Origin of the sequence: Paraburkholderia sp. USG1 (genome assembly GCF_031570135.1) — a bacterium.
Taxonomy (GTDB): Bacteria; Pseudomonadota; Gammaproteobacteria; order Burkholderiales; family Burkholderiaceae; genus Paraburkholderia; species Paraburkholderia dioscoreae.
The window spans coordinates 1-57,321 of record NZ_JAMWXW010000036.1; the positions used below are offsets into that span (position 1 = coordinate 1).

General features: G+C 61.9%; 55 protein-coding genes and 1 tRNA gene (1 of these 56 only partly in view). 15 read left to right on the forward strand and 41 right to left on the reverse strand.

What is annotated here, in order from left to right; genetic code table 11:
• Positions 1-138: 138 nt before the first annotated feature.
• Positions 139-1,254 (reverse strand): AI-2E family transporter, encoded by a 1,116-nt coding sequence (locus NE850_RS33365; RefSeq protein WP_007175576.1) that lies wholly within the window; start codon positions 1,252-1,254, stop codon positions 139-141.
• A gap of 269 nt (positions 1,255-1,523) precedes the next feature.
• Between NE850_RS33365 and NE850_RS33370 the strand changes: the two genes are divergently transcribed.
• The 4 genes from NE850_RS33370 (at position 1,524) to NE850_RS33385 (ending at position 5,446) form a co-directional block, all read left to right on the forward strand.
• Entirely contained in the window at positions 1,524-2,738 is a 1,215-nt protein-coding gene (locus NE850_RS33370) for a DUF2863 family protein (RefSeq protein WP_165185420.1), read from the forward strand.
• A 224-nt stretch (positions 2,739-2,962) separates the two neighbouring features.
• Entirely contained in the window at positions 2,963-3,841 is an 879-nt protein-coding gene (locus NE850_RS33375) for a response regulator transcription factor (RefSeq protein ID WP_007175578.1), read from the forward strand.
• A gap of 112 nt (positions 3,842-3,953) precedes the next feature.
• Positions 3,954-4,628: an energy-coupling factor ABC transporter permease gene (locus tag NE850_RS33380; protein ID WP_007175579.1), complete on the forward strand. Its 675-nt coding sequence runs from the start codon at positions 3,954-3,956 to the stop codon at positions 4,626-4,628.
• A 158-nt stretch (positions 4,629-4,786) separates the two neighbouring features.
• Positions 4,787-5,446, forward strand: coding sequence for a BspC domain-containing protein (locus NE850_RS33385; RefSeq protein WP_007175580.1), 660 nt, complete (start codon positions 4,787-4,789; stop codon positions 5,444-5,446).
• 107 nt (positions 5,447-5,553) lie between these two features.
• On the opposite strand, the gene NE850_RS33390 is transcribed toward NE850_RS33385, so the two are convergent.
• Both NE850_RS33390 and yaaA read right to left on the reverse strand, forming a co-directional pair.
• Complete coding sequence (locus NE850_RS33390; RefSeq protein WP_007175581.1) at positions 5,554-6,708, reverse strand: M14-type cytosolic carboxypeptidase; 1,155 nt, start codon at positions 6,706-6,708, stop codon at positions 5,554-5,556.
• A gap of 36 nt (positions 6,709-6,744) precedes the next feature.
• Complete coding sequence (yaaA, locus tag NE850_RS33395) at positions 6,745-7,527, reverse strand: peroxide stress protein YaaA (protein ID WP_165185417.1); 783 nt, start codon at positions 7,525-7,527, stop codon at positions 6,745-6,747.
• Between the two features lie 57 nt (positions 7,528-7,584).
• On the opposite strand from yaaA, the gene NE850_RS33400 reads away from it, so the two are divergent.
• Complete coding sequence (locus NE850_RS33400) at positions 7,585-8,082, forward strand: putative toxin-antitoxin system toxin component, PIN family (RefSeq protein ID WP_165185415.1); 498 nt, start codon at positions 7,585-7,587, stop codon at positions 8,080-8,082.
• Positions 8,083-8,224: 142 nt separating this feature from the next.
• A complete protein-coding gene (locus tag NE850_RS33405) occupies positions 8,225-9,397 on the forward strand; it encodes a pyridoxal phosphate-dependent aminotransferase (protein ID WP_165185412.1) in 1,173 nt (390 codons plus the stop codon).
• A 106-nt stretch (positions 9,398-9,503) separates the two neighbouring features.
• Here NE850_RS33405 and NE850_RS33410 read toward each other — a convergent pair whose 3' ends face one another.
• Positions 9,504-10,151, reverse strand: coding sequence for a glutathione S-transferase family protein (locus NE850_RS33410; protein WP_165185410.1), 648 nt, complete (start codon positions 10,149-10,151; stop codon positions 9,504-9,506).
• Positions 10,152-10,277: 126 nt separating this feature from the next.
• Between NE850_RS33410 and NE850_RS33415 the strand changes: the two genes are divergently transcribed.
• The 5 genes from NE850_RS33415 (at position 10,278) to NE850_RS33435 (ending at position 15,821) form a co-directional block, all read left to right on the forward strand.
• On the forward strand, positions 10,278-11,843 hold the full coding sequence (locus NE850_RS33415) for a 3-hydroxyacyl-CoA dehydrogenase (protein WP_310699918.1): 1,566 nt from the start codon (positions 10,278-10,280) through the stop codon (positions 11,841-11,843).
• On the forward strand, positions 11,840-12,628 hold the full coding sequence (locus tag NE850_RS33420) for an oxepin-CoA hydrolase, alternative type (protein ID WP_310699919.1): 789 nt from the start codon (positions 11,840-11,842) through the stop codon (positions 12,626-12,628). Before NE850_RS33415 ends, NE850_RS33420 begins: the two co-directional genes overlap by 4 nt.
• Before the next feature lie 21 nt (positions 12,629-12,649).
• Complete coding sequence (locus NE850_RS33425) at positions 12,650-13,366, forward strand: histidine phosphatase family protein (protein WP_165185403.1); 717 nt, start codon at positions 12,650-12,652, stop codon at positions 13,364-13,366.
• Between the two features lie 20 nt (positions 13,367-13,386).
• Positions 13,387-14,493, forward strand: coding sequence for a phosphotransferase (locus NE850_RS33430; RefSeq protein WP_310699920.1), 1,107 nt, complete (start codon positions 13,387-13,389; stop codon positions 14,491-14,493).
• A 68-nt stretch (positions 14,494-14,561) separates the two neighbouring features.
• Entirely contained in the window at positions 14,562-15,821 is a 1,260-nt protein-coding gene (locus NE850_RS33435) for an acyl-CoA dehydrogenase family protein (protein ID WP_165185398.1), read from the forward strand.
• 140 nt (positions 15,822-15,961) lie between these two features.
• On the opposite strand, the gene NE850_RS33440 is transcribed toward NE850_RS33435, so the two are convergent.
• The 10 genes from NE850_RS33440 to NE850_RS33485 form a co-directional block, all read right to left on the reverse strand.
• Entirely contained in the window at positions 15,962-16,438 is a 477-nt protein-coding gene (locus tag NE850_RS33440; protein WP_007175591.1) for a MaoC family dehydratase, read from the reverse strand.
• The gene (locus NE850_RS33445) at positions 16,435-16,893 is read right to left on the reverse strand and encodes a MaoC family dehydratase (RefSeq protein WP_007175592.1); all 459 of its coding nucleotides are present in this window, start codon (positions 16,891-16,893) and stop codon (positions 16,435-16,437) included. Before NE850_RS33445 ends, NE850_RS33440 begins: the two co-directional genes overlap by 4 nt.
• Positions 16,894-16,927: 34 nt before the next feature.
• On the reverse strand, positions 16,928-18,055 hold the full coding sequence (locus NE850_RS33450; protein WP_007175593.1) for an acyl-CoA dehydrogenase family protein: 1,128 nt from the start codon (positions 18,053-18,055) through the stop codon (positions 16,928-16,930).
• A gap of 10 nt (positions 18,056-18,065) precedes the next feature.
• Positions 18,066-19,262 (reverse strand): acyl-CoA dehydrogenase family protein, encoded by a 1,197-nt coding sequence (locus NE850_RS33455; protein ID WP_007175594.1) that lies wholly within the window; start codon positions 19,260-19,262, stop codon positions 18,066-18,068.
• 48 nt (positions 19,263-19,310) lie between these two features.
• Positions 19,311-19,736: a DUF1178 family protein gene (locus tag NE850_RS33460; protein WP_007175595.1), complete on the reverse strand. Its 426-nt coding sequence runs from the start codon at positions 19,734-19,736 to the stop codon at positions 19,311-19,313.
• 228 nt (positions 19,737-19,964) lie between these two features.
• Positions 19,965-20,489, reverse strand: coding sequence for an AlpA family transcriptional regulator (locus NE850_RS33465; RefSeq protein WP_007175596.1), 525 nt, complete (start codon positions 20,487-20,489; stop codon positions 19,965-19,967).
• A gap of 53 nt (positions 20,490-20,542) precedes the next feature.
• A complete protein-coding gene (locus tag NE850_RS33470; RefSeq protein WP_007175597.1) occupies positions 20,543-20,788 on the reverse strand; it encodes a hypothetical protein in 246 nt (81 codons plus the stop codon).
• Positions 20,789-21,120: 332 nt separating this feature from the next.
• A complete protein-coding gene (locus tag NE850_RS33475; protein WP_007175598.1) occupies positions 21,121-21,510 on the reverse strand; it encodes a putative holin in 390 nt (129 codons plus the stop codon).
• Positions 21,511-21,618: 108 nt separating this feature from the next.
• Positions 21,619-24,204, reverse strand: a complete 2,586-nt coding sequence (locus tag NE850_RS33480) for a glycosyl hydrolase family 18 protein (RefSeq protein WP_310699921.1) — start codon at positions 24,202-24,204, stop codon at positions 21,619-21,621.
• A 155-nt stretch (positions 24,205-24,359) separates the two neighbouring features.
• The gene (locus NE850_RS33485; protein ID WP_232064120.1) at positions 24,360-25,268 is read right to left on the reverse strand and encodes an N-acetylmuramidase family protein; all 909 of its coding nucleotides are present in this window, start codon (positions 25,266-25,268) and stop codon (positions 24,360-24,362) included.
• A gap of 189 nt (positions 25,269-25,457) precedes the next feature.
• On the opposite strand from NE850_RS33485, the gene NE850_RS33490 reads away from it, so the two are divergent.
• A complete protein-coding gene (locus NE850_RS33490; protein WP_007175601.1) occupies positions 25,458-26,627 on the forward strand; it encodes a transcriptional regulator in 1,170 nt (389 codons plus the stop codon).
• A gap of 110 nt (positions 26,628-26,737) precedes the next feature.
• Here NE850_RS33490 and NE850_RS33495 read toward each other — a convergent pair whose 3' ends face one another.
• The 23 genes from NE850_RS33495 to NE850_RS33605 form a co-directional block, all read right to left on the reverse strand.
• A complete protein-coding gene (locus NE850_RS33495; RefSeq protein WP_007175602.1) occupies positions 26,738-27,322 on the reverse strand; it encodes an NUDIX domain-containing protein in 585 nt (194 codons plus the stop codon).
• A 44-nt stretch (positions 27,323-27,366) separates the two neighbouring features.
• Positions 27,367-27,663 (reverse strand): DUF2818 family protein, encoded by a 297-nt coding sequence (locus tag NE850_RS33500; protein WP_007175603.1) that lies wholly within the window; start codon positions 27,661-27,663, stop codon positions 27,367-27,369.
• Positions 27,663-29,135, reverse strand: a complete 1,473-nt coding sequence (nuoN, locus tag NE850_RS33505; protein ID WP_007175604.1) for an NADH-quinone oxidoreductase subunit NuoN — start codon at positions 29,133-29,135, stop codon at positions 27,663-27,665. The genes NE850_RS33500 and nuoN overlap by 1 nt, the downstream gene beginning before the upstream one ends.
• Positions 29,136-29,160: 25 nt before the next feature.
• Positions 29,161-30,651 carry an NADH-quinone oxidoreductase subunit M gene (locus NE850_RS33510; RefSeq protein ID WP_007175605.1) on the reverse strand — a complete coding sequence of 497 codons (1,491 nt, stop codon included), beginning with the start codon at positions 30,649-30,651 and terminating at the stop codon, positions 29,161-29,163.
• 14 nt (positions 30,652-30,665) lie between these two features.
• Positions 30,666-32,717, reverse strand: a complete 2,052-nt coding sequence (gene nuoL, locus NE850_RS33515) for an NADH-quinone oxidoreductase subunit L (RefSeq protein WP_007175606.1) — start codon at positions 32,715-32,717, stop codon at positions 30,666-30,668.
• A 17-nt stretch (positions 32,718-32,734) separates the two neighbouring features.
• The gene (nuoK, locus tag NE850_RS33520) at positions 32,735-33,040 is read right to left on the reverse strand and encodes an NADH-quinone oxidoreductase subunit NuoK (RefSeq protein ID WP_006052894.1); all 306 of its coding nucleotides are present in this window, start codon (positions 33,038-33,040) and stop codon (positions 32,735-32,737) included.
• A 20-nt stretch (positions 33,041-33,060) separates the two neighbouring features.
• A complete protein-coding gene (locus NE850_RS33525; protein WP_007175607.1) occupies positions 33,061-33,750 on the reverse strand; it encodes an NADH-quinone oxidoreductase subunit J in 690 nt (229 codons plus the stop codon).
• Positions 33,751-33,941: 191 nt separating this feature from the next.
• Positions 33,942-34,430, reverse strand: coding sequence for an NADH-quinone oxidoreductase subunit NuoI (gene nuoI / locus NE850_RS33530; protein ID WP_007175608.1), 489 nt, complete (start codon positions 34,428-34,430; stop codon positions 33,942-33,944).
• Between the two features lie 15 nt (positions 34,431-34,445).
• On the reverse strand, positions 34,446-35,510 hold the full coding sequence (gene nuoH / locus NE850_RS33535) for an NADH-quinone oxidoreductase subunit NuoH (protein WP_007175609.1): 1,065 nt from the start codon (positions 35,508-35,510) through the stop codon (positions 34,446-34,448).
• Positions 35,511-37,844: an NADH-quinone oxidoreductase subunit NuoG gene (gene nuoG, locus NE850_RS33540; RefSeq protein ID WP_007175610.1), complete on the reverse strand. Its 2,334-nt coding sequence runs from the start codon at positions 37,842-37,844 to the stop codon at positions 35,511-35,513.
• 124 nt (positions 37,845-37,968) lie between these two features.
• Positions 37,969-39,297, reverse strand: coding sequence for an NADH-quinone oxidoreductase subunit NuoF (gene nuoF / locus NE850_RS33545; protein WP_007175611.1), 1,329 nt, complete (start codon positions 39,295-39,297; stop codon positions 37,969-37,971).
• Entirely contained in the window at positions 39,294-39,779 is a 486-nt protein-coding gene (gene nuoE / locus NE850_RS33550) for an NADH-quinone oxidoreductase subunit NuoE (protein ID WP_007175612.1), read from the reverse strand. The genes nuoF and nuoE overlap by 4 nt, the downstream gene beginning before the upstream one ends.
• 131 nt (positions 39,780-39,910) lie before the next feature.
• A complete protein-coding gene (locus tag NE850_RS33555; protein WP_165185385.1) occupies positions 39,911-41,164 on the reverse strand; it encodes an NADH-quinone oxidoreductase subunit D in 1,254 nt (417 codons plus the stop codon).
• Between the two features lie 9 nt (positions 41,165-41,173).
• Positions 41,174-41,776, reverse strand: a complete 603-nt coding sequence (locus tag NE850_RS33560) for an NADH-quinone oxidoreductase subunit C (protein WP_007175614.1) — start codon at positions 41,774-41,776, stop codon at positions 41,174-41,176.
• Positions 41,777-41,797: 21 nt separating this feature from the next.
• Positions 41,798-42,277 (reverse strand): NADH-quinone oxidoreductase subunit B family protein, encoded by a 480-nt coding sequence (locus NE850_RS33565; RefSeq protein WP_006052903.1) that lies wholly within the window; start codon positions 42,275-42,277, stop codon positions 41,798-41,800.
• Positions 42,278-42,339: 62 nt separating this feature from the next.
• On the reverse strand, positions 42,340-42,699 hold the full coding sequence (locus NE850_RS33570; RefSeq protein WP_007175615.1) for an NADH-quinone oxidoreductase subunit A: 360 nt from the start codon (positions 42,697-42,699) through the stop codon (positions 42,340-42,342).
• A gap of 163 nt (positions 42,700-42,862) precedes the next feature.
• Positions 42,863-42,947, reverse strand: a tRNA-Leu gene (locus NE850_RS33575).
• A gap of 113 nt (positions 42,948-43,060) precedes the next feature.
• Positions 43,061-43,438, reverse strand: a complete 378-nt coding sequence (secG, locus tag NE850_RS33580) for a preprotein translocase subunit SecG (protein WP_007175616.1) — start codon at positions 43,436-43,438, stop codon at positions 43,061-43,063.
• A gap of 82 nt (positions 43,439-43,520) precedes the next feature.
• The gene (gene tpiA, locus NE850_RS33585; protein ID WP_007175617.1) at positions 43,521-44,300 is read right to left on the reverse strand and encodes a triose-phosphate isomerase; all 780 of its coding nucleotides are present in this window, start codon (positions 44,298-44,300) and stop codon (positions 43,521-43,523) included.
• A gap of 122 nt (positions 44,301-44,422) precedes the next feature.
• On the reverse strand, positions 44,423-45,439 hold the full coding sequence (locus NE850_RS33590; protein WP_310699940.1) for an NAD(P)H-quinone oxidoreductase: 1,017 nt from the start codon (positions 45,437-45,439) through the stop codon (positions 44,423-44,425).
• Positions 45,440-45,615: 176 nt separating this feature from the next.
• Positions 45,616-47,766, reverse strand: coding sequence for a polyribonucleotide nucleotidyltransferase (gene pnp / locus NE850_RS33595; RefSeq protein WP_007175619.1), 2,151 nt, complete (start codon positions 47,764-47,766; stop codon positions 45,616-45,618).
• A gap of 345 nt (positions 47,767-48,111) precedes the next feature.
• The gene (gene rpsO / locus NE850_RS33600) at positions 48,112-48,384 is read right to left on the reverse strand and encodes a 30S ribosomal protein S15 (RefSeq protein ID WP_007175620.1); all 273 of its coding nucleotides are present in this window, start codon (positions 48,382-48,384) and stop codon (positions 48,112-48,114) included.
• Positions 48,385-48,560: 176 nt separating this feature from the next.
• A complete protein-coding gene (locus NE850_RS33605; protein WP_007175621.1) occupies positions 48,561-49,967 on the reverse strand; it encodes a branched-chain amino acid ABC transporter substrate-binding protein in 1,407 nt (468 codons plus the stop codon).
• 184 nt (positions 49,968-50,151) lie between these two features.
• Between NE850_RS33605 and NE850_RS33610 the strand changes: the two genes are divergently transcribed.
• The 3 genes from NE850_RS33610 (at position 50,152) to NE850_RS33620 (ending at position 53,221) form a co-directional block, all read left to right on the forward strand.
• Positions 50,152-50,703 (forward strand): hypothetical protein, encoded by a 552-nt coding sequence (locus tag NE850_RS33610; RefSeq protein WP_310699943.1) that lies wholly within the window; start codon positions 50,152-50,154, stop codon positions 50,701-50,703.
• Between the two features lie 225 nt (positions 50,704-50,928).
• Positions 50,929-51,564 carry a carbonic anhydrase gene (locus NE850_RS33615; RefSeq protein WP_035516324.1) on the forward strand — a complete coding sequence of 212 codons (636 nt, stop codon included), beginning with the start codon at positions 50,929-50,931 and terminating at the stop codon, positions 51,562-51,564.
• A gap of 76 nt (positions 51,565-51,640) precedes the next feature.
• Positions 51,641-53,221 carry a SulP family inorganic anion transporter gene (locus NE850_RS33620; protein WP_007175624.1) on the forward strand — a complete coding sequence of 527 codons (1,581 nt, stop codon included), beginning with the start codon at positions 51,641-51,643 and terminating at the stop codon, positions 53,219-53,221.
• Positions 53,222-53,321: 100 nt separating this feature from the next.
• Here NE850_RS33620 and NE850_RS33625 read toward each other — a convergent pair whose 3' ends face one another.
• The 4 genes from NE850_RS33625 to ilvC all read right to left on the reverse strand — a co-directional run.
• Positions 53,322-54,869, reverse strand: a complete 1,548-nt coding sequence (locus tag NE850_RS33625) for a 2-isopropylmalate synthase (protein ID WP_007175625.1) — start codon at positions 54,867-54,869, stop codon at positions 53,322-53,324.
• A gap of 378 nt (positions 54,870-55,247) precedes the next feature.
• A complete protein-coding gene (gene pssA, locus NE850_RS33630; RefSeq protein WP_007175626.1) occupies positions 55,248-56,114 on the reverse strand; it encodes a CDP-diacylglycerol--serine O-phosphatidyltransferase in 867 nt (288 codons plus the stop codon).
• A 24-nt stretch (positions 56,115-56,138) separates the two neighbouring features.
• The gene (locus tag NE850_RS33635) at positions 56,139-56,777 is read right to left on the reverse strand and encodes a phosphatidylserine decarboxylase (RefSeq protein WP_007175627.1); all 639 of its coding nucleotides are present in this window, start codon (positions 56,775-56,777) and stop codon (positions 56,139-56,141) included.
• A gap of 130 nt (positions 56,778-56,907) precedes the next feature.
• On the reverse strand, positions 56,908-57,321 hold the end of the coding sequence (gene ilvC / locus NE850_RS33640) for a ketol-acid reductoisomerase (protein WP_007175628.1). Its footprint extends 603 nt past the window's final position; only the last 414 of its 1,017 coding nucleotides appear in the window; its start codon lies off the right edge, out of view — the gene reads right to left on this strand; the stop codon is at positions 56,908-56,910.

The window sequence follows — 57,321 nt, forward strand, 5'->3', positions numbered from 1 at the left end:
ACTTGCCTAACCCGCCCACTTCGCTGAAAGCCTTGCCACTACTGGCTCTCCCGCCTCCCGCACTCCGTTGTCCGAAGCACGAAAGAGCGAGATTCTAGCGAGACAGACTCCGCCTTGCAAGCGTTATCTGGAATTTATTCAGGGCGCCTTTTTTATACCGCCCGGCTCATCGACGACAGGTACTTTCACATCGGGCGCCAACGCACGCGCAGCCGGCGCGCCGATGGTCCAGTCGTGAAGCACGGTGTATGCGACCGCCAGCAAGGTCGGGCCGATGAAAACGCCAAGGAAACCAAAAGCAAATGCGCCGCCAAGAATACCCAGCATCACCAGGATCAAGGGCATGTCGCTATTCTTGCCGATCAGGATCGGCTTGATGACGTTGTCGGACATGCCGACGACCAGCACGCCCCACACCACCAGAAAGATCGCCCAGCCGGTTGCGCCGCCGTGGTACAGCCAGATCGCCGCGGGCAACCAGACGACTACTGGGCCGCCCGGTATTACAGACAGAAAGAATGTAGCCAGCCCAAGTAGCGCGGGTGCCGGCACGCCTGCGATCCAGCATCCGAATCCAGCCAGAATCCCCTGTACAAGCGCCGTGCCGAGAATCCCGTAGACCACGCCCTTCACCGTGCTGCCCGCAAGCGCCAGCAGATAGTCGGCACGCTCGCCGGCAATACGCCGCATGCCCGCATTCAGCCAGGCGGCGGCACCCTCGCCCCCCGTATAAAAGAAAAAAGCGAGCACGATACTCAACGCCAACAGCCCGAGACCATGCGTAACCGCAATCGCAGCCGCCAGAATCCACTTGCCGGCGGGCGCTGCGAGCGTACGCAATTGCGCGATCAATTCCGAATTGCTGCTTGTGAGACGCTCCCAAAATGTCTCGATGCTGGAACCCACCAGAGGAATCCGCGCAACCCACGACGGCAAATCCGGCAAACCGGCCTCAAAGAGCCGCTGAACCAGTGCGACAATGTCGTGCACGTGCGCACCAAAGGCAAAACCCGCATAGACGAACGGCCCAAGCACGACAATCAGAATGATGAACACGATCAACGTGGCCGCCCACTTGCGCCGCCCCCCGAGCGCCGCGGTCAGCCTCCGGTACAAGCCCCAGGAGCTATAGCTGAGAATGGCACCCCATAGCAGCGCGGTCGTGAAAGGCGCCAGCACCAGCAGCGATCCGCCCACCAGGATAATCAGCGCGAACACAGCGGCAAGACGTTCGATCAGTTGGTCCGATTTCATGTTGAATCTCCTGTTGCGCCAAACCGCCGGCGACGAGTAGACATACTTTTGTCAGACGTCCGCTGAAAGCGGTCAGTATAGAAGCGAGTCACGCGTCCGGGAGCGTCTTATAACATTGGGCCAGGTCGCCGTGCAACGGTCCGCAGGCGCGCTCAACAGGCTGATTTTTCGTGTGGAAACGTCCTAATTCATCCGGCATTGCCGACCAAATAATATGGCGGCATAGAAAAGACTAGAATATAAGGTTGTACACCCCAATTTCCGGATTTATGCGCTCGCGAATCGCCAAACGTCTCCCACCCGATGCCGACAAGCTCGTCGGTCTTTCGCTCGCGCTTTTCGCGTCGGGCAGCCGCACCGAGGACCGCTTCTGGGAAGCGAAACTCGATGCGCTGCTGGCCAAGATCGTCCGCAATGCCAACCAGACTACGCTGGACGCCGCGCTCGATCATCTGCAGCAAAATCATCCCGACGCGTATGGCGCGCTCGCCGATATGGCGGAAACCCACAGCGAGTCGTTCATCCTCGAACACGAAGGCGTGCCTTACGAAGCGCTGCTGATCGCCGCGCCAGTGCTCGCCTGGACCCGCTACATGATTCCGTCCGGCCCGCTCAAGACCGACGCCGCCGACGCCCTGCGCGCGCATCTGCAAGCTCACGTGCTCGCCGCGAATACGCGGGTCGCCATGGCGCCTTTCCTGTACAGCATCGATCAACTGCCACGTCATCATGTCGAAACCTGGCGCATTGCCCAGCAACTCGCTCAGGCAGCCATGGCCGGCGGCAACGTGAAGCTGAATTTCGGCGAGTTGCCGGAGACCTCGCCGATTCTGGCCGACCCGCGCTTCCTGCTGGCCGTAGTCGCGGCACCGGCGGGCGAGCCGACGTTCCGCTGGCAGGAAGAAGAGCACGGCAACCGGATCGAGCGCGGCCAATGTCTTGAACAATGGGCCACGCAAGGCGGCGCCAATTTGTCGCTGGTGTTGCCGGGCTGCGAATTCGAGTGTCTGTTACCGGACGCCTATTATTCAGCCTGCCGTGATGCCGACGAGAGCGTACGCCCTCACACCGTGCGCACCGCCGTGCGCTATCTGTTCGACACGATCGGCGCAGCGCCTCAGGAATTGCGCGCGGTCGTCGCGGGCTTCGGCGAACGCCGTATCGACGAATACCGCGTCGGCTTTACGCGCCGGGGCAGCAATGACGTGATCTACGGCGTCGTATGGCCGCTGTACGGCCGTGAGAACGGCGAACCCGGCATCGACGAAGAGCCGCAAGAAACCGCCGCTTCGGACGATCCGCTCGAAGAAATCGTCGCGTTGCTCAAGGAGACCGGTGTAACCGAGGTGCGTCGGCACGCCGGCCGCTTCGAGCCGGAATATTGCGACGACTGCGGCGTGCCGCTCTATGCCGACCCGCTCGGTGAAATCGTCCATGCCGAAATGCCGGAGGACGCGGAGCCCGCGCAGCCGCACTTCCATTGAACACGGCCACCGGCGCGTTTCGCGCCACATAAAAAAGCCCCGCCGCGCGCGGGGCTTTTTTATATCTGATCTTTTCCATGTCATTCCTCTTATGCCTTTTGGACAGGCCGTCAAGTCGAAGGGAATTTGTCATCATAGGGACGGCGACGCATTGCAACGCATCCGGCTCTCACTCGCCGTGCGTCTGCATCGCGCCACTTCGCCCGATTCATCTGGAGACATGCATGCGATTCTCGATACTCAACTCAAACGCGGAACGGCGTGATGGGCTCAAAGCACTACTGCGGCAAATTGACCGGCTGGCGCGTTTTAACGAAGCGCAAGACTGGCGTCAGGTTGAACGCCCGCTCAAGCGTCAGCGGCCCGACCTGCTCGTGATCGATTGGCAGGACTGGATGTCGATCGCGGATACGCGCCATCTGCTCAGTCACTACCCCGATCTGCGCATTGCGGTGTTAACCGACCAGATCTCGCCGGTCTCCGTGCGAGAGCTCATGGACGAAGGCGTGCTCGGCGTCGTGCCGCGCGACACCGACCCGTGTCTGATCGTGCGCGCGTTTGAAATGGTGCTACTGGGCGGTCACTACGTGCCACCCGGCGCACTGGCGCTCGATCCTCCCCTGCCGCCGGATATCGCCATCCGGCCGTTCGACGAGAAGAGCCCTCCGCCACGCCGCACCAAACTGGCCAATGGGCTGTCACCCCGTCAGCAGCAGATCATGCGCTGCGTCCACATGGGCAGCACCAACAAGATGATCGCGCGCACCCTCGGCATCAGCGAGGGCACCGTCAAGATCCATCTGACCAGCATATTCCAGCAGCTCGGCGCGCCAAATCGCGCCGCCGCGGTCGCGCTCTACAACGGTTGGCTGTCAAACCATCTACAGGTATTGCGTAACGATGCCGACGGCCCGATTCGCCCGATCATGGGACAAGCCGGCATAGTGCCTTTGCGTCGCCGCACGCGACGGCGCTTCCAGTATCCGTTGCCCGCTAACGACACGGCCGCCCGGTTGCCGATGGCAGCCGAACCAGGCACGCAATACGGCGATGCGCCCGCCGCCGGACCGACAGCGGACCCGCTTCCGCAAGGTCCTGCATGAGCGGCGCGGGCGGGCGGAACAGAACCCGGGCGAGCACTTTCTGACAGCGTTTGCGCCTGCTGGCATGGAATCCGCTCACACCTTTTCTCGTCCAACGAGTAATATGAGACTCATGGGTTTCCTCTACACACCGCTTCCGTTCTGGGTCGCTGTCGGTGGCTGGACCGCCACTGCGATAGTGGTCGCGCTCGCGCTGTGGAAAAATCCTTTCAAACGACTTCAGGATGGCACACTGCAGCATGTCTGGCTTGCGATCATCGTCGCAGTGTCGGTGCTGTGGGCCAGCAATGCATGGCTCGACGACGGCACCGTCATGCATCTGCTCGGCGCCACGCTAGTCGTCACGTTATTCGACTGGGCGCTGGCGCTGATCGCCATGGCGGTGGTGACAGGTCTTGCCGCCGTCGTCTTCGATGCACCCTGGCAGGGTATCGCGCTCACCTTCCTCGTGTACGGTGCGCTGCCAGTCGGCATTTCGACTCTGGTTCAACGCATCAGCATCGCGTGGCTGCCGCGCAATCTCTTCATGTTCATCTTCGGCCAAGGGTTTGTCTCGCCTGCCATTGCCGTGTCTCTTACGGCGGCCGCGGCGCTCGGCATTCATATCGCGCTCGTCGGCGGCTCGATGACCGTGATACCCGCCGGCTACGCGTTCAGTGTGCTTCTACTTGCCACAGGGGAAGCCTGGTTCACCGGCATGTCGACGGCATTGATCGCGGTTTATCGTCCTGCGTGGGTCACCACTTATGACGTACGGAGATATCGATTGGGCGGACCACGCACCTGACACTTGCATCAACATCGAACGCGTGTTGGCGGCAATGGACGGCCGCGTCGAGCCGCCCGTGCACCACGACAGGACAAAATATTTGTGTCAGGATTGAACTCCACCCTCTCGCGGGGCATCTTACGTGCCTCATGTCTTATTAGCGTCTAACGAACTAGATGGATCGCACCAACGTACCGCGCCGATTGCTGCGGTTGGTCGGCCGGTTGGCAACATGTGCGGCGAGTCTTTCGCTCATATGCTCCACCTCCGCGCTCGCCGATCAACTCGAACAGCACAATGATCTCGTCAATAAGTTTGTCAATGAAATGCATGCGGACCCGCTCGTTGCGGACTGCGCGGCTCATGGCAACTTTGTTGCCAGCACCTCGACCGTCTTCGACCACGTCGAATTTCCGCCCAGTTCGTTCGATAGCGCGCATGCCTCGGTCACGCCGTGGAACGATTCGTTCGACGAGGGCAAACAGCGCGTCAAGGTAGACAACATCGTCACGGTCGAAGGGCTTGGCATCCGCCAGAGCGGCGACGGCGACCCCGCCGATCTGAAATTCCGCTGCGGCTATGTCGGCGCGCAGATGCTGGCGTTCAGCTGGAACGATCCGGTGCCCCCGGCCCGCGCGCGCAGCTCGGAACCCTCGGGATCGCGAGTGTCGTCCGGCAAACATAAGAGCGCCAAGGGCAAGCACTCGGCAAGCGGCAAAACGACGAAGAAAGCGACCACGAAGTCTTCGAAATCGAGCTCGGGCAAGTCGTCGTCGAGAACGAGCACTGGCAAAGCCACCGCGAAGAAGGCACCGGCAAAGAAGAAAACCCAGTAGCGGTTCGCGCCCGCGGCATCATGTCGCCCGAGCCGCTGGTCCGACGGTGAGCAATGAAAACGAGGCACACCGTGAAGTGCATGCCTCGTTTTTATGCGGAGCACGGTTTAAGCAAACGTCTCCACGTGCCGCAAGATTGCCTGAAGCATCGCCGCGCCGAGCGACGCGCTACGCTCGCCGTTCCAGCCCACCCGTTCGTCGGGCAGATTGGCGTTGTCCTTGAACGGCATCTCCAGTGTCAGCGACAGGCAGCCGAATTCGTTGCCGATGTACTTCGACGCCAGCTTCAGTGCATCCTCGCGATATTTGCTCGCGGCGTAGCCGTGCTTGTCCTGGAAATCGGGGCTCGCATGCTTGAACGCTTCGATGAACGCCTGCTGCTCTTCCCGCTGCCGCTCCGTGAATCCCGGCAGCATTTCGGAGCCGGCCACGAACACGTAAGGCAGCGCTTCGTCGCCGTGGATATCGAAGAAGAGGTCGCAGCCGGTGGCGTGAATCGCGTCGCGCACCACCAGCACCTCGGGGCTGCGCGCGGCATCCGGCTCCATCCACTCGCGATTCAGATTCGCGCCAGCCGCATTCGTGCGCAGATTGCCGTGCACGCTGCCATCCGGATTCATATTCGGCACGATGTAGAAGACAGCGTAATCGTAGAGCTTGCGCGCCACCGGGTCTCCCGCCCAATCGCCCCAACCTGCGAGCCGCTTCACGAGACCCTCGATAAACCATTCGGCCATCGTCTCGCCGGGGTGCTGGCGCGCGATCAGCCAGATCTTCTTTTTGGGCGTGTCGCCGGTTTGCGGCGTGCCGAGCGTGAGCAACGACACGGGCCGGCCTTCGACGGTCGTGCCCAATTCCGTGAGCGTTGCCTGCGGCATCTGCTGCACCGCGCCCAGAAACTCCGAATGACGCTCCTCACTGTACGGCTCGAAATACGCGTAGTAAACACGGTCGAAATCCGGCGTGTGGTCGATCGTCAACACGCGGCCGTCGTACGACGTAGGCACGCGGAACCAGTTCACCCGGTCATAGCTCGCCACAGCCTGGTAGTTACGCCAGCCTTCGGCAAAAGCGCACGCGGCCGCATTTTCGAAGGTCATCACACAGCGCTCGCCCGCCGCGCCGGATAACCGGAAGTAGAACCACTGCGCGAATTCGGCATGGCTGTCCGGCCGCACGCGCAAACGGATATTGTCCGCTTCTTCGCAGGACAGCACCTCGATCGCGCCAGCGTCGAAAGTGCTCGTAATGGATAACGTCATGATGTTTCTTCCCTGCTTGTGTGCGCGGCGAAACGCCTATTCAGCGACGCGGCGGCGGAATACGTAAGTGGAATCGTTCGACGCTTCAGCGTCGAACGCGTAGCCTTCGGCGTCGAAGTCCTTCAACTGCTCGGGCTTGTCGAGACGGTTTTCCACGGCGTAGCGCGCCATCAGGCCGCGCGCGCGCTTTGCATGGAAGCTGATGATCTTGTAGCGGCCGCCCTTCCAGTCCTCGAACACGGGCGTGATGACCGGCGCCTCGAGCAGCTTCGGCTTGACCGACCTGAAGTACTCGCCCGACGCGCAATTCACCAGCACACGGGACGCCGCGGCGTTCTTCTTCAGTTGCACATTCAAGGCCTGCGTGATCCGCTCGCCCCAGAACGCATATAGATCCTTGCCGCGCGGGTTGGCGAAACGCGTACCCATTTCGAGCCGGTAAGGTTGCAGCAGGTCGAGCGGGCGCAGCAAACCGTACAGGCCGGACAACACGCGCACGTGATTCTGCGCATAGTCCAGATCCGCCGCCGACAACGTCTTGGCGCTGAAACCCTCGTACACGTCGCCGTTGAACGCCAATACCGCCTGCTTGGCGTTGTGCGTGCCGAATTTGGGCGACCACTCCGCATAGCGCTGGAAATTGAGGTGCGCGAGCTGATCCGAAATATCCATCAAGGAGGCGATCTGCTGCGGCGACAAAAGGCGCAATCCGCCGATCAACTCGGCCGCGTCGTCGACGAAATCGGGGATCGTGTGCTTTTTGACGTGAGGCGGGGTTTCGTAGTCGAGCGATTTCGCCGGCGACAGAACGATTATCATAGAGGCTTGCAGGCACGCCGTGCCTGGCGGTCAAAGACGAAAGCCAGATTGTAACGAATGCCCGGTTCCCATGCCTCACGCGGCGCTTTGCGCGTCGTCCTCGATTCCAATGTGTGGATCGACATTCTCGTGTTCGACGATCCGCACACGCGGCCGATCGCGGCCGCGCTCGAAAGCGGCGCGTTGGCTGCGCTGATCGACGCGCGCTGCCTCGCCGAACTCACCTACGTGCTCGACTACCCGCAATTCGTGCATCGCAAAGTGGACAAGGCCGCCGCGCTCACGGTCGTCGCTCGGCTCGCGCAGCTGGTCGAACCCGTTGCGCCACAGGAAGACGCCAGGCCCTTGCCCAAATGCAAAGATCGCGACGACCAGAAGTTTCTCGAGCTTGCGCACGCCGCGCAGGCCGACTGGCTGGTCTCGAAAGATCGCGCGGTGTTGAAGCTGGCCAAACGGATTGCACGTGATTTCGGCTTTCAGATCGCCCAGCCGGCGCCCTTCGTCGTCGCCATCGGCGCGTTACCGAGCACCACCGGCGAGCCCGCAACCGCATGACTCGCCAGCCGCATGGCCCTGGCCAGACGGCTAACGCGAGCTTCGCGGCGCGCACACCGCGCCGCGATTCCCTACAATCAGGCTTCGCCCGTTTCAAACGACGCCTTTGTCTAACCCACTTGCCCACGCTCCGGACAGCGCCATGAATGCACCGCACGACACGCCAACGAGTCCCACGTTTCCGTCTCGCCTGCCGAATGTCGGCACGACGATTTTCACCGTGATGAGCGCGCTCGCCGCCGAAAAAGGCGCGGTGAATCTGGGTCAAGGCTTTCCCGATTTCAACTGCGATCCGCGAATTGTCGACGCGGTCGCGAACGCCATGCGCGAGGGCCACAACCAATACCCGCCCATGGCGGGTGCCGCACCGCTGCGTCAGGCGATCTCGGATAAGATCGCGAACCTGTACGGCCGCCGCTACGACGCCACGACTGAAATCACCGTGACGGCGGGCGCGACCCAGGCATTGCTGACCGCGATTCTCTGCAGCGTCCATCCGGGCGATGAAGTGGTGGTGGTCGAACCGACCTACGACAGCTACCTGCCGTCCATCGAACTGGCCGGCGGCAAGCCGGTCTTCGTCACGCTGGAAGCGCCCGACTACGCGATTCCGTTCGACAGGCTCGCTGCCGCGATCACGCCGAAAACCCGGCTCCTGCTGATCAACACGCCGCACAATCCGACCGGCACGGTCTGGCGCGAGCAGGATATGCGCAAGCTCGAAGAAATCGTGCGCGGCACCAACGTGCTGATCCTCTCCGACGAAGTGTATGAACACATGGTCTATGACGGCGCGCCGCACGAGAGCGTGGCCCGCTATCCGGAACTGGCGCAGCGCAGTTTCGTGGTGTCGAGCTTCGGCAAGACCTACCATGTGACGGGCTGGAAGGTCGGCTACGTAGCCGCGCCTGCCGCGCTCACCGCCGAGTTCCGCAAGGTGCACCAGTTCAACGTGTTCACCGTCAACACGCCAATGCAGATCGGCCTCGCCGACTACATGAAAGATCCGGCGCCGTATCTCGACCTGCCGGCGTTTTATCAGAAGAAGCGCGACTTCTTCCGCGCCGGCCTCGCGAATTCACGCTTCAGGCTGTTGCCGTGCACGGGCACGTACTTTCAGTGCGTCGACTATTCGGCAATCAGCGATTTGCCCGAAGCCGAATTCGCGCAATGGCTGACCGGCGAGATCGGCGTCGCGGCCATTCCGGTCTCGGCGTTCTATCACGAGGCACATGAGTCGGGCGTGGTGCGCTTCTGCTTCGCCAAGCAGGAGAGCACGCTCGCCACCGCGCTCGAGCGGCTGGCGCGGCTTTAAAATGTCCCGCGCGATGCCAAGAACGCTCCCCCGTTTCTTGCCATCGCGCGCAACGGCCCGGGCGTGCGCGGCGCGCGCCCGTTCGCTTACTGGCAGGCCGCGCCCGTCAACCCGGGCGCGACGCGGCGATATACGCCTTGCGATCCTCGGTCACACGCTGCGCGGCCGGCCGTGCGTTGATCGCTTTCACGTAGCCCTTCCAGTCCACGCCGGCGTCCAGCAGAAAATCGCGCCCGTAGATGGTCTGCGTCGCCATGCCCACCAGCGGCAAGCTCACGTATCCGGCCGTATCCGCAACGCTGAAGCGCTCGCCGCTCAGATACGGCCCGAACTTCGCGATCCGCCTGAAGCCGGCAATATGATGCTCAAGCAGTTTCTCGACACGCCCTTTGGTCGCCTCGGTCACGGTGCCGCCAAAGAACGCTTCCTTGTAGAGATTGCGCGCGGTCAGTTCGAGATGCACGTCCACGAACATGATCAGCTCGCGCTCCTTGGCCGCTTCCCAAGGGTCGGTGGAGAAAATCGCCTTGTCGGGAAAGCGCGCCGCCAGATACTCGACAATGCATTGCGATTCGCACAGATCGCCGTCTTCAGTCTGCAGATAAGGCACCTTGCCGAGCGGCGAATGCTCGAGCATGGCCTCTTCCTGGCTCGGCAGCACCGCCACCTCCTCGAACGGAATGCCGTGTTCGAGCAGCACGAACTTCACTTTGTTGTAATAGTTAGAGAGCGCGAAACCGCACAGCTTGATCATCGGGTGTCTCCTTCCTTCGGGTCGTATGCGACCGCCTGTCAACGTCAAAGCAGCGGTCTTCGATCAATCATCCAGTAAATTGCACGATCGTGCTATTCTAAAATAATCATGGAGTCGAGCATCACAATGACCTCTCGCAATTTCAGCATCGAGACTATCGGCATTGTCGGAACCGGCGCAATGGGCCGCAGCATCGCACAGATTGCCGCGTTGGCCGGCCTCACTGTGCGTCTGTATGACACCAACCCTGCTGCAATCGGCGCTGCGCGCGACTACCTCGCCGAAACTTTCGCGAAGTTGACCTCTAAAGGCAAGCTCGACCAGGCGCGCTCTCTCGCCGCACTCGCGAATGTCAGCGGCGCGCAGGCCATCGGCGAGTTGGCCGGTTGCGATCTGGTCGTTGAGGCGATCGTCGAAAAACTCGACGTCAAGCAGGCGCTGTTCCGCGAACTGGAGACCATTGTGAGCGGACGCTGCATCCTCGCGTCCAACACGTCTTCGCTGTCAATCACGGCAATTGCCGCCGGCTGCAGCGATCCGTCGCGCGTGGCCGGTTATCACTTCTTCAATCCCGTGCCGTTGATGAAAGTCGTCGAAGTGATCGACGGTCTGCGCAGCGATCCCGCCGCGGGTGACGCGCTGATGGATCTCGCGCGCCGCATGGGTCACACGCCGGTGCGCGCGAAAGATATGCCCGGCTTCATCGTGAATCACGCGGGCCGCGGCATGAATACCGAGGGCTTGCGCGTGGCGGGTGAAGGTGTGGCGAGTTTCGCGGACATCGACCGCATCATGCGCGAGCAGGCGGGCTTTCGCCTTGGCCCATTCGAGTTGCTCGATCTGACGGCGCTGGACGTCTCGCATCCGGTGATGGAGTCGATCTATCACCAGTTCTATGAAGAGCCGCGCTTCACGCCTTCGCCTATTACCGGCACGCGGCTCGCGGGCGGACTACTCGGCCGCAAGACGGGTGAAGGCTTTTATCGCTACGAAGACGGCAAGCAGCAGGTGCCTGCCGAAGCGCCCACGCCGACCGGATTGCCGGCCAGTGTGTGGGTCAGCAAGCGTTATCCGCAAGCGCATGACGCCGTCGCGCAACTCGTCGAAAAAGCCGGTGTGAAACTCGACGACGGCATCACGCCCGAAGCGAACTCGCTGATCGTCGTCACACCGTTCGGTCACGACGCAACCACGGCCGCGGTCGACGAAGCGCTCGACGCCGCCCGTGTCGTCGCGATCGACGCGCTCTTCCCGCTCGTTGGTGCGCAACGCCGCACGCTGATGACAACGCCCGCCACCACGCGCACCGCGCGTGACACGGCGCATGCGCTCTTTGCCGCCGACGGCGTTCCCGTCACCGTGATCCGCGACTCGACCGGCTTCGTCGCGCAACGCGTGGTGGCGACCATCGTCAACATCGGTTGCGATATCGCGCAACAACAGATCGCCACGCCGGAAGATATCGATCTCGCCGTGACGCTCGGCCTCGGCTACCCGCGCGGCCCGCTGGCGCTGGGCGACACGCTCGGCTCGACCACTATTCTCGCGATCCTGCGCAATATGTTCAGCGTGCTCGGCGACCCGCGCTATCGTCCGTCGCCCTGGCTCGCGCGGCGAGCTCAACTTGGCCTGCCGCTGACCCAGCGCGACGCAGCCGATACCGAAACGCACACCACGGAGACGCAACAATGAGCGCCGAACTGCTGACCTCGCGCCCGACCGAAAGCGAATCGACACTGGTTCTCACGCTGTCGAATCCCGGCGCGCGCAACGCGCTGCATCCGGACATGTACGCTGCCGGCATCGAGGCGCTCGACTCGGTGGAGCGCGATCCGTCGATCCGCGCCGTCGTGATTACCGGCGCCGACAACTTCTTCTGCGCGGGCGGCAATCTGAACCGTCTGCTGGAAAATCGCGCGAAAGATCCGTCCGTGCAGGCCCAGAGCATCGATCTTCTCGGCGAATGGATCTCGGCGCTGCGCCTTTCTTCAAAGCCGGTGATCGCCGCTGTCGATGGCGCCGCCGCCGGCGCGGGATTCTCGCTCGCGCTCGCGTGCGACCTGATCGTTGCCGCGGACACGGCCAAATTCGTGATGTCGTATGCACGCGTGGGCCTGACACCCGACGGCGGCGGTTCGTGGTTTCTCTCGCAAGCGCTGCCGCGTCAGTTGGCCACCGAAGTACTGATTGAAGGCAAACCGATCGGCGCCACGCGCTTGCATGAACTCGGCGTCGTCAACAAACTCGCCAAAACGGGCGCCGTGCGCGACGCCGCGGTTGCCTGGGCCGATGAGCTCGGCAAGATTTCGCCCAATTCGGTCGCTCGCATCAAGGGGCTGATCGGCGCGGCCGGCACGCAGCCACTCGCCGACCATCTCGTTGCGGAGCGCGACAACTTTGTCGCATCGCTGCATCATCGCGACAGTCTGGAAGGGATTTCCGCGTTCCTCGAAAAACGCGCTCCGGTGTATAAGTGAACATCAGTGACCGACAGGACCATGCCTGACTATCAACTGCCCAAACGCCGCCGCATCTTTCTGATGCGTCACGGCGACGTCACCTATTTCGACGGCTCCGGCCGCGCGATCGATCCCGAGACCGTGCCCTTGAACGCCAACGGCCGCGAACAGGCGAGCGCGGCGGGCCGCGAGTTCGCCGCGCAGCAGATCCGGTTCGACCGGGTGATCGTCAGCGGTTTGCCGCGTACCATCGAAACGGCGCGGCGCGTGCTCGCCGAGACCGGCCAGCAGATCGAACTGGAAATCGAGCCCGCCTGGGAAGAGATTCGCGGCGGCAAGCTCGGCAATATTCCGCTCCACGATATGGAGGCCGCGTTTCTCGGCGTGTTCGACGGAATCGTGCCGGAAAGCACGCGCTTTCTCGACGGCGAGACCATTGGCGAGTTATTCGATCGCGTGCTGCCCGCGCTCGCTGCGTTGCGCGAGGACACCTCGTGGGACACCGTGCTGCTCGTCCTGCACGGCGGCGTGAATCGCGCGATCCTGTCGCATGCGCTTACGGCCGGCGGCCGCACGTTCTTCGGGCACCTGGCGCAAGCCACCGGCTGCATCAACGCGCTCGACGTGGGCGTCGTGCCACGCGACTGGGTGCTGCGCACGATCAACTATTCACCGCCGTCGCCGCTTCATCGCGGCGTGCGCAACACCACGATGGAAATGCTCTACGCACAATTCATTCAATACAAGCGTAGCTGAACCCGAACTGGAGGAGACAGATGGTGCAAGCCACACAGACCGGCGAACCGGAACACCAGCCGGACTATTCGGACTTCGAGGGCACGCGCCCGGTCAGCGAGCGACAACGCTTCGACAGCGACGCGCTCGCCGCGTGGCTGACCCGGCACGTCGACGGATTCGCCGGCCCGCTCACGCTGGAGCAATTCGCCGGCGGGCAGTCCAATCCGACCTTCAAGCTGCTCACGCCGTCCCGCTCGTATGTGATGCGCGCCAAACCCGGTCCAGCGGCGAAACTGCTGCCGTCCGCGCACGCCGTCGAACGTGAATATCGCGTAATGCACGCGCTTGCCGACACCGATGTGCCGGTCGCGACAATGCTCGCCTTGTGCGAGGACGAAAGCGTGATTGGCCGCGCGTTCTATGTGATGGAGTTCGTCGAAGGCCGCGTGCTCTGGGACCAGTCGCTGCACGGCATGACACCCGCCGAACGCGCCGCGATCTACGACGAGATGAACCGCGTGATCGCGGCGCTGCACAGCGTCGACGTCGCGGCGGTCGGCCTCGCCGATTATGGCAAGCCGGGCAATTACTTCGCGCGCCAGATCGGTCGCTGGAGCAAGCAGTACATCGCGTCCGAGACCGAGCCGATCGACGCCATGCAGCGCCTGATCGAATGGCTGCCGCAGCATATGCCGGCCGAAACGGGCGAGCGCGCTTCGATCGTGCATGGCGACTACCGGCTCGACAATCTGATCTTTCATCCCGAGGAACCGCGCGTCCTCGCCGTACTCGACTGGGAGTTGTCGACGCTCGGCGATCCGCTCGCCGACTTCGCCTATCACTGCATGGCGTGGCACGTCGATCCGACGCAATTCCGCGGGATCGCGGGCCTCGACTGGGCGGCCTTGGGCATTCCCGACGAAAGCCAGTATGTCGCGCGCTATTGCGAACGCACCGGCTTCGAGATTCACGGCGACTGGAATTTCTACCTGGCGTACAACATGTTTCGCATCGCCGCGATCCTGCAAGGGATCATGAAGCGTGTCGTCGACGGCACCGCGGCCAGCGCGCAGGCGCTCGACGCCGGCCGCCGCGCGAAGCCGATGGCCGAACTCGCCTGGCGCTACGCGCAGAAAGTGCGCTGAGCGGATTCGCGCGTCCGGCCGCGCCCCGAACAAACGTCGTCCGTTACCCGTCATTCGCGAGGTCTTACATGAATTTCGATTACACCCCGAAGGTTCAGGCGTTGCGCGAGAAACTGCTCGCCTTCTTCGACGAGCACATCTATCCGAACGAGCAGGCGTTCTACGCGGAGATTGCACGCAATCGACAGAACGGCAACGCGTGGCTGCCCACCGAACTGATCGAACAACTCAAACAGAAAGCGCGCGACGCCGGCTTGTGGAATCTGTTCCTGCCTGAATCCGTGCGCGGCGCCGGCTTGACGAACCTCGAATACGCGCCGCTGTGCGAGATCATGGGCCGCGTACCGTGGGCGCCCGAAGTATTCAACTGCAACGCGCCCGACACGGGCAACATGGAAACCATCGAACGCTACGGCAGCGACGACAACAAGCGCGAGTGGCTCGAACCGCTGCTGCAAGGCCAGATCCGTTCGGCGTTTCTGATGACGGAGCCTGAAGTCGCGTCGTCGGATGCGACCAATATTCAGACCAGCATCGTGCGCGACGGCGACTACTACGTGATCAACGGCCACAAATGGTGGTCGTCCGGCGCGGGCGATCCGCGCTGCAAGATCTATATCGTCATGGGCAAGACGGATCCGGATGCGCCACGCCACCAGCAGCAGTCGATGATTCTGGTTCCCGCCGACGCCACCGGCATCACCGTGCGCCGGCCGCTCACCGTCTTCGGTTACGACGACGCGCCGCACGGGCACATGGAAATCACGCTCGAAAATGTGCGCGTACCCGCCACCAACATGCTGCTCGGTGAAGGGCGCGGCTTCGAGATCGCGCAAGGCCGGCTCGGGCCGGGACGCATCCATCACTGCATGCGCCTGATCGGTCTCGCCGAACGCGCACTCGAATTGATGTCGATACGCTCGCTGCAACGTGTCGCGTTCGGCAAGCCGGTTGCCGCGCAAGGCGTCACGCAGGAGCGTATCGCCGAAGCTCGCTGCATGATCGAGCAGGCGCGTCTGCTCACCCTGAAAACGGCCTACATGATGGACACCGTCGGCAACAAAGGTGCGCGCGGCGAGATCGCCATGATCAAGGTCGTCGCGCCGAACATGGCTTGTCAGGTGATCGACTGGGCGATTCAGGCGCACGGCGGCGGCGGTGTCAGCGACGATTTCCCGCTGGCGTATGCCTATGCGTCCGCACGAACACTGCGTTTCGCCGACGGCCCCGACGAAGTGCACCGCAATGCGATCGCCAAACTCGAACTCGCGCGTTATATGGATGCCGGCGCGGCGGCTCGCGTGGAGACGCCGATTACGCGGTTTTGAGGCTGGGCAGGCATTTTTTTGGAGACGCGGCGCAATCCACGAAACATTGATTTCGCCGCGGCATCTGAATCCGCATCAGCAAAAAGCGCGAGCCGGCATGAATGCCGCTCGCGCTTTTTCAATATACGTACGCGGAAACGCTAGAAATAATGCCGCGTGATGAACTCCGCGACACACACCGGCCGCTCACTGCCCTGCCGTTCCAGCGTCACATTCCATAGCACCTGCACGCCGTTGTTCTCCACTTCGGTAACGGACTCGACGGCGAATCCGGCGCGCAACCGCGAACCGACCGGCACCGGCGACGTAAAACGCACGCGATTCAATCCATAATTGACGCCCATACGCTGCTCGAGCGCCACCGTCCTGTCGAGCAGCGCCGGAATCAGCGACAGCGTCAGGAAACCGTGCGCAACGGGACCGCCGAACGGCGACTCCCGCCGTGCCCGTTCCGGGTCGACGTGAATCCATTGATGATCGCCGGTCGCTTCGGCAAAACGATCGACACTCGTCTGGTCCACCGTCAGCCATTCGCTAACGAGCGGCTCGGCACCCACCAGCGCGCGCAAGGCGGTGGCACTGCCCAACGTGGCGGCAGCCGCCGCACTGTCCGTCATGACGCGGCACCCGGATTGCGCAGCCCGAACAGTCCTTTCGAGCGCACCGTGATCACCGTTTCGCCATGCTGATTGATGCCTTCCCATTGCGTCGATACGATGCCGCGATCCGGCTTGCTCTCCGAAATACGCTTGTCGAGCACGGCGTTCATCATGGTGATCGTGTCGCCGACTCGTACCGGCTTCAACCAGCGGATTTCGTCGATGCCAGGCGAGCCCATCGACGTGGAATCCGCGAACGCGTTACGCACCAGCATGCCCATCATGACCGAACAGGTATGCCAGCCACTCGCGACCAATCCGCGGAACGGCGATTCGGCAGCCGCGGCTTCGTCCAGATGAAACGGCTGCGGATCGAACTTCTGCGCAAACTCGACGATCTCGTCACGCGTGAACGTGTGCTTGCCGATTTCGATGCTCGTGCCGACTATCAAGTCCTCGTAACTCAAACCCATTGTCGTCTCTCCTTTATTCGATTCGAGCGGCTGATCACGCCTCGGCCGCGACGAAGCCGGGCAGCGCGGCGAACCGCGCGAGATGATGATCGACATCGCCCAATGTGGTTTCGATGATAGCAAGCCGCTTGAACAGATGTGCCGCCGCCACCTCATTCGTGACGCCCATGCCGCCATGCAACTGAACCGCCTGCTGACCGACAAAGCGCGCGGCCTGACCCACCCGTGCCTTCGCAGCGGAAACCGCGCGGCGACGTTCGTCGACGTCCGTGCTGCTGTAGCGCATGGCGGCCAGATACGTGACGGAACGCGCCTGCTCGGCGTGAATCAGCATCTCCACCATGCGATGCTGCAAGGCCTGAAAACGCGCGATCGGCTGGCCGAACTGTTGGCGCGTCTTCGTGTAGTCCACGGTGGCGAGGTTCAAGGCGTCGAGCGCGCCGATTGCCTCGGCGCACAGCAGCACCGTGCCGTAGTCGGCGATATGCTCTAGCGCAGCCGCACCGGCGTGTTGGCCGGCAAGCCGGCGCGCAGGTGTGCCGTTGAATTCGAGCGTGGCGGCACGCTGGCCGTCGATCGTGCGGTAGTCCGTGATCGTGACGCCGGCCGCATGGCGCGCCACGACGAAGAGTGCGATCTCGCCGTTCAGCCGGGCGGGCACGATCCAGTGATCCGCCTGCGCGCCGTGCAATACGACCGACTTGGTGCCGCTCAATGTCTGCTGCCCGCCCTGCCCGCTCGCGGTTGTCTCAATCGAGAAAAGGTCGTAGCGAGCGTGCGGTTCGTGAAATGCCACAGCCAGTTTGATCTCGCCCTGAGCCGCACGTTCGAGCAGCGACGCGTCTTCGCCTTGTTCGCTACCCGCGAGGCGCAACGCCTCGATGCCGACCGCAGTCGCCCAATAAGGCTCGACGACCAGCGCGCGGCCGAGTTCCCGCATGACGACAAGCATGTCGATCGGGCCGCCGTTGAAACCGCCTTGCGCTTCCGGCACCGGCAGCGCAGTCAGGCCCAGTTCGGCAAACGCGGCCCAATGCGCATCGGATACACCGGTTTCCGACCGCACGATCGCCTGGCGCGCTTCGAACCCGTAGCTCTTGTCCAGATAGCGGCGCAACGCATCGGCGAATTGCTGCTGCTCTTCGTTGAAAGTGAAGTCCATGCGCCGCTCCTCAAAGTCCGAGAATCATCTGCGCGATGATGTTCTTTTGAATTTCGTTCGAGCCGCCGTAAATCGACGTCTTGCGGAAGTTGAAGTAGTACGCGGCGAGAGGCGCGGCATCGTCCTCGCCGGCGAGGCTATGTTCGCGCTCTCCTTCGAGGAACGGTATGTCGAACGGTGCGGCGAGCGGCCCGACTGCTTCGAACATCAGTTCGGTCAGCGCTTGCTGCACTTCCGTGCCCTTGATCTTCAGCATCGACGCTTCCGGTCCCGGCCCGCGTCCGCCTGTTTCATTGGCGACCACGCGTTGCACGGTGACTTCGAGCGCCATCAACTCGATTTCGAGGTTCGCGACTTTTGCGGCAAACACCGGATCTTGCAGCAGCGGCTTGCCGTTCTTTTTCTGACTCAACGCAAGGCGTTTCAGGAAGACGAGTTCGCGCTTGGACTGGCCGACCCGCGCGATGCCGGTGCGCTCGTGGCCGAGCAGATACTTCGCGTAAGTCCAGCCACGATTTTCTTCACCGACCAGATTCTCGACCGGCACCTTCACGTCTTCGAGGAAAACTTCGTTCACTTCGTGATCTTCGTCGAGCGTAATGATCGGCCGCACGGTGATACCCGGCGTTTTCATGTCGATCAGCAGGAACGAGATGCCCTCCTGCTTTTTGGCGCCGCTGTCCGTGCGCACGAGGCAGAACATCATGTCGGCGTACTGGCCGAGTGTGGTCCACGTTTTCTGACCGTTGACCACGTAATGGTCGCCGACGCGCTCCGCGCGCGTGCGCAGCGACGCCAGATCCGAACCCGAGCCCGGCTCCGAGTAGCCCTGGCACCACCAGTCCGTACCGTCGAGAATGCGCGGCAAATAGTGCCGCTTCTGTGCCTCGTTGCCGTATTTCATCAACACGGGCGCCACCATGGAGACACCGAAAGGCAGCACGGACGGCGCGCCGATACGCGCGCACTCTTCGTCCCAGATGTGCCGTTGGGTGGCGTCCCAATCCGGGCCGCCGTATTCTTTCGGCCACGCTGGCGCAGACCAGCCGCGCGTGCCAAGCAGCTTGTGCCAGCTTGCGAAGTCTTCGCGGGAAAGCCGCTTGTGATTGAGTACCTTGTCGCTCAGTTCCCGAGGCAGATTTGTCTCAAGCCAGGCGCGGATGTCGGCGCGGAACGCGCTGTCAGCGGGCGAATAGTCCAGATTCATGCGTAGTGTCTCCTGGCCGCCGCCACCCGCCGCCAGTGAGCCACTGCGCTATTGCAGCGGTTCCTTCAAGGCAGCCGGGACCGGCAGCGGCATCACTTCGATGCCTTCTTCGACCAAGGCTTTCGCGTCTTCCGGCGTGGTGACACCGCGAATATTGCGTGCGGGCGCTTCATTGTAGTGAATGCGCCGTGCTTCCTCGGCGAAGCGGTCGCCCACGTTCTCGGTCTTTTCCAGTACCTCGCGCAAGGCACGCATCGCGCGCGCCTGCATTTCCCCTGCGTCCGCCGGCGCTTTCGTTCCGGTCGCACCCGACAGGTTCAGGCGCGGCGCCGACGGCAAACGGCTCACCTCGTTCGCACCGCAGATCGGACATTCGACGAGCTTGCGGGACTGCTGCGATTCGAAGTCATCAGCCGAAGCGAACCAGCCTTCGAACCGATGGCCATGCGGACACTGTAAATCGAGGACCTTCATGTGGAATCAGGGCTTGCGTGCCAGTTTAGCGCAAAACGTAAATTTGTGAACGGTCGTTCGTAAAATTTTACAGACGAAGGCGCCAACGCCGGAAGTCGCCGACAATCCAGACGCGGTGGGCGATTTTAACGCTTTGCGCCGAGGCCCGCCGAAGGTACTCCGGAAGGCTAATGGGCTTGCCGATCACATACGCCTGCGAGGCTACGCACGCTGGCTGCCGCTCTGCTTTTATGCCACGAGGCATTCCAGTTGACGGCCCAGCCTTGGCTCGAGTTCGCGTGCCTCTTTGGCAAGGTTGATCTGCTTGGCCGACCTTGCGACCTCGAACACATCCGGCTTGATGTCATAACCACCGCGCGCGGTGAGCCAATCAAGAATGTCCGACAGATGCCACACCGATGCACTGCCCTCGTGGACCGGAGGCGGAAAGTCGATTGCGTGGTTCAGCATTAGCTTGCGCATGTTTTGCCGCGACACGCCTGCGACTTCGGCGACGTCAGTGAGGCCAACGAAATCGGGCCCCGCTTCCACAAGACGCCCGGACGGCACCACTCGTTTGAAGTCCTGGAGAGCACTGACCAGCGCCCCGAATGCGGACGCGCCTTCGCGAGTAAAGAACAGCGCGATGCGGCCCGGCTGACCGACACCAACGGTGGCGTCGTCACACCCAGCTTCGCCCAGACGCTCAACGATCGCGTCAAGATCGCAATCTTCCGCCGCGAGCTGGTACTTCAAGGTGAACACATATTCCATACGTTACTCCTGCTTTCATTCAGCCCGACACTGTCGCCAACAGAACGCCCCTGCTACCGGCGAGCCGTGCAGTTATCCACAATGCGCCGCAGATGCCTGGCATGGTTGCCGGGATTCTTCGGCGTACTCCAGACGCTCGCTATGCAGAACTCGCCGCACCGGCACTCGGCGTCTTTGTCGGGACAGTACATTTTTCCCCAGGCGTGGCTTTTGCCACCGCCCTGAACACGCCAACCGTTCTGTTCCGCGTACGCCAATGCCGCCTCGACCTCTTTCTTGGAATGGGTTCCTCGAACCATCTACGCCCTCCAATTTAATGAGTGGAAGCAAGGTTGTCAAGTGACAACAAACTTATCCACCCTGAATCAAATATCTCTCATATACTTCGCCATCCGAAGTAAAAATGCCTGATGCCGTTGCCAGAGGTCTATGCTAGAGATACAACGCTCGTGGAGCGAGACTGCCTGAAGTCATAAGACAAAGGCACGTTTTCGAGACAGGATCAATTCGATCGAAGGGTGTCGGCAGCCCGCTTGGGAGACGGAGAAAAACAAGCGCCGCCTCGCACGACATGTGTCAAGGCGGGCCATCGCGACCCGCCTTTTTTTGCGCTCTTCGTGCACACCCTGCGTCATCCTTTGAGGAGCCGTCTGACAATCCATGCGTACAGACGGTCCAGCGTCGGCTCGACGTGCCGCTCACTCCAGTCGAGCGCGATAATCGTGAACGTCACGAGCGCCGCACTCGCGACGAACCCGGCCAGCCACGGTTCCACCTGCGGCCAGTTCAGGACGATCCGCCGTGCGAGAACATTGCCACCTACGAGCGACACGACGAAATAGATCGCCTTGCGCCACGTCGTGGTCTCATGCGAACGCGTCAGATACAGGAGCGCTCCACAAGCGACGCCCAATACCCTTTCGAAGTCGTTGAGCATGTGCGACGCGACGAAGGCAACACTGCCTCTCAAGCCGCCCACCAATACCGGAGTGGCGGAAAAAACAACAGGATAAGTGGCCATGATGGTATCCAACTCCAAAGGTCCAGAAGCCGACCGGCTTGTGTGCGGCGGCGCTCGCCGGAGCGCCGCCGCACTTCGCGGTCAGGGCATGATCACCGCAACCGGTAATCAGGCGCTGCCGAGGTCCTCCCAGACCTTGCCGTCATACTTCTGCTTGCTCGTGCAAGCAGGATCGCCCGGCTCGTCGGAGCGGCTCGCCCACCACGACGCGCAGTACTTGCGCAGACCCTGGCCGCGATAGTCGTGCGTCACTACCGAGCCGCCCGGATAGTCCTGCGGCTTCCACGTGCCGGCGCTCTGGCCCGCGACGACCGTCACGGTGACCGATGCGACCGACTGCGCGCCGTCGCCGCCGTGCCCGGTCACCGTCAATTGGACCGGATACGCGATGGTCTTCGCGAGTGTTGGTGCGGTCACGGTAACGCTCGCCTGATCGGAGCCGTCGAACGACAGGCCCGGCGCGCTCCACTTGTAGACCAGCGGTGCCGGGCCGGTCGAATCCGCACCCGAGAGCGACAGCGGCGCGCCGCTCTCCACATTCGTCTTACCCGTAATGACCGCCTTCACGGAGCCACCGGACGACGGCGTGGCTTCCAGATAGATCGCCTCGCTCGACGTCGACGTGCCGTCGCTCACCGACAGCTGGATCAGGTAGTCGGTCGTCTTGGCGACGCTCGGCACAACCCCGCTCACGACCGCCTCGTGCGAGCCGTCGAACGGCAGTTGCGGCGCCGCCCACGCGTAGGACAGCGGATCGCCGTCCGGATCGAATGACGCGGTGCCCGAGAGCTGGAACGCCGTCCCCGACGCGAGTTGCATCGTCATCCGGGCTACCGGCGGCTGACCGCTTTTCGATTTCACGGTCAGCTTGACCTGCGCGGTGTTGGTGTTGCCGTGACCGTCGTCGACGGTCAGCTTCACCGTGTAGCTCGTGGAGGCACCCGTCGGCACGACGCCGTCGACCTCGACAGTGGTGGCGCCGTCGAACGGCAGCCCCGGAGCCGACCACAGGTAAGTCAGCGCATCGCCATCCGGATCGTTCGAGCGCTTGCCGCTGAAGTGAACCGCGTCGCCTGCGAACGCTTCCAGCGGACCGTCGATCGCGGCCGCCGGCGGTCGGTTGCCGCCCTGCACATTGATGCCCTTGAAGTAGAACGGCGACATGTCGATCGTCTGCTTCTCGATCTCGTTGCCGAGCCCTTCGCGCGCGGCATTGACGAGCACGCCGCCGTCCATCTCGATGGTCCAGGTGAACAGACCCGCGAGACCGCGCTGACGCGCGTATTCGCCCTTGGCTTTCACCGTGCGCGGCGTATCGACCGAAATGAAGAGTCTCGAGTCTTTGCTGTACAGGTAATCGGCGTCGGCGACTTCGTCGGTATAGACGTCGTAGCCGTTGATGCCACGCTGGTTCTCCAGATCGAGGTAGTTATAGATCAGGTCGTACCATTCCGTCGTGCCCGATTCGAAGCTCCCGGTGGTCGTGCCCATGCCGGGATCGTAGGTGCCTTCGAGCGGCGACAGGTTAGTGAGCTTTGCATTGCGCGCGCTGCGGCTATACGCCGCGTAGCCGATCGCCACACGGTTCAACGGTACGCCGGTCTGGACCAGATAGTCGATCGCGGCGTCGATGCTGAACTCGTCCGGGTCGCTCGGGTGGCTCGGATGCAGGTTCGTATGGTGCGCGAGCTTCGGCGCCCACGGCGTGCCGAAGAAGTCGTAAGTCATGAGGTTGATGCCGTGCACGCCGGCATCGATCATGCCCTTCAGGTCGGCTTTCTTCATCTTCGACAAGGCGGCCGATGCGGCAATGCTGATCATCACATCCTTGCGGGCCGCGCCGTCGAACGCTTGCCTGAGTTCGCGCACCAGTGCCTGGAAGTTCGGCGTGTCGGCATCGGAATAGGTATTGCCGTCGTTACCCTCTGCCGCCGGGTACTCCCAGTCGAGATCGATCGCGCCGAACATCGGGAAGCGCTTGAAGAGATCGAGGATGCTGTTGATCAGCGTCTTGCGCCGCGCCGGATCGGCGACCACCCAGTGAAACGCCTCGCTCATCGTCCAGCCGCCGATACTGAACGACAGCACCAGGTCGGGATTCTTGGCCTTCAGCTTGCGCAGACCGCCCAGCACCCCTTGCGCGGTGTCCTGATGGAACAGTGCCTGATAGTCGTTGCTCACCCAGCCCGGGAAGCCACAGTTGCGATACGAAGCGACGTCGCCCCATGCATCGACGAACGTGGCCTCGTCTTTCTTGCGGCCGAAATCCTGCGCGGCGCGGTTGATGGTGTTCTGCTTCTCGCCCTTGTCGCCGATGATGCCGGCAAAGCCGAGCACGAGCTTGTCATAGGCTTTCGCGTCGAGCAGCATCAGGTCGATGCCTCGGCCGCACGAATCGTCGGCGAAATCGCCGTCGTAGCGCCCGTCGTATTGCGACCAGTCCGTGTAGTAGCCGAACACCTTCGCGTCGTTCGGCTTGTAGCTGTTGTAGACCCGCTTCGCCACCCGGCCGGACGTGTAGCTGAACTTCTCGACTTCGGTGGCCGGCTGGTAGCCGTTCATCTGATACTTCTTTTCCGTCGCGCCCTTGGCACCGGCCTTGTCGCCCGGATCGCCGTTGTACACCAGCTTGCTGTTCTGGCGCCCCTGCTGTACGGAGCCGCTTGCGGACGTGGGAGTATTCGATTGCGTCATAAGAACCTCGTTCATGAAAAGTGGATGTCGACTGCTACGCACCGTGGCGTTGCCTGATCGACCCGTTCATGTTCGGATGCCTCATCGACGAACGACATGGAGAATCCATCGAAAATTCGCGCTCCGCAAGCCGGCGGCGTAGGAGATCGGCCAGGTCATGCCACCTGCGCCGCTCCTCCACCTGCAACGGCGTCGAAATGCGCGACCGCCGACGCCAGTCGCGTGTCATAGGCATGTGTGTGATAGGCCGGACCGTTGTAGCGTCGCGCAAAATCGTCCCACCTTCCCTGCTGCAACGCGTGAAGCATTGCGGCGTCGCGTTCGATGAAACGAACGAATGCGTCGAGCTGGCTGCGCTCATCGATGGTCATCGACGCGGCAAAGTCGGACGCACTGGCGTAATCCAGATACAGCCAATGAAGGCCCATGATCTGGAATAACCCCCAGCTGCAGGCCTCGATCGCGCAAACGCAATCGAGCGCACTGGCCGCATCGAAACGTTCGTATTCCTTCGCGCCGCCCAGATAGCCTCCGGGTGTCGTATTGACGAGCTCAGGAAATTCGCTGCGCCACCGTTGTGCGGGCAACGCCGCGGCAACCAGCCGCCGATACATCACATGGCGCTCGAACAGGATCTTCGCTCGAGCATCCGGCAGGAAGCCGAAGCCCGCGCTCTCGACCTCGATCAGCGCGAGAAGCCGTGCTGGTGCAACGCCTAGCGCGTCGCTGGCCTCGGCCACATCGGGTTCGGAAAGCAACCCCGCACGCTGCGCCGTTTGCGCAACCAGCGCACGAGTCTGCTCACACACCGTGCCAGTGTCCGGCACCCCCCGCAGTTGCTGGAATCGCCGCAGCGCACTTTGTGTCTCGGGGCCCGACAGGCCATCCACTTTCAGGCGTGGATTTTCTTGCGCCAGCGCTCGCTGTAAAAAGACGACGCTCGTGCCGTGATTTATCGATGAATTCATGATGGGTAACCGTGAGATGGAAAAAAGAGTCGCGGCAGATAAAAAACCAACTGCTGCCGCGACGTGATTGTTTTTCCTCCGGTTTGCATGCGCCATAGAAGACGGCGGAGATTCGCATCTCACCTGCCTTGCCGGCCTCCATGCCGCTGCCTGCCACATGGAAGTTGCGATACTCCACCTGGTATCGGGATATGTCCGCTATAGCGCGCGCGCGCCCGGCTTCCTCCATTGGCTGAGACCGTTCACCGATGCTACGTTATGCGTATTAAATACGCCGGAGGAACCGTGAGTAAAAATAGTGGCATCGTTCGTTTCGACTGGCGACATGACCGTGTATCCGTCGGCCATATCGCCGTCCGCGTGTCGGGACAGGAAAAAGAAGTGCTCCGCCTGATGGTGGAAAGCGCCGGACGTGTATGCGACCGAGAAGCGTTGATGGGGGTCGTGTGGGGCGAGCGTGCGATCCATATGGACGAGCTCTATCTGACACAACTGGTTTACCGCCTACGCAAGTCGTTGAGACCGCTCGGCCTCGGCAACCATATCGTGACCATGCCCCGTGCAGGCTACCGGTTCGAACCGGAAGGACTTCAGATCGATGCCGACCAACCTCCGCAGGATGCGGCGCCTGCGTCGGCTGGCGCAGTCGTCACGGACGAGCCTGCGCGCGGCGCAGCCCTTCGTAACTGGTTCGCGCAATTACGCGACAGCGCGCCAAATCAGCCGGCACCGTCCGACTCGGTCGGCCTGCCGGCAATTCATACCGAAGAGGGCGTAGTCACCTATGCTGGGGCAACCGTTTATCTCACAGGTTTCGAAAGCGCGTTACTGCAGGCATTCGTCGAACAGCCCGATGTCACGCTCGAACGTGACGAGTTGATCTCACGGATCTGGGGCGATGAGCAGGACGTCGACGTGAATCGCCTGACGCGGCTGGTGTCGCGCTTGCGGCGTTCGTTGCAGCCGCTTGGGCTCGAGCGCCAGTTGATCTATATACCTTGTATCGGATATCGATTCTGCCGGACCGTGTCGCCTTCGCCCGCCGACATCGGCGGCGCCGGTGGTATCGGCAGCAACTCGCTGCCGTTGTTAGCCACCGTGCTTCAGTCGTTGCCACGCGCGGTTGCCGGGCTTACGTGGATCGCCTCGCGACGCACCGTCGCGCTGATCGGCGTGGCGTTGTTCGCCCTCACGGCCGCGCTTGCGATGCCGGCGGACCTCGGCAATGCAAGCCGCCCCGGCCGGCCTTTTGCCGCGCTACGCACTGGAGATGGTGCGCCAATAACCTGTAGCGCCGATTACGTGCATCACGTGTTCATTCGCGACGTAGTCGATTCGGTGGCGGCGTCGAGTTCTCCGCCTGTGCCGGCTACCGTGGACAGCGCGTGGAAACGGATCGTCATGGATTTGCACGCGGCGGGATGCCGTAGCGTGGCACCTTCCGCTCCGTCGTAACGCCCGTAGCGGATCAGTAGCGGATCAACCGCCAGGAGGCTGCCGCGCTGAACCGTGCGGCGATACCCTGCCTGCTCGGGATGGCCGGCACACGTTCTGAACTGCTGACGTTATTCCGGCTCCGCCATCGGCCACGCGCCCGACAGAATCTTCTCCAGCCAGAACGTGCCGATCACCGTCTTGACGTCGGTGATCTTGCCGGTGCGAACCCACTCGGACACCTCGGGCACACTCGCCGTGAACAGTTCGAGAAACTCGCCTTCGTCGAGCTTGCGCTCCCCCTCAGTCAAACCACGCGCGAGATAGATGTCGATGAATTCGGTCGAGTACGAAATGATCGGGTGAATGCGCGTCAGATAGACATACTCGCGCGCGGTATAGCCCGTCTCTTCCCGCAACTCACGAATCGCACAGGCCAGCGCGCCTTCGTTCGGGTCGAGCTTGCCGGCCGGATACTCGACCATGACCTTGCCCATCGGGTAGCGATACTGGCTTTCCAGCAACACACGGCCGTCGTCGAATAAGGGAATCACCATCACGGCGCCCGGGTGCTGAACATATTCGCGCGTGGCATGCTTGCCGTCCGGCAGGCGAACGGTATCGCACTTGAGCGTCAGAAACGGCCCTTGGTGGATCGTTTTGCTCTCGAGACAGGTCTCGGTAAGCGCGGCGTCGTGATCGGGAAGTTCAGCCATATGCGGACCTCGGAACAACTGGGTGCGCCGACGGCGAGGCGCCGTCAGCGGCGTTTGACGAGATACTGGAAGGTGAAGCCGGGGAATGCGAACACCACGAATAGCGCGAACGTGATTGCGTAGAACTGCCACCCCTGTTCGAAGCGGTTACCCGCGCGCGCTTCCAGCAGAAACCCGAGCGCGCCGACCACAAAGTACAGCACAATCAATTCGGCAATCCGGATCCAGGCGCTCTTCTTCGCCGCTTTCAACGGCACGGCGGCGAAGAGGCGCTGATTCAGGAACGGCAGGTTGGCGCCCACCAGCGCCAACAGCACGATAAACCAACCCGCAGCCGACATCAGAGCAGCAGCGTGTGCTGGATAGCCTGCAGGCAGGCCTTCAACAACGGATCCGGCACGATACCGAGCACCAGTACGGCCACGCCGTTGAAGGCGAGCAAGGCACGCGTGCTGGTGTCGGCGAGAATGGGCGACTTGTCTTGCGGATCGTCGAAATACATCAGCTTGACGATACGCAGGTAGTAGAACGCGCCGAACAGCGAGGTGATCACGGCCAGCACCGTCAGCCAGGTCAAACCGGCGTTCATGGTGGCCTGCAGCACCGCGAGCTTCGCATAGAAGCCGACTGCGGGCGGAATGCCGGCGAGCGAGAACATCATGATCATCATCACGAACGCGAATACCGGGCTACGCTGGTTCAGGCCCTTGAAGTCTTCGAGCGTGTCGGCTTCGAAATCGCGGCGCGCCAGCAGCATGATGACGCCGAACGTGCCCATCGTCGTGATCAGGTAGACGATGCTGTAGTACATGGCCGAGCCGTACGCATTGGCCGCGCCCGTGGTCTTGCTGTCGACCACGCCGGCCAGCAGGCCGAGCAGCACGAAACCCATGTTCGAGATCGCCGAGTACGCGAGCATCCGCTTGACGTTGCGTTGCACGATACCGGTAATGTTGCCGACGATCAGCGAGAGCGCCGCGAGAATCACGAGCATCTGCTGCCACTCCACCGCCAGCGGCAGCAGACCCATCACCAGGAAGCGCAAGCCCCACGCGAACGCGGCCACCTTCGGACCGCCGCCGACCATCAGCGTCATGGCCGTCGGAGCGCCTTGATACACGTCAGGCACCCACATGTGGAACGGCACCGCACCCATCTTGAACGCCACGCCCGCCACGATGAAGATCACGCCGAACAGCAGCACGCTCGGGTCGTAGTGGCTCGTGCCGATCGCCTTGAACACTTCGTTCAGGTCGAGCGAACCGGTCGCACCGTACAGCATCGAGATGCCGTACAGCAGGAAGCCGGAAGCCAGCGCGCCGAGCACGTAGTACTTCATGGCCGCCTCGTTCGACTGCGCCGCATCACGACGCAAGGCAATCGCCGCGTACAGCGACAGCGACATCAGTTCCAGGCCGAGATACAGCGTCAGGAAGTTGTTGCCGGAGATCATGACGAGCTGGCCGAGCAACGAGAACATTCCCAGCAGGAAGAACTCGCCGCGGAACAGTCCGCGATCCTCAAGGTAGCGGCGCGAATAGACGATCGACACGGCGTAGCCGAGCGTCACCACCGCTTTCATCACGTTCGCGAACGAATCCACCACATACATGTGGCCGAAGTAGTAGCGCACTTGCGGGTCGAACGCATTCATCGCGAACCAGATGCCGGCGACCAGCGTCGAGAAGAACGCGATGAAATACGTGGTACGGCGACCGGCCTGGCCGACGAACGTGTCGTTGAGCCACGCGACGACAACGGCGAGCATCACCAGCGCGTCAGGCAACAGAGCAGTCATAGGGGCGTTTTGCATGGTCTTTAAATTCCTCCGCTCTGCGTTACTGAGGCAACGGCAGCTTTGATTGCGCAACGTGGGAGAGGAGGTTTTCCACGGATACGTGCATCACATCGGTAAAGGGCTTCGGATACAGGCCCATGAACAACGTCAGTGCAGCGAGCACTGCCAGCATGAAAAATTCGCGGCGGTTGATGTCGAGCAGGCTCCTCACGTGATCGTTGGCGATCGCGCCGAAGTACACGCGCTTGTACATCCACAACGTGTAGGCCGCGCCGAGAATCAGCGTGACTGCCGCGCCGCCCGCGATCCAGAAGTTGTACTGAACCGCCGCCAGAATCACCATGAACTCGCCGACGAAACCAGAGGTGCCAGGCAGGCCGCAATTCGCCATGGAGAACAGCATGACGAACGCCGCGAACTTCGGCATCACGTTGACGACACCGCCGTAATCGGCGATCTGACGCGAATGCATACGGTCGTACAGCACGCCGATGCTCAAGAACATCGCGCCCGACACAAAGCCGTGCGAGATCATCTGAACGATTGCGCCTTCCACACCGAGCTGGTTGAAGATGAAGAAGCCGAGCGTGACGAAACCCATGTGCGCGATCGACGAATACGCGACCAGCTTCTTCATGTCCGCCTGCACCATCGCGACGAGGCCGATGTAGATCACTGCGATCAGCGACAACGTGATGACAACCGGCGCGAGGAAGTGGCTCGCGTCCGGCGTGATCGGCAACGAGAAGCGCAGGAAACCGTATGCGCCCAGCTTCAGCATGATCGCGGCCAGCACGACCGAGCCGCCGGTCGGCGCTTCCACGTGGGCGTCGGGCAACCACGTGTGAACCGGCCACATCGGCACCTTCACGGCAAATGCCATGAAGAACGCTATGAACAGCAACACCTGAGGCGTCATGGCGATCTGCGCATGCTGCCACGTGGCGAGGTCGAACGTGCCGGTCTGGACGTACAGGTACAGCAGCGCGACCAGCATCAGCAGCGAGCCCATCAGCGTGTACAGGAAGAACTTGAATGCCGCGTACACGCGGTTCGCCCCGCCCCACACGCCGATGATGATGTACATCGGAATCAGCGTCGCTTCGAAGAACACGTAGAACAGCATGCCGTCGGCCGCGCTGAACACGCCGACCATGATGCCCGAGAGGATCAGGAATGCGGCCAGGTACTGCGCCACGTTCTTCGTGATCACTTCCCACGCGGCGATCACGACGATCACCGTAATCAGGGCCGTCAACACGACGAACCACATCGAGATGCCGTCGACACCCAGATGGTACGTAATGTTGAAGCGCTCGATCCAGTTCGCCTTTTCGACGAACTGCAGATCGGCGGTGCTCGAATCAAAACCCGTAATCAGCGGGATCGTCACGAGAAAGCTGACGACCGAGCCGATGAGCGCAATCCAGCGCGCGGGAGCCGGGTTCCGGTCGGAACCGATAGCGAGGACCAGCAGGCCAACGAGGATCGGTAACCAGATTGCGATGCTGAGAATCGGATAAGCGTGCATTAGTGTCCCTCGCCTTATTTGCCGCCGAGCGTTACAAACAGGGTCAGGAGCCCCAACATGCCGATAATCATGGCGAACGCGTAGTGGTAGATGTAGCCGGATTGGAGGAAACGGATCACGCCGGCGAACCAGCCGATAAAGCGTGCGCTGCCGTTGACGATGCCGTCGATCACCACGACGTCGCCTTCCTTCCAGAGACCACGGCCAATTGCCACGGCGCCCCGCGCAAACACGACATCGTTGATCTTGTCCAGGTAGTACTTGTTATCGAGCAACGTGTAGATCGGGCCGAATGCGCGCTTGATGACAGCCGGCAAATCCGGACGAATCAGGTACAGGAACCATGCGACCACCACACCCGCGAGCGCCAGCCAGACCGGCAGACCCGCGACCGAGTGCAGGCCCATCGATGCCCAGCCCTGGAACTCCTCGGCCATCTCATGCAGCGCCGGATGGTTTTCGCCGATGAAGATCACCTTGTCGAACGCCACGCCGTGCTGGAAAAAGTCGCCGAACAGCATCGGACCCACGCCGATCGCACCGATCACCACCGACGGAATCGCCAGCAGCACCAGCGGCAGCCACACCACCCACGGTGTTTCGTGCGGCTCGTGTGCGTGGTCGTCGTGACCGTGGCCGTGCGCGTCATGCGCATGGGCAGCGGCTTCGGCACCCATCGGCGAATCCGGGTGCTTCGGATCGCGGAAGCGCTCCTTGCCGTGGAACACCATGAAGTACATACGGAACGAATACAGCGCGGTCACGAAGACACTTGCCACCACTGCGAAGTACGCGAAACCCGAACCCGGCAGATGCGACAGCTTCACTGCGTCGATGATCGAGTCTTTCGAATAGAAGCCCGAGAAGAACGGCGTACCGATCAGCGCCAGCGAACCCACCAGCGACGTGATCCACGTGATCGGCATGTACTTGCGCAGGCCGCCCATGTTGCGCATGTCCTGATCGTGGTGCATGCCGATGATCACCGAACCCGCGCCGAGGAACAGCAGCGCCTTGAAGAACGCGTGCGTCATCAGGTGGAACACGGCGACCGGGTAAGCCGACACGCCGAGCGCCACCGTCATGTAACCTAGCTGCGACAGCGTGGAGTAAGCCACCACACGCTTGATGTCGTTCTGCACGATCCCGAGGAAGCCCATGAACAGCGCGGTAATCGCGCCGATGACCGTCACGAACGAGAGCGCCGTATCCGACAGTTCGAACAGCGGCGACATGCGCGTGACCATGAAGATACCGGCCGTCACCATGGTTGCCGCGTGAATCAGCGCGGAAATCGGCGTCGGGCCTTCCATCGAATCCGGCAGCCAGACGTGCAGCGGGAACTGCGCCGACTTACCCATCGCACCGATGAAGAGGCAAATGCAGGCCACCGTCAGCAGACCCCAGTCCGTACCCGGAAAGGTCAATGCCGCGAGTTCGGTGCGCTTCGCAAACACGTCGCCGTAGTTCATTGAACCGGCGAACGCGAACAGCAGGCCGATACCCAGCAGAAAGCCGAAGTCGCCGATGCGGTTCACGATGAACGCCTTCATGTTCGCGTAGATCGCCGTGGGACGCGTGAAGTAGAAGCCGATCAGCAGGTACGACACCAGGCCCACCGCTTCCCAGCCGAAGAACAGTTGCAGGAAGTTGTTGCTCATCACGAGCATCAACATCGAGAACGTGAACAGCGAGATGTACGAGAAGAAGCGCTGGTAGCCGTCGTCGTCGGCCATGTAGCCGATCGTGTAGATATGCACCATGAGCGACACGAAGGTCACCACGCACATCATCATGGCCGTCAGCGAGTCGACCAGGAAGCCGACCTCGAACTTCGTCTTGCCGATCGACATCCATTCATAGACGGTCGCGTTGAAGCTCGCGCCGTCCATCACCTGGAAGAAGACGATGGCCGAAAGAATGAACGAGATCGCGACGCCGAGAATCGTGACCGAATGCGCACCGGCTCGCCCTACCGCCTTTCCGAACAGCCCGGCAACCAGACAGCCGGCCAGCGGTGCCAGCGGAATCGCCAGCAGCAGGTTTTCATTGAGTATCGTGGACATAACCGCTTTTCCTGAAATTAACCTTTGAGCTGATCGAGATCCTCGACATTGATCGTGTCGAGGCTACGGAACAGGGTCACCAGAATCGCGAGGCCGATTGCCGCTTCCGCTGCCGCAACCGTCAGCACGAAGAAGACGAAGATCTGGCCATGCACGTCGCCGAGGTAATGCGAGAACGCGACGAAATTGGTGTTCACCGCGAGCAGCATCAATTCGATCGCCATCAGGATGATGATGACGTTGCGACGGTTCAGGAAAATGCCGACGATGCTGATCGCAAACAGGATCGCGCCGAGGACAAGGTAATGGGCAAGGGTCAACATGATTTCTATCTCCTGTCCGCTCAGCTGTTCTTGGCCGGCGCCGAGTCGGCCGCTGCTGCCGCCGCTGCCGCGGCTTCTTCCGCCGCGACGGTGGCCGCGGTCTTTTCGGATTTCATCTTCACGACGCGCACACGGTCTTGAGCCCGTACCTTGACCTGTTCGCTGACGTTCTGACGTTTGCTGTCTTTCTTGTGGCTCGTGGTCAGCGCAATCGCCGCGATGATCGCCACCAGCAGCACCAGACCGGCCACTTCGAACGCAAAGATGTAGTCGGTGTAAATGATCTTGCCGATGAGGCGGGTGTTCGACCAGTCGCCCATGCCGTTAGCAGCGGCCGTGGTGTCGCGCAGCGCCGTGGCGGTCGCGCCGTAACCGTGCCACAGGATCAGCGCGGTTTCGATCACGATGATCGCGCCGACCAGCGTGGCCATTGGCACGAAGCGTTTGAAGTCTTTGCGCAGCACGTCGATATTGATGTCCAGCATCATCACGACGAACAGGAACAACACCATCACCGCGCCGACGTAGACCAGCACCAGCAGGATCGCAAGGAACTCGGCCTCCAGCAGCATCCAGATCGCGGCTGCGTTGAAGAACGCCAGCACCAGAAACAGTGCGGACGACACCGGGTTGCGCGAGGTGATCACCTTCAGCCCTGAAACCACCAGGAGCAGCGCGAAGATGTAGAACAGTACGGTCGTGAATTCCATGATTACCGGTTCATCGTTAGGCCATCGTCAGGCATTGTTCTTCGGCACCTGGGGCTGACATACAACTGGCATACCGCCAGAACAGCCGCACAGGTGCGCCGTGCCGCGGCGTTCAGGCCGTGGCGCCCGGCCCGACAACAGGCCGTGATTGCTGCATTTACCGCTGCATTTACTGCTTCAACTGAAGCGCTTCAACGATACGGTGCGTCCGCTGCCTTGTTCGCAGCGATCTCCGTTTCATAGCGGTCGCCCACAGCCAGCAGCATGTCTTTCGTGAAGTACAGATCGCCACGCTTTTCGCCGTGATACTCGAGAATGTGCGTTTCGACGATCGAATCGACCGGGCAGCTCTCTTCGCAGAAACCGCAGAAGATGCACTTGGTCAGGTCGATGTCGTAGCGCGTGGTGCGGCGGGTGTTGTCCGCGCGCGTTTCCGACTCGATCGTAATAGCGAGCGCCGGACACACCGCTTCGCACAGCTTGCACGCGATGCAGCGTTCTTCACCGTTTTCATAGCGTCGCAGCGCATGCAGACCGCGAAAACGCGGCGAGATCGGGGTCTTCTCTTCCGGAAATTGCACGGTCACCTTGCGCTGGAACGTATAACGTCCGGTCAACGCGAGGCCTTTGAGCAACTCCGTGAGGAAGAAGGTCTTGAAAAAGTTTTGGATTGCGGTCATGGGTTCATCCGCCCTTTATTTCCAGATATTCAACGGCGACATGATCCAGAAGCCGACCACCACCAGCCACACCACGCAGACCGGAATGAAGATCTTCCAGCCCAGACGCATGATCTGGTCATAGCGATAGCGCGGGAATGTGGCACGCGCCCAGATGAACACCGACAACAGGAAGAAAACCTTGGCGACGAGCCAGACGATGCCCGGGATAAACGACAGGAAGCCGAACGGTGCGCTCCAGCCGCCGAGGAACAGTGTTGCAGCCAATGCCGAGATCACGATCATGTTGATGTACTCGGCGAGGAAGAACAGCGCGAACGCCATACCCGAGTAATCGATCATGTGGCCCGCGACGATTTCCGACTCCCCTTCCACCACGTCGAACGGGTGACGGTTCGTTTCGGCGATGCCCGAGATGAAGTACACGACGAACATCGGCAGTAGCGGCAGCCAGTTCCACGACAGGAAGTTCAAGCCGTACGACGCGAAGATACCGTGTTCCTGCGAAGCGACGATGCCCGACAGGTTCAGCGTGCCGGCCGTCATCAGCACGACGACGAGCGCGAAGCCCATCGAAATTTCGTACGACACCATCTGGGCCGCGGCACGCATGGCGCCGAGGAACGCGTACTTCGAGTTCGACGCCCAGCCTGCCAGAATCACCCCGTACACGCCGATCGATGAAACCGCCATTGCATACAGAAGACCCGCGTTGATGTCGCCGAGCACCGCACCCGCCTGGAACGGAATCACCGCCCAGACCGCAAAGGCCGGCACCACCACCATGATCGGGGCGACCATGTAAATCCAGCGACTCGCCTGCGCCGGCTGAATCACTTCTTTCAGCAACAGCTTCAGCACGTCGGCGATTGGCTGCAGCAAACCTGCGGGGCCCACGCGGTTCGGGCCGAGACGCACGTGCATCCAGCCGATCAGCTTACGCTCCCACAGAATCAGGTAAGCCACGCACAGCAGGATCACGACGGCCACCACCAGGATGCGCACCAGTGCCCACACCGTGGGCCACGCCACACCGAGAAGCTGGGTGCCGCCCGAGTTGATCGTATCGAACAAGCTCATTTACGCCTTCTCCACCACCAGTTCACCGAACAGGCTGCCCAGCGCTGCACCGGCAGGCGTAGCCGCCGATACGCGGACGACCGTCTCCGCAAGATTCGCGTCGCGCACGGCCGGCAACTGCACCGATTGCTCGCCCTGGCGCACGCGCACTGCGTCGCCTTCCTTCAAACCCAGTTTGTCGAACAGCGCCGCCGGCAGACCGACCGTGTTCGCTGCCCGTGCCGCTGCCGTCAGATGCAGCGACTCTGCCCGGCGTACCAGCGCGTCGGCATGATAGATCGGCACGTTCGCGATCCGCTCGAACTTGCCTTCCGCAGCCTTCGCCGCCTTGCCGCGTGCGACCGTGACACCGGTCCTGTTCGACAGCCGCGACTTCAGTTCGCCGTCGCCGAGAGCGACCGTGCGCACTTCTTCCGAAGTCTCGAATTCGAAGCCCGGCAGACCCAGCAGGCTGCCCAGCACACGCAACACCTTCCAGGCCGGACGCGTGTCGCCGAGCGGACGCACGACACCATTGAACGTCTGCACCGTACCTTCGGCGTTGACGAACGTACCGGCGGTTTCCGTGAACGGCGCGATCGGCAGCAGCACGTCGGCGTATTCGGCACCGGTCTGGAACGGCGACAGCACGACCACCATTTCAGCCTGCTTCAGCGCGGCCAAAGCCTGCGCCGGATTGGCCGTGTCGAACTCCGGTTCGACGTTCAGCAGCACATAGCCCTTGCGCGGTTGCTCGAACACTTCGCGAGCGCTCAGACCGCCCTCGCCCGGCAACGCGTTCACGAGATGCGCGCCGACCGTGTTGGCCGCTTCCGTGAGGAAGCCCAGCGTCGCGCCGGTCGCGTCTGCGATCCATTGCGCCGCGGCCTGGATGACCGCGAAGTCCGGATGACGGACCGCACCGTTGCCCAACAACACGAGGCGGCGTTCGCCCGTGGCGAGCGACTTCGCGATCTGTTTGTCGGCCTCCGAAGGCTGCGTGCCGGCGAAAGCTTCCGGCAGCGCCACGCCGCCGGCTTCCGACACGGCCCCGGCAATACCGGCCAGCGCGTCGAGCCATGCGGACGGCGCCGCTACCACGCGTTGCGCTTGCGGAATCAGCGCGTCGTCGTTGGTGGCCTGCACGAGCGTGAGCTTCGCGCCGCCCTTTGCGGCCTGACGCAGACGCGCGGCGAACAGCGGATGATCGCGGCGCAGATCCGAACCGATCACCAACGCGGCGTCGACGTTCGACAGATCGGCGATGGCGGTGCCGAGCCACGGCGCACCGTTGACCGGCGCCGAGAAATCCGACTGACGCAGACGGAAGTCGACGTTAGGCGTGCCGACTGCTTGCGCCAGCTGCTTCAACAGGAACAGTTCTTCGACGGTGCTGTGGGCGCTGCCGAGCGCGGCCAACGCGTTCGCGCCGTGGTCGCCCTTGATGCCCTTCAAACCCTTCACCACATATTCGAGCGCGGTTTGCCAGTCGGTCTCGACCCACTTGCCACCTTGCTTGAGCATCGGCTGAGTCAGACGCTCGGGGCTGTTCAGGCCTTCATACGAGAAGCGGTCCTTGTCCGAAATCCAGCATTCGTTGATGGATTCGTTTTCGAACGGCAGAACGCGCATCACGCGATTGTTCTTGACTTGCACCACGAGGTTGGCGCCGACGGAGTCGTGCGGGCTCACCGACTTGCGGCGCGACAGTTCCCACGTGCGGGCGCTGTAACGGAACGGCTTGCTGGTCAGCGCGCCGACCGGGCACAGATCGATCATGTTGCCCGACAGTTCCGAATCCACCGTCTTGCCGACGAACGACGTGATTTCCGAATGCTCGCCGCGGCCCAGCATGCCGAGTTCCATCACGCCGGCCACTTCCTGGCCGAACCGCACACAACGCGTGCAGTGGATGCAACGCGACATTTCTTCCATCGAGATCAGCGGGCCGACGTTCTTGTGGAACACGACGCGCTTTTCTTCGCTATAACGCGATGCCGACTTGCCGTAGCCCACGGCCAGATCCTGCAACTGGCACTCGCCGCCCTGATCGCAGATCGGGCAATCCAGCGGGTGGTTGATCAGCAGGAATTCCATCACGGCTTGCTGGCCCTTCACCGCCTTGTCCGACTTGGTGCGCACGATCATGCCGGCCGATACCGGCGTGGCGCACGCGGGCACCGCTTTCGGCATCTTTTCGACATCGACCAGACACATCCGGCAGTTGGCCGCAATCGACAGCTTCTTGTGATAGCAGAAGTGAGGAATGTACGTGTCGACCTTATGCGCAGCCTGGATCACCATGCTGCCTTCAGGCACCTCTACTTTCTTGCCGTCTATTTCAAGTTCAACCATGATGGTCAATCTTCCTTAACCTGTTACCGCTCAATCGTTCGCCTGTTCAGCGCCCGTTTCAGGCGATGAATCCCGCGGTTGACGTGTTCTGGTGTGTACCTGTTCTACGTACTTGTTTGCGTGCTCAGGCAGCCACTGTTTCCGACGCCGCTGCAGCGCCGGCATGGCCGCCGACGAGGCAATGCTTATGGGCGACGTGATATTCGAATTCGTCCCAGTAGTGCTTGAGCATGCCGCGAACCGGCATGGCCGCCGCATCGCCGAGCGCACAAATCGTGCGGCCCATGATGTTTTCAGCGACCGAGTTCAGCAGGTCCAGATCTTCCGGACGGCCGAGTCCGTGTTCGATACGATGCACGACGCGGTACAACCAGCCCGTGCCTTCGCGGCAAGGCGTGCATTGACCACACGATTCTTCGTAATAGAAATACGACAGACGCAACAACGAGCGCACCATGCAGCGCGTCTCGTCCATGACGATGACCGCGCCGGAACCGAGCATCGAGCCTTGCTTGGCGATCGAGTCGTAGTCCATGTCGGTCTGCATCATGATGTCGCCCGGAATCACCGGTGCGGACGAGCCGCCAGGAATCACAGCCTTGATCTTCTTGCCGCCGCGTACGCCGCCAGCGAGTTCCATCAGCGTGGCGAACGGGGTGCCGAGCGGAATTTCATAATTGCCCGGACGCTCGACGTCGCCTGCGATCGAAAAAATCTTCGTGCCGCCGTTATTCGGCTTGCCGATTTCGAGGTAATTCTGCGGACCGATTGCGAGCAGGAACGGCACTGCGGCAAACGTCTCAGTGTTGTTGATCGTGGTCGGCTTGCCGTACACGCCGAAGCTCGCCGGGAACGGCGGCTTGAAGCGCGGCTGGCCTTTCTTGCCTTCCAGCGATTCGAGCAGCGCGGTTTCTTCGCCACAGATATAGGCGCCGTAACCGTGGTGCGCATGCAGTTCGAACGAGAAGCCCGAACCCATGATGTTTTCGCCAAGGAACCCGGCGCGGCGAGCTTCGTCCAACGCTTGTTCAAAGCGTTTGTAGACCTCCCAGATTTCGCCGTGGATATAGTTGTAGCCGACCGTAATGCCCATCGCGTACGCGCCGATGGCCATGCCTTCGATCAGCGCATGCGGATTGAAGCGCAGGATGTCGCGGTCTTTGAACGTACCCGGTTCGCCTTCGTCCGAATTGCAGACGAGGTACTTCTGGCCGGGGAACTGGCGCGGCATGAAGCTCCACTTCAGGCCGGTCGGGAAGCCCGCACCGCCTCGGCCGCGCAGACCCGACGCCTTGACGTCGGCAATCACCTGCTCGGGCGGAATCTTCTCTTCCAGAATACGGCGCAGCTGGGCATAACCGCCGCGCGCCACATAGTCTTCGAGATGCCAGTTATCGCCGTTCAGGCCGGCGAGAATCAGCGGTTTGATGTGACGATCGTGTAAACACGTCATTTCGAAAGTTCCTCGAGCAGCTGGTCGATCTTCGCGCGGCTCATGAAGCTGCACATGCGATGGTTGTTCACCAGCATCACCGGCGCGTCGCCGCACGAGCCCATGCACTCACCTTCTTTCAGGGTGAACTTGCCGTCGGGCGTGGTTTCGCCGAAGTCGATGCCGAGCTTCTGCTTCAGATATTCAGCAGCGCTGTCCGAGCCGCCGTCCGGGCCGAGCTGACACGGCAGGTTCGTGCAGAGCGTGATCTTGTACTTGCCGACCGGCGAGGTCTCGTACATCGTGTAGAAGGTAGCCACCTCCTGCACGGCGACTGCCGGCATGCCGAGATAGTCCGCGACGAACTGCATGAGTTCGGGCGACAGCCAGCCATGCTCTTCCTGAGCAGTGGCCAACGCCGACATCACGGCGGACTGTTTCTGATCGGCGGGATACTTCGCGATCGCACGATCGATTTCTTTCAGGCCTTCAGCTGAGATCATTTTCAGACACGACTCTTTCAATTCCTACCGAACGAAAACCCGTCGCTCACATCATGCTGCGACAGACCCGGCGTTCCTTTGCTTGCCGCGCGCTTCGGTGCAATCTGAAGACGCGCGCCGATGAATACGTCCTAGCGATCCACTTCGCCGAACACGATGTCCTGCGTGCCGATGATCGTCACAGCGTCGGCGATCATGTGACCGCGCGCCATTTCGTCGAGCGTGGACAGATGTGCATAGCCCGGTGCGCGGATCTTCAGGCGATACGGCTTGTTCGCGCCGTCCGAGATCAGGTAGATGCCGAACTCGCCCTTCGGATGCTCGACAGCCGCATACGCCTCGCCTTCCGGCACGTGGAAGCCTTCCGTGAAGAGCTTGAAGTGGTGAATCAGCTCTTCCATGTTCGACTTCATGCCCACGCGCGACGGAGGCGCAACCTTGTGATTGTCGACCATCACGGGGCCTGGATTCTTACGCAGCCACTCAATGCACTGTTTCACGATGCGCGTGGATTGGCGCATTTCTTCGACGCGAACCAGATAGCGGTCATAGCAATCGCCATTCACGCCGACCGGAACGTCGAAATCGAGCTTGTCATAGACTTCATACGGCTGCTTCTTGCGCAGATCCCACTCGATACCCGAGCCGCGCAACATGGCGCCCGTCATACCGAGATTCAGCGCGCGCTCCGGGCTGACCACGCCGATACCGACCAGACGCTGCTTCCAGATCCGGTTGTCGGTGAGCAGCGTTTCGTATTCGTCCACGCACTTCGGGAAACGCGTGAAGAAATCGTCGATGAAGTCGAGGAGCGAACCCTGACGGTTCTCGTTCATCCTTGACAATGCCTTCGCATTGCGAATTTTCGATGCCTTGTATTGCGGCATTGCGTCGGGCAGATCGCGATAGACGCCGCCCGGACGATAGTAAGCCGCGTGCATCCGTGCGCCGGAGACCGCTTCGTACACGTCCATCAGGTCTTCGCGTTCGCGGAATGCGTAAAGGAACACCGCCATCGCGCCGACGTCGAGCGCATGCGCGCCGATCCACATGAGGTGGTTCAGCACGCGCGTGATTTCGTCGAACATCACGCGAATGTATTGCGCGCGTACCGGCACGTCGATGCCGAGCAGCTTTTCGATCGCCATCACGTAGCCGTGCTCGTTGACCATCATCGACACGTAGTCGAGACGGTCCATGTACGGCACCGACTGAATGAATGTTTTGGTTTCGGCGAGCTTTTCAGTCGCGCGATGCAACAGGCCGATGTGGGGATCGGCGCGCTGGATGACTTCGCCGTCGAGTTCGAGCACGAGGCGCAGCACACCGTGCGCTGCCGGGTGCTGCGGGCCGAAGTTGAGCGTGTAGTTCTTGATCTCTGCCATGGCGTTCTCTTAGTGTTTCAGACCGCCATAGCGATCTTCGCGGATCACGCGCGGTGTGATTTCCCGCGGCTCGATCGTCACGGGCTGATAGACGACGCGCTTCTCTTCCGGGTCGTAACGCATTTCGACGTAGCCGGAGACCGGGAAATCTTTACGGAACGGGTGACCAATAAAACCGTAGTCGGTCAGGATGCGGCGCAGATCCGGGTGGCCTTCGAACACGATGCCGTACAGGTCGAATGCTTCGCGCTCGTACCAGTTGACCGAGCTCCAGATTTCGACGACAGACGGCAGGATCGGCACTTCGTCGTCCGGTGCGAACACGCGCAGACGCAGACGCCAGTTGTTCTGCACCGACAGCAAATGCAGAACGGCCGCGAAACGCGGACCGTCGTAAGCGCCGTCGGCGTAGGTCTGATAGTCGACGCCGCACAGATCCACGCATTGCTCGAAACCGAGCGAGCGGTCGTCACGCAGACGGGTTGCCACGTTGAGGTAGTCGCCAGCCTTCACGACGATCGTCAACTCACCGATTGCCTCGGTAGTGCTCTGCAGGAGGCCGCCAAAGGCCGCCTCGAGGTTCGCTTTCAGGGTCTCGAGTTTGCTTGCCATATTGTGGGGGAGGCGTTGGCCTTATTGACGGGCGATTGTGTTGGTGCGGCGAATCTTGGCCTGCAACTGGATCACGCCGTACACCAGCGCTTCCGCCGTAGGTGGGCAACCCGGCACATAGACGTCGACCGGGACGATCCGGTCACAGCCGCGCACCACCGAATACGAGTAGTGGTAATAGCCGCCGCCGTTCGCACACGAGCCCATCGAGATAACCCAGCGCGGCTCGGCCATCTGGTCGTAGACCTTGCGCAGAGCCGGCGCCATCTTGTTGCACAGCGTGCCGGCGACGATCATCACATCCGACTGACGCGGACTTGGACGAAACACCACGCCGAACCGGTCCAGGTCATAACGGGCAGCACCCGCATGCATCATCTCGACCGCGCAGCACGCGAGACCAAACGTCATCGGCCACAGCGAGCCGGTGCGCGTCCAGTTGATCAGTTTGTCAGCCGTGGTGGTGACAAACCCTTCCTTCAAGACCCCTTCGATACTCATTTGCTTTCCACTCCAGACGGGGTGGCAAGCCAGGCCACCCACGCAAACCGGCGATTAATCCATCATTCCCAGTCGAGGCCGCCCTTCTTCCAGATATAGGCGAAGCCCAGCAGGAATTCGAGCAGGAAAATCATCATCGCCATGAAGCCGGGCCAGCCGATGTCGCGCAAGGCAACGCCCCACGGGAACAGGAACGCGGTTTCAAGATCGAAAATGATGAAGAGAATGGCGACGAGGTAATAGCGCACATCGAACTTCATGCGCGCATCTTCGAATGCTTCGAAGCCGCACTCGTACGGTGCGTTTTTCTCGGTGTCAGGCTTATTGGGACCAAGGATCTTGCCAATGCTGACCAGTGCTACGCCTAAACCAGTGCCTACAATGAGGAACAACAAGACGGGGAAATAGGCTGCGAGGTTCAAGACAGTCCTCAATCGGTTGGGTTCTGAGTGCCGTCAGGAGCATAGCACTCCTGACGCGAAATCACTTCCGAAACGCACATGCCGCAAGCCCAACGCAAGCCGCACGCCAGAAGTGAAAATGCCAGCCGAAGCGAAGCAAGCGGCTGGCATTTAGATAACATTTTGGTGCCGACGGCGAGACTCGAACTCGCACAGCTTTCGCCACTACCCCCTCAAGATAGCGTGTCTACCAATTTCACCACGTCGGCACTGCATGCAATCCGGGAAAACAACTTATAAAACCCGCGAATCGCTTCAAGACTTGAATTATAACTGGTCTAAACAGTTTGTTCAACGCACAAAAGCACCTTGAACGAAAATTTTATTTCGGCACGTCGGTCGCCGGAATGGACGCAGCTGATGCCGGCAAAACAGCCGAACCGCCCGCCGCCGCCGAAGCGGCAGAAGCGGCAACCGGAGCCGTCACAGCCGCGCCCAGCACGCCTGCGGAAGGTTTCGCGCGATATGCTCCGAGGTAAGTGAGTGTCAGCGTGGTGACAAAAAACACCGCCGCGAGAACGGCTGTCGTACGTGACAAAAAGTTTGCAGAACCGGTCGCGCCGAACAGACTGCCGGACGCTCCGCTACCAAAAGCCGCGCCCATATCGGCGCCTTTGCCGTGCTGCAGCAACACGAGGCCAATAACCCCGAGTGCCGACAACAGCTGAACGACGATAATCAATGTTTTCAAATACAGCATTACACTCACCTGAGTCTTTATTTAACCGCGCTACACACTGCGTGTTGCACGGGATGGGGTCATCCTCGCCAAGGCGCCCTGCTCAATCGGCGACGCTCGTTGCGGCCGCCGCCTTGCAGATCGCCAGGAAATCCTGGGCTTTCAACGACGCGCCGCCGATCAGGCCGCCGTCGATATCCGGCTGGCGGAACAATTCTTCCGCGTTTTCCGGTTTCACGCTGCCACCGTACAACAGCGGCACATCCGCCACCGCCACGCCCTTTGCCGCCAGACGCGCGCGCAGGAACGCATGAACGGCCTGCGCCTGCTCCGAACTCGCGCTCTTGCCCGTGCCGATGGCCCAGACTGGCTCATACGCGACGACAATGCGCGCCGCCTCCTGCTCCGACAATTTCGCCAGCACTTCGTCCAGCTGCGTGCCGACCACCTGCTCAGTCAAACCGGCTTCGCGCTCTTCAAGCGTTTCGCCGACACAAACGATCGGCGTCAAACCCGCTTCCAGCGCGCGCTGCGTTTTCACCGCGACCAGCTCGGCGCTCTCGCGATGATAGGCACGGCGCTCCGAATGCCCGACGATCGCCAGCGTGGCGCCGAAATCCACCGCCATCGGCGCGGCCACTTCGCCGGTGTAGGCGCCATGCGTAAACGCTGACACGTCCTGCACGCCCCACACCACCCGGCTGCCTTCCAGCAACGATTGAGACTGCGCGAGATACGGGCTCGGCACGCAGACACCGACGCGCACTTCGGCCGGCAATTCGCCCGCGCCTTGCGCCACCGCCTGCAACAGCGTGGCGTTATCGGCGAGGCGCCCGTGCATCTTCCAGTTACCGACTACCAGTTTGGCTCGTTGTTTCGACATCGTCTCGTCTTGTCTTGGCGGCGGACTTTTGTTTGCGCTTACAGTCCGCCTTGCGGATTCATGCGGCGTGCGCAAAACGCGCAATTTTACTGCGTGGGGTGGATCGGGTCAAACCGACCGTGTCAAGCGTCCTGGCCCCAAGACAGCACGATCTTGCCGACATGCGTGCTGCTTTCCATCAGCGCGTGTGCGTCGGCAGCCTGCGCGGCCGGAAACACGCGATGCACCACGGGCTTGATGCTGCCATCTTCGAGATGCGGCCAGACGCGCTCTTTCAGTTGCGCGGCAATCTTCGCCTTGAATTCGATCGGCCGCGGACGCAGCGTCGAACCGGTCACCGTCAAACGGCGGCGCAGCACTTCGTTCAGGTTCAGTTCCGCTTTCGCGCCGCCCAGCAATGCGATCAGCACGATGCGTCCGCCGTCGGCCAAAGCCGTCAGCTCACGCGACACATAACTGCCCGCCACCATGTCGAGAACCACGTCGACACCGCGATCGTTGGTCAGCGACTTGATCACTTCGACGAAATCTTCAGTCTTGTAGCTGATCGCCCGCTCGGCGCCCAACGCTTCGCACGCGCGGCACTTCTCGTCCGACCCGGCGGTCGCGAACACGCGAAAACCGAGCGCATGCGCAATCTGGATCGCCGTCACGCCGATGCCGCTGGAACCGCCTTGTACCAGCAGCGTTTCGTCCGGCGCACCTTCCCCCTTGCCGAGTTGAGCACGGTCGAACACATTGCTCCACACCGTGAAGAATGTTTCCGGCAGCGAAGCCGCTTCGACGTCCGACAAGCCTGCCGGCACCGGCAGGCACTGCAGCAGCGGTGCGACCGCGTATTCCGCATAGCCGCCGCCGGCGAGCAACGCGCATACGCGATCGCCGACTTTCAGGCCAAACGGGTTGTTCTTCTCGTCGATCGTACCGCCGACAATTTCTCCCGCCACTTCCAGCCCCGGCAGATCCGACGCGCCCGGCGGCGGCGCATAGCCGCCTTTGCGCTGGAACACGTCCGGACGGTTGATGCCGGATGCGGCCACCTTGATCAGCACCTCGCCCGCGGCCGGCTGCGGCGTGGGCCGCTCGGCCACCTTCAGGACTTCCGGTGCACCGAATTCGGTGATTTCGATCGCTTTCATCTGCGTCAGCTCCAAGATTGGATTGCGTTGCATGCCGGCATGAACAAACAGAGTACCCGTTTGCCTGCCCGACGGGATTTTCTCCGGGGCGCCCGCGTGCAGCGCAATGCACCTGAACCCTTCATGAAAAACGGCCGGCGCGCATTCACGCTGCCGGCCGTTGTCCCGCTACCGCATTACTGCTGCGGCGTCGGCTCGCCTTGCGGCGCACCATTCGCCGCGTCGTTCAGCAACGCCTTGGCCGACAAACGCACGCGGCCCTTTTCGTCCGTCTGGATGACCTTGACCTTCACCTGCTGGCCGTCTTTCAGGTAGTCGTTGATGTCCTTGATACGCTCGTTGGCGATTTCGGAGATGTGCAGCAGACCGTCCTTGCCCGGCAGGATGTTCACGATCGCGCCGAAATCGAGCAGCTTGAGCACGGTGCCTTCGTACACCTGGCCCACTTCGACTTCCAGCGTGATGTTCTCGATACGCTTCTTCGCTTCGGCCATGCCTTCGCTGCTCGTGCTGGCGATGGTGACGACGCCGTCGTCCGAAATATCGATCGTCGTGCCGGTTTCTTCGGTCAGCGCGCGGATTACCGAACCACCCTTGCCGATCACGTCGCGGATCTTTTCCGGATTGATCTTGATGGTGATCATGCGCGGTGCGTAGTCCGACAGCACCGTGTTCGCGCCCGACACCGCCGAGGTCATCTTGCCGAGGATATGCAGACGGCCTTCCTTCGCTTGCGCGAGGGCGACCTGCATGATTTCCTTGGTGATGCCCTGGATCTTGATGTCCATTTGCAGCGCGGTCACGCCTTGTTCCGTGCCCGCCACCTTGAAGTCCATGTCGCCGAGGTGATCTTCGTCGCCGAGGATGTCGGTCAGCACGGCAAACTTGTTGCCTTCCAGGATCAGGCCCATCGCGATGCCGGCGACGTGCGCCTTCATCGGCACGCCGGCGTCCATCAGCGCGAGGCAGCCGCCGCACACCGAAGCCATCGACGAGGAACCGTTCGATTCCGTGATTTCCGACACGACGCGAATCGAGTAGCCGAATTCGTCGGCGCTCGGCAGGCACGCAGCCAGCGCGCGCTTGGCCAGGCGGCCGTGACCGATTTCACGGCGCTTCGGCGAACCGACGCGGCCCGTTTCGCCGGTCGCGAACGGAGGCATGTTGTAGTGGAGCATGAAGCGTTCGCGGTACTCGCCTTCGAGCGCGTCGATATTCTGCTCGTCGCCCTTCGTGCCCAACGTGGCCACCACCAGCGCTTGCGTTTCGCCGCGCGTGAACAGTGCCGAACCGTGCGTACGCGGCAGCACGCCGGTACGGATTTCGATCGGGCGCACGGTACGCGTGTCGCGGCCGTCGATACGCGGCTCGCCGTTCAGGATCTGCGTACGGACGATCTTCGCTTCGATATCGAACAGCACGTTGCCGACGGTTGCCTTGTCGGCCGCCACCGTGCCGCCTGCTGCCGCGTCTTCTTCCAGCTTCGCCGACGTGGCTGCGTAGATTTCCTTCAGCTTGGCCGAACGGGCCTGCTTGTCGCGCAACTGGTAAGCGGCGAGCAGGTCGGCTTGCGCCAATTCCGTTACGCGTGCGATCAGCGGCTCGTTCTTCGCTGCCGGCTTCCAGTCCCATTCCGGCTTGCCGCCTTCGCGAACCAGATCGTGGATCGCGTCGATCGCGATCTGCATTTGCTCATGACCGAACACCACGCCGCCGAGCATCACTTCTTCGCTCAGTTGCTGCGCTTCCGATTCCACCATCAGCACCGCGCGTTCCGTACCGGCGACGATCAGGTCGAGCGCCGATTCCTTCATTTGCGGACGCGTCGGGTTCAACACGTATTCGTTGTTGATGTAGGCCACGCGTGCTGCGCCGACCGGGCCGTTGAACGGCAGACCGGACACGGCCAGCGCCGCCGACGCGCCGATCAGCGCGGGAATGTCAGCGGGGATTTCCGGGTTCAGCGACAGGACGTGGATCACGACCTGGACTTCGTTGTAGAAGCCTTCCGGGAACAGCGGACGCAACGGACGGTCGATCAGGCGCGAGATCAGCGTTTCGCCTTCCGACGGACGGCCTTCGCGACGGAAGAAGCCACCCGGAATCTTGCCGGCGGCGTAGGTCTTTTCGAGGTAGTCGACGGTCAGCGGAAAAAAGTCCTGACCCGGCTTGGCCGTCTTGGCGCCCACCACGGTGGCCAACACCACGGTATCTTCGACGTCGACGATTACGGCACCGCTCGCCTGGCGAGCGATTTCGCCGGTTTCGAGGCGAACTTTATGTTGTCCCCACTGAAATTCTTTGACGATCTTATTGAACATAGTCATTGCTTTTCCTCTTCGTAATGCCGCGCGAACCAGAAGCGGCGCGGCAACGCCAGGACCGGCGCCGCATGGGAAGAGTAGTGTTATGCCATTCCAGAGAACCACGCTTTACGTTGAGTACGCGCGCGAACCGCTGGAATGACACAAAGCTCCGCCCCTGAAGCCCGGCCATGAATCTCTTTTTTACTGCCTGCTCTACTGCTTTACTGCTGCTTCCTGCTCCCGCCGCATGAACCGGCACGCCACTGCGGAGAACAGCCGGCGCGCATCACATGAAGCGCACCGTGCAAAAACAAAATGCCTGTATCAGTGGAACTGACACAGGCATCTTGCTGAACGACTGGCCGATTACTTACGCAGACCCAGCTTCTCGATCAGTGCGCGGTAACGATCCGCGTCCTTACCCTTCAGGTAGTCGAGCAGCTTACGACGGCGGCTCACCATGCGCAGCAGACCGCGGCGGCTGTGGTGGTCTTTCGAGTGGGCCTTGAAGTGAACGGTCAGTTCGTTGATACGGGTCGTGAGCAGCGCGACCTGAACTTCGGGGGAGCCGGTGTCGTTAGCTGCGCGTGCGAATTGCGCGACGACTTCGGACTTCTTGCTTGTTTCAACTGCGGACATGTCGATTTCCTTAAGAACTAGACAGGCGGTCACGGAAGAAAGGCCGTGCCGTGGGTTACCCGTGTGCTCACATGCCTTGGATAAAGGCCTGCCTCACAACGGGACGCGTATTGTAGCACAGCCCATTCCGGCCGCGAACCCCGCTGGATCGGGCGATGGCGCGCGCCTCGCCGGCGTCATGGCCGCTTCATCCTGCAGACGGTCGGCAAGACGGTGCGCTCGGGCGGCAACGCCAGCACCGTGCGAAAGCCGTAGCCGGAGCCTTCGTTATCGAAATGCACGCCCGGCGTACCGGCTTTGTCCATTTCCATCACGTAAAGGGGCTGGATAAGTTGATGGTCGTCGGCGCGCATCCACGAGGCGTGAAAGCCATTGTCGAATTTGATCCCTTCGAGGGCTCGCGCCACCGCAGTCGGGTCGGCGCTGCCGGCGCGGGACATCGCCGCGGCCAGGGTTTCGATCATCAGCGGCATGCGCAGCACCGGATAATCGTCCTGCGCGGCCCGGAAGCGGGCCCGGAAGGCGGCGTACCACGCGTCGGAAGCCGCTCCGCCGGCATTCGGATGCCAGTCGGCCACGGCGACCACGTGGCCCACGCCGGCGTCGCCCAGAGCGGCGGGCGCCCCCAGGCTGTTGCCGTAGAACGTGTAGAACTTCGTGTCCAGCCCCTGCTCGCGCGCGGCCTTGACGAGCAGCGTCAGGTCGTTGCCCCAGTTGCCCGTGATCACGGCGTCCGCCCCGCTCGCGCGGATCTTCGCGACGTACGGCGCGAAGTCCTTCACGCGGCCGATCGGATGAAATTCGTCGCCGACCACCGCGATGTCCGGCCGCTTCACCGCCAGCGCCGAACGCGCGAGGCTGCTCACATCGTGGCCGAAGCTGTAATCCTGGTTCAGCAGATAGACCTTCTTCACCGCCTTGTCGCGCTGGATCACGTCGGCCAGCGCGTCCATGCGCATGCCCGCGTGAGCGTCGAAACGGAAATGCCAGAAGCTGCAGTTGGCGTTGGTGAGGGCGGGGTCGTCGGCGGAATAGTTGAGAAACAGTTCGCGGTTGCCCGGTTCGCGGCTGTTCTGCTTGTCGATCGCGCCGATCAGCGCGGCGGCGACCGCCGAGCTGTTGCCTTGCATGATGTAGCCGATATGGCGGTCGGCGGCCGCCCGCAGCTGCGTGAGCGCCTCTTCGGTGCCGCCCTTGCTGTCGAGCACGACCAGTTCGAACGGATGCGCACCGTCGGCAAGCTTTACGCCGCCATGCGCGTTCACCTGCTCGACACCGAAGCGCAGATTGCGCTCCACCGCCGCGCCTGCGTTGGCGAACGGGCCGGACATGCCTTCGATCAGCGCCAGTTGGATCGGCGCGCCGGTGGGTTTGCTCGCGGGCTTCGCTGCGGCGTTAGCTGGCGGTATTGCTGGGGCGTTAGCCGCTGGCTTCGCTACCGGACTAACTGCCGGACTGGCTGCCGGACTAGCTGCGGCGCCGGCCACGGGCTTAGCCGCCGGCTCGCCCGCCGCGTGCGCTGCCGCCGTCATCAAAATCGCCGCCAGCGCCGTCGCCGTCCGTTGCCACTTCGCCATCGTCATCGCCCCGCCTGATTGGTGAAAGCGCGGATCATAGGTCGTTCACGACGGAATAAGCAAGCCGGCGCAACCGTTACTGTCATTCCCGGCCGGCTCTTCACGAAGCGCAAATCTTTTACCGCAGCGCGTGTCAAAATAATGCGTCTCGATGATAAAAACCGCTACTCACACGCCATCGGAGGAATACATGTTCAACCGCCACCACGTCACGGCGGCCTCGATCGGAGCGCTGGCCGCAAGGCGCCTGCGCCGCGCGGCGCTCGTTTGCCTGAGCGCATTGGTGCTCGCCGGCTGCGTGCAGCCCTGGCAGCAATACCAGCAAGGCGCGGACGAATCGACCATCGTCGCGCGTCTCGGGCCGCCGCGCGAAAGCTACGACCTGCCGAACGGCGGCAAGCGGCTGATGTGGCCAACCCAGCCAATGGGCGAAACCACCACCGCGGCCGACATCGACGCATCCGGCAAGATCGTCAACGTGCGCCAGGTGCTGCAACCCAACGAGTTCTACCGCGCGGAAATCGGCAAATGGACCAAGAGCGACGTGCTGGTGAACTTCGGCCGCCCGGTCGAAACGGCATACTTTCCGTTGATGAAGCGCGAAGTCTGGACCTATCGCTATCTGGAAGACAACGTCTGGTACATGATGTACAGCTTTTATTTCGACGACCAGGGCATTGTGCGGCTCACGCAGAAAACGCCCGATCCGTTGCATGATCCGGATCGCCGCAGCCTGTTCTGAGCGAATCCAGGCCCGCAAGCCCTGCATCTACGAAGCCGCCTTCCCAGGCGGCTTTTTTTTATTTATTGCGCATGACAGCGAATTTTATTTCGTGCACAGCGGATTTATTTTTTGGTAGAAAGGCTTTCGTAATAATTGATTTGGAGCCGGCCTCTCATGAGGCCGCGCGAGCGTAGCCGTGAATTCGGCGCCGAATCAATGCGCCTTACTTACGGAGCCCTCTCGATGAACCGTCCCAAACGCCTCCTCGTCGCCAATGTCGCCTGGGCGCACGAAACCGCCGTGCGCAACCCCGCGTTTTTCCGCAATCTGGTGCGCGGGCAGAATCCTCACGTGCTCTGGATCGGCTGCTCGGACAGCCGCGTGCCCGCCGAGACCATCACGCATTGCGAGCCGGGCGACCTGTTCGTCCACCGCAACATCGCCAATCTCTTTCAGGCCGGCGACGACAACTCGGCGAGCGTCCTCGAATATGCGGTGAAGGTGCTGAAGGTCGGCCATGTGATCGTCTGCGGCCATTATGGATGCGGCGGCGTGCGCGCAGCCCTTCTGCCGCCCGAACCGGGCCTGCCGCACGTGAATCGGCGGATCGCGCCGCTGTGCGCACTCGCTAAAGCACATCACGAAGAACTGGATGGCCAAGCGAACGAGCGGCAGCGTATCGACCGCCTCGCCGAGCTGAACGTGCTCGAACAGGTACGCGGGTTACGCGCGCACCCTATCGTGCGGGACGCCGATCCGGCGCCGCTCGTGCACGGCTGGATCTTCGCGCTCGAAGACGGCCGCATCAAAGTCCTCACGTCCGGCTACGAAGCCGACGACGCGATGACCTGCACGACCGCCGCCCACAGCGCCGCTTAACGCGGCACCTCTTGCGACTCCGGAGCGGTTCAGCTTTCGCCGCGTACCAGGCCTCACTCTTTACTGCACCGACACCATGAACCTTCGAGCTTTTTTCTCCACGTTTCAGCGCGACCTGCTAGCGGGCACGGTCGTTTTTCTGGTGGCGCTGCCGCTTTGTCTGGGCATCGCCAATGCATCGGGCGTCGAACCTTTTGCCGGGCTCGTCTCGGGCATTGTCGGCGGGCTCGTGGTGGCCGTGCTGAGCGGCTCGCGCCTGAGCGTGAGCGGTCCGGCGGCGGGCCTCGTCGTGATTGTGATCGACGGGATCGCGCAACTCGGCAGTTTCTCCGCCTTCCTGCTGGCGGTGCTGCTATCCGGCGCGATCCAGTTCGGTTTCGGCATGCTCAAAGCCGGCCGCTTCGCCGCCTACGTGCCCTCGCCGGTGATCAAGGGCATGCTCGCGGCTATCGGCGTGTTGCTGATCGTCAAGCAGTTCCCGCTCGCGCTCGGGCTGTCCGGCACGGACGCGGCGGCCGCCGCGCAATCCGTTGCGCATGCCGCCGGCTCGATTAGCACACCGTTCGGTTCGATTTCGCTGGCGGCCTGCGTGATCACGTTGCTGTCGCTGGCGATTCTGGTCGGTTGGGAAACGCGTGCACTACGCCGCTTCGTGCTGGTGCGTCGCGTACCGGCACCGCTTGCGGTCGTCCTGCTCGGGATCGGCGCGACGTTGCTGCTCAGCGTACTGGCGCCGTCGCTCGCGCCACCCGCAGAACATCGGGTCGCCCTGCCGCCGCTCGAATCGTTCGCCGCGTTGCAACTCGCGCTCGAGTGGGCTGACTTCGGGCCGCACTTCGCACAACTCGTCAATCCGGATGTCTGGCGCGTGGCCATCACGCTGGCGATCGTCGCAAGCCTTGAAACACTGCTGAGCCTCGAAGCGGTCGAGCAGATCGATCCCGAACGACGCGCCGCGCCGCCGGATCGCGAACTGAAGGCACAAGGCGTGGGCAATCTGATTGCCGGTGCGATCGGCGGACTGCCCATCACGTCGGTGATCGTGCGCAGCTCGGCCAATGTACATGCGGGTGCGCAGAGCCGGCTCTCGGCGATCATTCACGGCGTGCTGCTGCTCGTCAGCGTGTTCGCGCTCACCAGCGTCATCAACCTGATTCCGCTTGCCTGCCTCGCGGCGATCCTGATCTTCACCGGGCTGAAGCTCGCCAAGCCGTCGCTGTTCGTCGCCGTGGCGAAACAGGGCTTCGCGCCGTTCGCACCGTTTATCGTCACCCTGGTCGGCGTGCTCGCCACCGATCTGCTGATCGGCATCGTGCTCGGCACTCTGTGCAGCGTGCTGCTCGCGCTGTATGCGAATCTGCGTAGCCCGATCGTGCTCGCGCAACACGGCGATCACTATCTGCTGTCGTTTCGCAAGGACGTGTCGTTTCTCGGCAAAGTGCCGCTCAAGCACTACCTGCAGCAGATTCCCGACGGCGCCACCCTGATCGTCGATGCGACGCGCGCCGATTTCGTCGACCACGACGTGCGCGACCTGCTCGATACGTTCGTGGCGGACGCGCCGGGCCGCGGCATTGCCGTCGAAGTGCGGCATCAGGTTCAGGCACAGGCGCGCGCATCACGCGGCTGGTCGATGCGGCGCACGGCGACAGAGTGACGCCTCAATGCAAAAGCCCCATGCCATTCAAGACACGGGGCTTTTGCGACTCCTGTGACGGACAGGCAGCCGCGCCGTCTGCGCGCTGCCTTTGCCTCGCTCACTCCGAACGTTGCGGATTCAACTTGTTCACGTTCGAATACAGCTTGTTGAGCGCGGAGATATACGCCTTCGCGGAAGCCGCGACGATATCCGGATCGGTGCCCACGCCGTTGACGATGCGCCCGCTCTTCGACAAACGCACGGTCACTTCGCCTTGCGCCTGGGTGCCGGTGGTGATCGCGTTCACCGAGTACAGCAGCAATTCCGAACCGCTGCCCACTTCCGTTTCGATCGCGTTCAGCGTGGCGTCGACCGGGCCGTTGCCGCGCGCTTCGCCGGTCACTTCCTTGCCTTCCACGGAGAACACGATCTTCGCATGCGGCTGCTCGCCGGTTTCCGAATGTTGCGACAGCGAGAGGAACTTGTAGTGCTCTTTTTCCTGCGCCTCGGCGGATTCTTCCGTGACGATCGCGATGATGTCTTCGTCGAAGATTTCCGACTTGCGGTCGGCCAGTTCCTTGAAGCGCGCGAACGCCGTGTTCAACTCGCCTTCGCTATCCAGCGCGATACCCAGTTCCTGCAGACGCTGCTTGAACGCGTTACGTCCTGACAGCTTGCCGAGCACGATCTTGTTCGCGCTCCAGCCCACGTCTTCGGCACGCATGATTTCGTAGGTATCGCGCGCCTTCAGCACACCGTCCTGGTGGATGCCCGAAGCATGCGCGAACGCGTTCGCACCGACCACCGCCTTGTTCGGCTGGACGACGAAACCGGTGATCTGCGACACCAGCTTCGAAGCCGGCACGATCTGCGTGGTATCGAGACCGATATCGAGCCCGAAGTAATCCCTGCGGGTCTTCACGGCCATGACGATTTCTTCGAGCGACGTGTTGCCCGCGCGCTCACCGAGACCGTTGATCGTGCACTCGACCTGGCGCGCACCGCCGATCTGCACGCCGGCCAGCGAATTCGCCACCGCCATGCCGAGGTCGTTGTGGCAATGCACCGAGAACACGGCTTTATGCGAGTTCGGAATGCGCTCGCGCAGCGTTTTCACGAGCTGACCGTACAACTCCGGCACGCCGTAGCCGACCGTATCCGCGATATTGATGGTGGTCGCGCCTTCGGCAATCACGGCTTCCAGCACGCGGCACAGAAAGTCCATATCCGAGCGGCTGCCGTCTTCCGGCGAAAACTCGACGTCGTCGGTGAATTTGCGGGCGAAACGCACTGCCAGCTTTGCCTGCTCGAACACCTGATCCGGCGTCATGCGCAGCTTCTTTTCCATGTGCAACGGCGAAGTTGCGATGAACGTATGGATGCGGAAGTGATCGGCTGGTTTGAGCGCGTCGGCCGCGCGCTGAATGTCCTTGTCGTTCGCGCGGGCCAGTGAACAGATCGTGCTGTCCTTGATCAGCCCGGCGATCGTATGGATCGAATCGAAGTCGCCGTTCGAGCTTGCCGCGAAGCCTGCTTCGATCACGTCCACCTTCATCCGTTCGAGCTGCTTCGCGATACGGATTTTTTCTTCTTTCGTCATCGACGCGCCGGGCGATTGTTCGCCGTCTCGCAACGTGGTGTCGAATATGATCAGTTTGTCGGACATGTCGAGTCTCCTGCGGAGTCGTTCAATTGTGGGGATGGGATATTGGAATTCGGTTGTCTGCGCTAGCGCTGGCAATACTCGATCACAGACGAGGCAGACGGAGGGCAAAAACGATCAACGTGACGAAAGCGCGACGATCAGCGCAGCGGGCACTCCTGCATTGGCATGTTCAGCGGCGCACCGGCCTAGGGAAGCTCATGGCGCGGCTCGACAAGGAACGTGAACGCATTCATCCAACGACTATAGCGGCATTCCCGCCGCCATGCAATTGGCGCCGGACCTGCCTGCCGGCGCCGTCGGACGGGCCCGGCAAACGAAAAACGGCAGCCAGAAGCCGCCGTTTTCTCATGTGGTTCAACAGCTCGCGCAAGCGAACGATTATCTGTCGCGCGCCACCGACCGAGCCGGATTGGCCCTGCCCCGCAACGCCTGATAACCCCAGAACACGTAGCCGGACAGGCCGTAAAGCACGAACAGGCCGAACAGCATCAGCGGCGGATCGGAGGACACCAGCACGAACGCAACCACCACCAGCAGGATCACGCCGAATGGCACGCGATGCCGCACGTCGAGCGCCTTGCCGCTATAGAACGGCGCGTTCGACACCATCGTCACGCCGGCGTAGATGGTCAGCACGAAGGCAACCCAGGGCAGCCAGACGAGCTTGAGCGGCACGCGGTTGTCCGTGGCGAGCCACACGAAACCGGCGATCAGCGCAGCCGCGGCCGGGCTCGGCATGCCCTGGAAGAAACGCTTGTCGACCACGCCGATGTTCGTGTTGAAACGCGCGAGACGCAATGCCGCACCCGAACAGTAGACGAACGCTGCGAGCCAGCCCCAGCGGCCGAGATCCTTCAGTATCCACTCGTACATCACGAGCGCCGGTGCCACGCCGAACGACACCATGTCCGACAGGCTGTCGAACTGCTCGCCGAACGCGCTTTGCGTGTGCGTCATGCGGGCGACGCGGCCGTCCATGCCGTCGAGCACCATTGCCACGAAGATCGCGATGGCCGCGACCTCGAAGCGCACATTCATGGCCTGCACCACGGCAAAGAAGCCGCAGAACAGCGCCGCCGTGGTGAAGGCATTCGGCAGCAGATAGATGCCGCGCTTTCTCAGGAACTGCTGGCGCTGCGCGCGCCGGCTGTCGACCGCCGCCTCCGTCACCATCGGCTTGTTACGGCGGAACGGACGCGGCAGCGGTCCGCTGTTACGGGGTCGACGCGGTTTGAATGCGGCCATTCGGAAAACCTCCTTGGTGCCGCTTTATAGTTCAGCGAGGATCGTGGACGACGCGGAAACCTTCTCGCCGATCGACACACGCGGACGGCTGCCCACCGGCAGATACACGTCGACGCGCGAACCGAAGCGGATAAATCCGTAACGTTGGCCACGGGTGAGCGGCTCACCTGCCCGTACGTAGCAAAGAATGCGCCGCGCGATCAAACCGGCGATCTGCACCGAAGTCACAGTCTGGCCGCCGGCCATTTCGATCACGATCGCATTGCGTTCGTTTTCGGTGGAAGCCTTGTCCACTGCGGCATTCAGATACGCGCCCGGGAAATATTCGACCTTGGAGATCGCGCCATCCACCGGCGAGCGTTGCGAGTGGACGTTGAAGACGTTCATGAACACGCTGATCTTCAGCGCTTCACGATTGGCATACGGATCGTGCGCGGTTTCGACTGCGACGATACGGCCGTCGGCCGGGCACAGCACGGCATTTGCCTGAGTGGGGATCGGGCGTGCCGGGTCGCGGAAGAACTGCACGACGAAAATCAGCAGCAGCCAGAACAGCCATGAAACGCCGAACCCCGCGAAGAAGTGAATCAGTAATGCAACGACGGCCGCGATGGCGATGAACGGCCAGCCTTCTCGCGCGATGATCGGATGAGGGTAATTCATGAATGGCTTCTGTGTTTTTGTAAAACCGTAGGATAGCAAAAGCCGCCCAGGGTTCAGCACCCTTGGACGGCTTTTTGATTTGTCCGGCTGTTGCGGCACAGCGCCGCGCCGGACCTAACCCAAGACTAGCTTAGTTCTTCGACTGATCGACCAGCTTGTTTTTCGCGATCCACGGCATCATGGCGCGCAGCTTCGAACCGACCTGTTCGATCTGATGTTCGGCCGTCAGACGGCGGCGCGATTGCAGCGTCGGCGCGCCGGCCTTGTTTTCGAGGATGAAGCTCTTCGCGTACTCGCCCGTTTGAATGTCGGTCAGCACAGCCTTCATCGCCTTCTTCGTTTCAGCCGTCACGATACGCGGACCCGTCACGTACTCGCCGTATTCGGCGTTGTTCGAGATCGAGTAGTTCATGTTCGCGATGCCGCCTTCGTAGATCAGGTCGACGATCAGCTTCAGTTCATGCAGGCATTCGAAGTACGCCATTTCCGGCGCGTAGCCCGCTTCCACCAGCGTTTCGAAGCCGGCCTTGATCAGGTCGACCGT

Bases quoted from the DNA above. Each gene is read 5' to 3' on its own strand.
- NE850_RS33555 (WP_165185385.1), bottom strand. From the start codon at position 41,164: ATGGCAGAGATCAAGAACTACACGCTCAACTTCGGCCCGCAGCACCCG.
- pnp (WP_007175619.1), bottom strand. From the start codon at position 47,766: ATGACTATGTTCAATAAGATCGTCAAAGAATTTCAGTGGGGACAACAT.
- NE850_RS33430 (WP_310699920.1), top strand. From the start codon at position 13,387: ATGGTGCAAGCCACACAGACCGGCGAACCGGAACACCAGCCGGACTAT.
- NE850_RS33470 (WP_007175597.1), bottom strand. From the start codon at position 20,788: ATGGTTCGAGGAACCCATTCCAAGAAAGAGGTCGAGGCGGCATTGGCG.
- NE850_RS33495 (WP_007175602.1), bottom strand. From the start codon at position 27,322: ATGGCTGAACTTCCCGATCACGACGCCGCGCTTACCGAGACCTGTCTC.
- NE850_RS33615 (WP_035516324.1), top strand. From the start codon at position 50,929: ATGAACCGTCCCAAACGCCTCCTCGTCGCCAATGTCGCCTGGGCGCAC.
- NE850_RS33380 (WP_007175579.1), top strand. From the start codon at position 3,954: ATGGGTTTCCTCTACACACCGCTTCCGTTCTGGGTCGCTGTCGGTGGC.
- NE850_RS33445 (WP_007175592.1), bottom strand. From the start codon at position 16,893: ATGGGTTTGAGTTACGAGGACTTGATAGTCGGCACGAGCATCGAAATC.
- NE850_RS33625 (WP_007175625.1), bottom strand. From the start codon at position 54,869: ATGTCCGACAAACTGATCATATTCGACACCACGTTGCGAGACGGCGAA.
- secG (WP_007175616.1), bottom strand. From the start codon at position 43,438: ATGCTGTATTTGAAAACATTGATTATCGTCGTTCAGCTGTTGTCGGCA.
- NE850_RS33410 (WP_165185410.1), bottom strand. From the start codon at position 10,151: ATGATCAAGCTGTGCGGTTTCGCGCTCTCTAACTATTACAACAAAGTG.
- nuoH (WP_007175609.1), bottom strand. From the start codon at position 35,510: ATGAGCTTGTTCGATACGATCAACTCGGGCGGCACCCAGCTTCTCGGT.
- NE850_RS33590 (WP_310699940.1), bottom strand. From the start codon at position 45,439: ATGAAAGCGATCGAAATCACCGAATTCGGTGCACCGGAAGTCCTGAAG.
- NE850_RS33425 (WP_165185403.1), top strand. From the start codon at position 12,650: ATGCCTGACTATCAACTGCCCAAACGCCGCCGCATCTTTCTGATGCGT.
- NE850_RS33605 (WP_007175621.1), bottom strand. From the start codon at position 49,967: ATGACGATGGCGAAGTGGCAACGGACGGCGACGGCGCTGGCGGCGATT.
- nuoK (WP_006052894.1), bottom strand. From the start codon at position 33,040: ATGTTGACCCTTGCCCATTACCTTGTCCTCGGCGCGATCCTGTTTGCG.
- nuoG (WP_007175610.1), bottom strand. From the start codon at position 37,844: ATGGTTGAACTTGAAATAGACGGCAAGAAAGTAGAGGTGCCTGAAGGC.
- NE850_RS33435 (WP_165185398.1), top strand. From the start codon at position 14,562: ATGAATTTCGATTACACCCCGAAGGTTCAGGCGTTGCGCGAGAAACTG.
- NE850_RS33440 (WP_007175591.1), bottom strand. From the start codon at position 16,438: ATGACGGACAGTGCGGCGGCTGCCGCCACGTTGGGCAGTGCCACCGCC.
- NE850_RS33405 (WP_165185412.1), top strand. From the start codon at position 8,225: ATGAATGCACCGCACGACACGCCAACGAGTCCCACGTTTCCGTCTCGC.
- NE850_RS33610 (WP_310699943.1), top strand. From the start codon at position 50,152: ATGTTCAACCGCCACCACGTCACGGCGGCCTCGATCGGAGCGCTGGCC.
- nuoN (WP_007175604.1), bottom strand. From the start codon at position 29,135: ATGCAAAACGCCCCTATGACTGCTCTGTTGCCTGACGCGCTGGTGATG.
- NE850_RS33375 (WP_007175578.1), top strand. From the start codon at position 2,963: ATGCGATTCTCGATACTCAACTCAAACGCGGAACGGCGTGATGGGCTC.
- nuoE (WP_007175612.1), bottom strand. From the start codon at position 39,779: ATGATCTCAGCTGAAGGCCTGAAAGAAATCGATCGTGCGATCGCGAAG.
- NE850_RS33500 (WP_007175603.1), bottom strand. From the start codon at position 27,663: ATGTCGGCTGCGGGTTGGTTTATCGTGCTGTTGGCGCTGGTGGGCGCC.
- NE850_RS33560 (WP_007175614.1), bottom strand. From the start codon at position 41,776: ATGGCAAGCAAACTCGAGACCCTGAAAGCGAACCTCGAGGCGGCCTTT.
- nuoL (WP_007175606.1), bottom strand. From the start codon at position 32,717: ATGTCCACGATACTCAATGAAAACCTGCTGCTGGCGATTCCGCTGGCA.
- nuoI (WP_007175608.1), bottom strand. From the start codon at position 34,430: ATGACCGCAATCCAAAACTTTTTCAAGACCTTCTTCCTCACGGAGTTG.
- NE850_RS33480 (WP_310699921.1), bottom strand. From the start codon at position 24,204: ATGACGCAATCGAATACTCCCACGTCCGCAAGCGGCTCCGTACAGCAG.
- NE850_RS33420 (WP_310699919.1), top strand. From the start codon at position 11,840: ATGAGCGCCGAACTGCTGACCTCGCGCCCGACCGAAAGCGAATCGACA.
- NE850_RS33415 (WP_310699918.1), top strand. From the start codon at position 10,278: ATGACCTCTCGCAATTTCAGCATCGAGACTATCGGCATTGTCGGAACC.
- NE850_RS33365 (WP_007175576.1), bottom strand. From the start codon at position 1,254: ATGAAATCGGACCAACTGATCGAACGTCTTGCCGCTGTGTTCGCGCTG.
- NE850_RS33465 (WP_007175596.1), bottom strand. From the start codon at position 20,489: ATGGAATATGTGTTCACCTTGAAGTACCAGCTCGCGGCGGAAGATTGC.
- NE850_RS33450 (WP_007175593.1), bottom strand. From the start codon at position 18,055: ATGGACTTCACTTTCAACGAAGAGCAGCAGCAATTCGCCGATGCGTTG.
- rpsO (WP_007175620.1), bottom strand. From the start codon at position 48,384: ATGTCCGCAGTTGAAACAAGCAAGAAGTCCGAAGTCGTCGCGCAATTC.
- NE850_RS33385 (WP_007175580.1), top strand. From the start codon at position 4,787: ATGGATCGCACCAACGTACCGCGCCGATTGCTGCGGTTGGTCGGCCGG.
- nuoF (WP_007175611.1), bottom strand. From the start codon at position 39,297: ATGACGTGTTTACACGATCGTCACATCAAACCGCTGATTCTCGCCGGC.
- NE850_RS33525 (WP_007175607.1), bottom strand. From the start codon at position 33,750: ATGGAATTCACGACCGTACTGTTCTACATCTTCGCGCTGCTCCTGGTG.
- NE850_RS33635 (WP_007175627.1), bottom strand. From the start codon at position 56,777: ATGAATTACCCTCATCCGATCATCGCGCGAGAAGGCTGGCCGTTCATC.
- yaaA (WP_165185417.1), bottom strand. From the start codon at position 7,527: ATGATAATCGTTCTGTCGCCGGCGAAATCGCTCGACTACGAAACCCCG.
- NE850_RS33510 (WP_007175605.1), bottom strand. From the start codon at position 30,651: ATGCACGCTTATCCGATTCTCAGCATCGCAATCTGGTTACCGATCCTC.
- NE850_RS33475 (WP_007175598.1), bottom strand. From the start codon at position 21,510: ATGGCCACTTATCCTGTTGTTTTTTCCGCCACTCCGGTATTGGTGGGC.
- pssA (WP_007175626.1), bottom strand. From the start codon at position 56,114: ATGGCCGCATTCAAACCGCGTCGACCCCGTAACAGCGGACCGCTGCCG.
- NE850_RS33370 (WP_165185420.1), top strand. From the start codon at position 1,524: ATGCGCTCGCGAATCGCCAAACGTCTCCCACCCGATGCCGACAAGCTC.
- NE850_RS33485 (WP_232064120.1), bottom strand. From the start codon at position 25,268: ATGGCGCATGCAAACCGGAGGAAAAACAATCACGTCGCGGCAGCAGTT.
- NE850_RS33455 (WP_007175594.1), bottom strand. From the start codon at position 19,262: ATGAATCTGGACTATTCGCCCGCTGACAGCGCGTTCCGCGCCGACATC.
- NE850_RS33565 (WP_006052903.1), bottom strand. From the start codon at position 42,277: ATGAGTATCGAAGGGGTCTTGAAGGAAGGGTTTGTCACCACCACGGCT.
- NE850_RS33390 (WP_007175581.1), bottom strand. From the start codon at position 6,708: ATGACGTTATCCATTACGAGCACTTTCGACGCTGGCGCGATCGAGGTG.
- tpiA (WP_007175617.1), bottom strand. From the start codon at position 44,300: ATGTCGAAACAACGAGCCAAACTGGTAGTCGGTAACTGGAAGATGCAC.
- NE850_RS33400 (WP_165185415.1), top strand. From the start codon at position 7,585: ATGCCCGGTTCCCATGCCTCACGCGGCGCTTTGCGCGTCGTCCTCGAT.
- NE850_RS33460 (WP_007175595.1), bottom strand. From the start codon at position 19,736: ATGAAGGTCCTCGATTTACAGTGTCCGCATGGCCATCGGTTCGAAGGC.
- NE850_RS33620 (WP_007175624.1), top strand. From the start codon at position 51,641: ATGAACCTTCGAGCTTTTTTCTCCACGTTTCAGCGCGACCTGCTAGCG.